Here is a 44,767-nt window from a genome sequence, read left to right on the forward strand (position 1 = left end):
GGACGGTTACATCTGGTAGCAACTATGCATGATTGGAAATAGTGGAGCAATAAGCTCTGTCCTATACTATGTGCACAGCATGTGCTGCCGGATACCTGCGCATTTGCCTGCGGAAAACAGAAAAACCGGAGTTCACCGAAGTTTGCTGAACAGACCCGAAAGAAAAGGAGTTGATCATGCGTACGCTCATAATTTTGGCCGCGGTCGCCATGCTGGCCGGTTGCGCCACGGATGCCGAACGCGCCGCCCAGGCACAGCGCGACGTCGACCAGATGATGCGCATCTATGGCCCGGCTTGCGAAAGACTGGGGTATAAAGGCAATAGCAATGAATGGCGCAGCTGCGTGCTGCGGCTCGATACAAAAGACAATACCGAACGTTACCCGGCGACCACCACCTGCTTCGGGCATCCTGGCTTGTTCCAGTGTTCCACCTTCTGACGGCAGCGTTTTTTCATAAGTCAAAGCCGTATTCCACAGGGCGTTGATCCTCGCATCGATGCCCTGTTTTAACGTGGAAGCCGTGCCGCGTTTCCTGATTCCGACAGCGCCGTCACGCTGGACCCGCTTCTGTTCTTCCACTGCGCATCGCCGGTTCGCAACGAATCAGGTTAGGCCTTCCCTTAGCTCATAACCGAGCGTCCCCACAGTATATTTCTTGCACGCGCAACCTTGATTGCGCGTGTCAACGGTGAGGGCATTCCATGAAAAAATATCTTCTTGCGGCAGTCGCATTTGTCGCTGCTATCGGTCCGGCCGGTTCGTCTGCATTTGCAGGGGAGCCCTTGGTCACGCGCGCCTGGCAACGATCCGAGCCAGCTCTAGGGCAGATGTTACGGCGCAGCGATCGTGCGACGGACATTGATGAGTTTGCGCGGAAAATGCAGGTCCTGGTGGCGAAGAGCTGGCGAATCAGCAACCGCATCTGGCCGGATACAAACATGGCGGATCGCTATCTGATCTTGGTTGCCGGCGACCAGGCCCGCGAAATCAGCCTGGCCGGCGTGGTGCCGGTGCCGCGTTCTTCGGTGGAGACAGCGCCGCCCCATACTTTTCCCGGCCCTGGCGCTTATCGTTTCATCTGGTGGAAGGAAGGCCGCCAAGCTACCGTCATTGATCTTGATCAGACCTTGCCGTGGACACAGCCGGTTGACGCCTTGCCGCCGCGCCCTGAGGTCGAGGAGGTCCACAGGTTCGCCGTGCACGAAACATTTCACCTGATACAGTTCGCGGAGCAGCGCTGGAACGTGCCGCGCCCAGAGGTATTTGTGCCGGAATACCCGCTCTCGGACAATGCTTCACTGTACCGGGCCATGCTCTATCACACGTTGCGTACTGCTGCTGCAGATCCAGGCAGGAGAGATGAGCGGCTCGCTGAAGCAGCTTACTGGAATACAGCCTTCACGGCAGAGTTTCCAAAAGCTGCCGCGGCATCAAAATTTGGCGATCTGGCCGAAGGAGCCGCCCAGCATTTCGAGACCCAGATGCTGGCTGCCACATTGATCGACCATCCAGAAGACGACGCTGCACGCAGGGCGAAAGCTTCTGAATTGACTCATGCGCTTACGCCAGGCATGCTGAGATTTTATTTCATCAACAGCTTCGGGCATACTTATCTTGTCGGCCAGGTTGCCGGTGGCGTGCTGGATCGAGGCGACTCTCCCTGGCGCACGGATGCTGTCGCCGGCCGCTCGCCTGTCGCAAGCTTGCTCGATAACGTTACGCCGCCGGTTTCCCCGCCGTCGCCGGATACTGCCATAGTCCGGGACAACACGGTCTCGGTAGCGCAGCGCAATGTGGTGCTCGGCGTTCAGCTGGAGCCGGCAATCCAGGGCTTCCTCGATCCCGGCCATGTCCTGCTGCTGCTTCCTCCCTGGTGGGAGATGCGGGTCGATCCGAGCAAGGAAAAGGAGATTGAAGAAGCGATGGCTCAGACGGTGCCCTATGCCACCGGCTTATATGCATCGGGCCGGTTGCCGCATGAGCTGTATAGTTCCTGGGTCGGCGCCTACCTGCTAGGCAATGGAAATTTTGTCATCAAGAATCTGGCGGCCCTGAAGGGAAGCATCGATTCCAGGGAATACATGATTGTTCCGCTGGACCCGAGTGCGCCTGGGTTTCAGTTAAGCGACGGTCGCCTGGATCTGACCATGTCCGCCATGTACGGCAGCTTGCCGGTTGAAAAGCTGGTTGACGGCAATGGCCGGATTTTGCTCAGGGCGATCGATAACAGGTGATGCGGGACGATCCATCTTCATGTCCGTGCTTGTCCTGCGCTATTGATGGAAAACATCCGCAATCTAAGCCGCGCCTGGCGCATCGTGGCAGCAGACACAAAGCTTGTTGCCATCGGCATCGCGGAAATAGGCGCCGTAATAATCGGGATGATATTCCAGGCGCAGGCCGGGCGCGCCTTCGCAGGACCCGCCATTGCGCAAGGCCGCGGCGTAGGCCTTGTCGACAGCCGTGCGCGTCGGAGCGAGCAGCGCGATCATCTGACCGTTGCCGGCAGCGGCCTCGCCGCTATAGGGGGAACCGATGATGAACAGGGGGCGCGCCTTGCCGTTGGCCATCCATGCCGCCCACGGTTTGTCCGCGTCGCAGAATTTGAGCTGCAGGTCCAGGACTTCCATGATGGCAGAATAGAAGCCGAATGCGCGCTGAAAATCGGTGACGCCGACAAAAACATGAGAGATCATGGGGTTTTTCCTTTCGATGGAAGAAAGACGTGAGTGATCAATACAATCTGCAACGTTTTGTGGCCGCCCAGCAGCCGGTCTTCGATATCGTACGCGAAGAATTGAGCCAGGGCAGCAAGCGGAGCCATTGGATGTGGTTCGTCTTCCCTCAGATTGAAGGACTGGGGCACAGCGCTACGGCGGTCAAGTATGCGATCTCGTCGCTTGAAGAAGCCCGGGCGTACCTGGAGCATCCGCTGCTGGGGCCGCGCCTGCGGGAATGCTGCCGGCTGGTAGCGGTTGTGGACGGGCGCTCGGCAGAAGATATTTTTGGTTTCCCTGACTACATGAAATTTCAATCGTCACTGACCTTGTTTGCACAAGCTGCAACCGACAATCAGGCTTTCAACGAATGCCTGAAAAAATACTTTGGGGGAGAGCCTGATCAGGCTACGCTTGTTCGGCTATGAGCCTCTGCTTCGACTCGCAGCAGGGGCCAGCGTGACAACCAGTTTTTGCTCCGCAAGCGATCGTCAAACTGTGCGCGTTTCGCATCGACGAAGCAGGGCGTCGGCCGGACGATGGCTGAGTACAAATCGTCCAGCCCGAATGGCGCTGCGATTTCCGGGCCGTTGCCGTCGGCGTACCTGACTGCCACCGCAGTCGCTGTTTCCGGCCAAAAGCGCATGGCGTCGCTAGCGGATTGATAAGGCGCATCGCCGTTGCGGACGTGCATGCGTCTCTGGTTTTTTACCGACCACTCGATAGACGCGTCCAAAGATTTCAGGCTATTTTCTATCTGCAAGTCGGCGTCTGCACTTTGCTGAGAAGGATCAAACCAGATCACATCGACATCGCCCGATGGAGGTGAAGGCGTTTGTCCGTGCAGGAAATCCCAGACCGCATTTCTGACAAAGCCAGCCGCGATCCAGCAATCTGGCAGGCGCAGGGAATGCACCAGCGCCAGGATGCGCAACCGCTCAGGATCCGCCTGCAGCAGGGCCTTGAGATCACCGGCGTGTTTCATTTCTCCGAAGTGAGAGACAACCGCATGGGGACAAAACATATGCCATGCATTTCAACCTGCGGACCGGTTTTGATGAAGCCGAAACGCTCATAGACAGGCAAAGCCAAAGGCGAGGAATTGACTGTAAACGCTTCGATGGTTTCGAGCGCAGTCGTTGCCATTTTCGCCGTCTGCCAAAGCTGCCTGGCCAAACCGCGGCGCTGAAAATCCCGGGCGACAAACAGATGGCACAGGTGGCTGCGATCGCGCAGTGTGATAAACCCCGCGAGTACGCCGTCTTCAAAAGCCAGGTGGTACTGATAGCGCGGATCGGGGATATATCCCTTTACGGCGGTTACTGAGACGGATTCGAAGAAACGTTCAGCGCCTTTGCCGTCAGGCGTGGCCAGGAATTCATGCGTAAAGCAGTGGATCAACGCGGTGATGGCGTCGGCGTCTTCGATACGGGCAGCGCGGAATTCCATGCGCGGTCCTTAGATCAAGCCATCGAACAGGATCACCTCGACCGCATCGCCGGCGGCCACGTCGCCCTGTTCATGCGCCAGCACGATCATGCAGTTGGCTTCCGCCATCGAACGCAAGATGCCCGAGCCCTGGGCGGCGGTGGGGCGCACGCTCCACTGACCGTCGGCCATGCTGAGGATGCCGCGCTGGTACTCGGTGCGTCCCGGGCGCTTGCGGATGGCGACGGCCGCGGTGGCGCGCATCAGCGGCAATGGGGCGACTTGGGCGCCCATCATCTGCAGCAAGGCCTCGCGCGCGAAAAAGTAAAACGACACCATGACCGCCACCGGATTGCCGGGCAGGCCGAAGAACAGGGCTTGCTTGCCGCCTGACGTAATGCTGCCGAACGCCAGCGGACGGCCCGGGCGCATGCCGATTTTCCAGAAGGCGACGTCGCCCAGCTGCGCCATCATCTGCTTGGTGTGGTCGGCGTCGCCGACCGAGACGCCGCCGGAAGTAATGATGGCGTCGGCATTCTCGCAAGCGCTGCGGAAAGCGCTTTCCAGCGCCTGCGGATCGTCGCCGACCACGCCCATGTCGATGATGTCGCAGCCCAGCCGCTGCAGCATGCCGTACAAGGTGTAGCGGTTGGAATCGTAGACGCAGCCGGGATCCAGCACTTCACCCACTGAGCGCAGTTCGTCGCCGGTCGAGAAAAACGCCACGCGCAGGCGCCGCCTTACCGGGATTTCGGCGATGCCGAGCGAGGCTAGCAAGCCGAGGTCGGCTGGACGCAGGATGCGGCCTTGGGCAATCGCGGCGCTGCCGGCTTTCAGGTCTTCGCCGGCCAGGCGGCGATTCGCGCCGGGTTTGACGGCATCGGCCGGGATGGTGACGAAACCGGTCGCGCTGCCGGGGCTGACAAATTCTTGCGGGATGACGGTGTCGAGCCCGTCCGGCATCAGGGCGCCGGTCATGATCCGCACCGCCTGGCCGCTGGCAACCGCTCCCATGTAGGCGCGGCCGGCGTGGGCGGTGCCGGCCACGGTCAGCACGGTATCGGCGTCATGGCGCAGGTCGGCCGAGTTGAAGGCATAGCCGTCCATGGCCGAGTTGTCGTGCGCCGGGACGTCGATCGGCGAGATGATGTCGCTGGCCAGCACGCGGTCGAGGGCGCTGCGCAGCGCCACTTTTTCAATCGCGCTGACCGGCGTGATGCAATCGCGGATGATGGCCTGCGCTTGCCTGACCGGCATGGCGTGCGGATCGTAGTCCGACATGCAGCTGGTCAGTTCGGACAGGGATGGCTTGGCGGGATAGGCATTCAGAGTGGTCATTGCGTTTGCATTATCGCTGTAGTAACTGTTCTCGGGTATTGATGTTACGGAAGGCGTCGGCATCGGTAAACAGCGTTTCGCAATAGTTGAGGCGGCGGTACCAGGTTTCCATCTTACGCCCGCCGTCCTGCAGGTAGTCATTGAGGTCGGTCAATAAACCGGTTTTCAGCAGCATGAATACCGGCTGCGGCCAGATGTCCTGGTCGCTGCCTTCGCGGGTAGAGGCAACCGCCAGGTCGGCGCCGGCGCCAGCCAGTGCTTGCGCCAGGCGCCGCACCAGGTCATGCGGCAGGTAGGGCGAGTCGCAGGGGGCGGTCGCCAGGTAGGGCGTGCCGCAGTGGCGCAGGCCGGCCTGCAGGCCCGCTAGCGGGCCTGCGAAGCCAGGCTGCTCATCCGGCCAGACCGGCGCCCCGAACGCCGCGTAGCTGTCCTGGTTGCGGTTGGCGTTGATGATCAGGCTGTTCACTTGCGGCGCCAGGCGGGCGATGACGTGCGCCGCCATCGGCTTGCCGTCGAGCAGGGCCAGGCCCTTGTCGATCCCGCCCATGCGCGTGCCGCGGCCGCCGGCCAGTATCAGGCCGGTGATATTCAGCGCAGAGGGGGGCGGGCAAGTTTCCATGGTGTGGCTCGGTCAGCCGCCTATGTACGACATTTCCACTTTCTTGCGGGGCGAAGCCAGGCGCTCGGTTTGCTGCGTGCGCAACTCGGAATAACGGTCGTCGCGGGCGCGCCATAGCTGGCCGATCACGCTGGAGATTTCGCGGTCGCTGCATTCGTTGCGCAACAAGGCACGCAGGTCGTGGCCGGCGCTGGCGAACAGGCAGGTGTACAGCTTGCCTTCGGTCGACAGGCGGGCGCGTGAACAGTCGTGGCAAAACGCCTGGGTGACGCTGGAAATCAGGCCGACTTCACCGATGCCGTCTTCATAGCGCCAGCGCTGTGCGGTTTCGCCGACGTAGTTGGCTGCCAGCGGCTGCATCGGCAGTTCGCTCTGGATTATCTGCGCGACTTCGGCGGAGGGCACTACTTCATCCATCTTCCAGCCGTTGGAGGCGCCCACATCCATATATTCTATGAAGCGCAGGATGTACGGCGTGTTCTTGAAATAGCGCGCCATCGGCAGGATTTCCTGCTCGTTGACGCCGCGCTTGACCACCATGTTGACCTTGATCGGACCGAGCCCGACCTGATGCGCTACATCCAGCCCATGCAAGACATCGGCCACCGGGAAATCGGCGTCGTTCATGCGCTGGAAAATGTTTTCATCGAGTGCGTCGAGCGAGACGGTGACGCGGTTCAGGCCGGCGTCTTTCAGGGCCTGGGCCTTTTTCGCCAGCAGCGAACCGTTGGTGGTCAGGGTCAGGTCGAGCGGCTTGCCGTCCGGCGTCTTCAGGGCGCTCAGCATGCCGATCAGCTTTTCGATGTGCTTGCGCAGCAGGGGTTCGCCGCCGGTCAGGCGGATCTTGTGCACGCCGTGGGCGACGAACAGGCTCGCCAGGCGCGTGATTTCTTCAAACGACAGCAGGGCGGTGTGCGGCAGGAACGCATAGTCCTTGTCGAATACCGCACGCGGCATGCAATAGACGCAGCGGAAATTGCAGCGGTCGGTGACCGAGATGCGCAAGTCGTGCAGCGGCCGCCCCAGCTCGTCCGCTATCAGGCCGGTCGGCGTTTCGAGGATAGAGGGCAATGCAGGTGGCAAGGGCAGCGGCAAGAAACTGCGGCTATCGATCAGCGGGATGACTTTTCTAGTCATAGTGTGTGTCTGGAAAAATGTGCAATGTCTTGCATCTATATATAGGGTGATAACTTCTACAAGATACCATGAGCGTCGTTTTTTAGCTTCAGCGCCTGCTGAACCTTGGGAGTGCGGCAATTCTCGCAATTTCAAACATATCGCCTGCGCCAGACGTGACAAAGGGAGTCTGGGACTCCCTTTGTTGTACTACTGTCTAGCTGCTACGCCATCAGGTGGCGCACCGGCTTACTGCGGGCGCTGGGTTTCGATCTGCACCAGCGGTTCGCTGGATTGCGCCGGCAAAGGCTTGCGTTCGCGCGGCACATGTGGCGCCGCAACGATGTTAGCCGTTGCTTCCTGCGCAGCGCGCAGTTTGCTCGGATCGGTCGCCGCCAGGGTCAGGCCGGCTGCAGCCAGTACGCTTTGCAGGTCTTCCACCTTAGGCGATCCGCTGGAAACGGCTGTCTTGATGACGACTGGCGCTTCTGCTACCGGCGCTGCCGTTTCAGCGACCACAGGGGCAATCACTGGAGCAACCACCGGGGCAACTACGGGCGCTGCCGGAGCCAGCGGCGCAGGGGTTTCTTCGATCTGCGGTTCTGCTACTGGCTGGCTGGCAACTACCGGGGCTGCTTCAGGTACGGCCGGCGCAGGAGCGGCAGGCTGTTCTGGCACGATTGCTGCCGGAGCGGCTACCGGCTCAGGTTCTGCCACAACCGGCGCTGCAACAACCGGCTCCGGCGCAGGAACTGCTACCGGCGCCGCTTCAGCGACGACAGGAGCGGCTTCCTCTTGCGGAGCAATTTGCTGAGGCACCAGCGGCGCTGCGATTGCATTCGACAAGGCGGTCGGCGCCGCTGTCGTTTCAACTGCCGGAGCAGCGCTTTCCTGCGCCATCGGCACTGCCGAGGCCATCATCGGTACGCTGTTGCTGGCCGGGCTGCTTGCTTCGGCTGGCGCTGGAGCGTTCACTGCCTCGGGAGCATCTGCATCGTTGTCGGTATCGGCCGCGTCTGCTGCTGCAGTGGCTTCGCCTGTTTCGATGTCGTCGCTGCTGCCTTCGGTGCTGCCTTCGGCGCCGTCGCGATCGCGGCGGTTACGGTTGCGGCCACCGCGGCGGCGGCGGCGGCGTGGTTCTTCGTCTTCACCGGCTTTGGCTTCAACGCGTTCGCTATCGGCTTGCACCGCTTCCGTCGCATCAGCGGCTTCGGTGATGCTGCTGACGGCAACGCCGGCAGCGGCGACTACGCCACCCTTGAGCAAGGTCTCGTCGACCTTGATTTCGCTCAGGTTTTCCTTGCGCTCTTCGCGTGGCGGACGCGGAGGGCGTTCGGCGCGCTCGCGCCGGCCTTCATTGCGTGGTTCCGCCTTGCTGTCGCTGGCTTCGCGTGGTTCCCGCTGCTCTTTAGGCTCGCGCGGAGGACGTGGCGGACGGGCTTGCTGGGTTTTGGCTTCGACAGCTTCCACCAGCGGTTTCTTGGCGTTGTCGTCGCGTGTTTCCTGCGCACTGCCATCGCGGTTGCGGCCACCGCGGTTACGGCCGCGCTGGCCACGGTTGTTGCGGTCGCCACGGTCGCCGCGTTGCTGCGGGCCCTTGGCTTCTGCGCTAGCGGCAGGAGTTGCTGCCGGCGCTGCCGGCTTGCTGAAGAAGAAGCCGAAGATCTTGCCGAGGAAACCTGTTTCTGCCGGGCTGGCAGCGGCAACCGCTGTCGGACGGGCTTCCACCGGCTTGCGCTCGACGATAGGGGCCGGCTGGTCTGGCGTGATGCCCTTGACCACGGCTTCCTGACGCGGCTTGCCTTCTTCTTTCTGGGTCTTGCTGTAACCGATGTCGGTATCCGCCTGCTCCGCCATGGCGTAGCTGGCCTGGGTTTCTTCCAGGCGCGGATCGTCGTGCTTCAGGCGTTCCAGCTTGTAGTGCGGGGTTTCCAGGTGCTTGTTCGGGATCAGGATGATGCCGACCCGGTGACGGGTTTCGATCTTCAGGATCTCGCCGCGCTTTTCGTTGAGCAGGAAAGCGGCGACGTCGACCGGCGCCTGGACGTGGATCGCTGCCGAGTTTTCTTTCATCGCCTCTTCCTGGATGATGCGCAGGACTTGCAGGGCGGACGATTCGGTATCGCGGATATGGCCAGTGCCGTTGCAGCGCGGGCATGTCACATGGCTGCCTTCCGACAGCGACGGACGCAGGCGCTGGCGCGACAGTTCCATCAGGCCGAAGCGCGAGATCTTGCCCATCTGGACGCGGGCGCGGTCATAGCGCAGGGCGTCTTTCAGGCGGGTTTCGACTTCGCGCTGGTTCTTCGAATTCTCCATGTCGATGAAGTCGATCACGATCAGGCCGCCGAGATCGCGCAAACGCAATTGGCGCGCAACTTCTTCCGCTGCTTCGCAATTGGTGTTGAAGGCGGTGGTCTCGATGTCGCCGCCGCGGGTGGCGCGGGCGGAGTTGACGTCCACCGACACCAGGGCTTCGGTATGGTCGATCACGATGGCGCCGCCGGATGGCAGCGGCACGGTGCGGGAATACGCGGTTTCGATCTGGTGTTCGATCTGGAAGCGGGAGAACAGCGGCACGTCGTCGCGGTAGCGCTTCACGCGGTGCACCATGTCGGGCATGACGTGGGCCATGAACTGCTGGGCCTGGTCGTGGATTTCGTCGGTGTCGATCAGGATTTCGCCGATATCCGGCTGGAAATAGTCGCGGATCGCGCGGATCACCAGCGACGATTCCTGGTAAATCAGGAAGGCGCCCTTGCCTTGCGTGCCGGCGCCTTCGATGGCGCGCCAGAGTTGCATCAGGTAGTTCAAGTCCCATTGCAATTCGTCAACGTTGCGGCCGATGCCGGCAGTGCGGGCAATCACCGACATGCCGCTTGGCAGGTCCAGCTGATCCATGGTTTCGCGCAGTTCCTGGCGATCCTCGCCTTCGACCCGGCGCGAAACACCGCCGCCGCGCGGGTTGTTCGGCATCAGGACCAGGTAACGGCCAGCCAGTGAAACGAAGGAGGTCAGGGCCGCGCCTTTGTTGCCGCGCTCTTCCTTTTCGACCTGCACCATGATTTCCTGGCCTTCGCGCAGGGCATCCTTGATCGATGCGCTGCGGACGTCTACACCTTCTTTAAAGTAAGTGCGGGCAACTTCCTTGAACGGCAAAAAGCCATGACGCTCTTCACCGTAGTTGACGAAACAGGCTTCCAGCGACGGCTCGATACGGGTAATCACACCTTTGTAGATATTGGACTTGCGTTGTTCGCGTCCGGTGGTTTCGATATCGATGTCGATGAGCTTTTGCCCGTCAACAATAGCCACGCGCAGTTCTTCTTGCTGCGTGGCATTAAACAACATGCGTTTCATTTTTCGCTCCGTGACCCTTGGGTCATTGCAATGGCGCTTAAAGATTGCTGTTCTTCAGCATTTCTGTCAGCGACAAAAAGTACAAGGATGTACGCGAGAACGGAGTGTCAGGGGGGAGAGAATTGCCTTGGTGTGTATGCGCTATATGAGCGCAGTGCACAGGCGCGGATATAGTGCTGCCGTTTTACTGAAAACTACCAGCGCGCGCCGGCAGAGCATCCTGCGGTTCGCGGAACGCGAGCACGACGCTTGGCGGTGAGCAGCTTGATAGAGCCAAATAAAGCATTGGTTTCAGTAAGTACGCGGCAAATTTAAAAACACTACATCAACCGGCGAGCTCGTCGCGATCGTTTGGATCGCATCGGGCTCGCCGGACTTTATCCTAATCATCCAGACATTCTTGTTCAGCATCCGTGCGCGTTATCCGATGACAACAACGGTGCGACCTTGACTCGCGCAGGGGTGATGCGTACACATTTCCCATCAAATTTGCAAATTGGCGAGGCTGATGGGGACGCCCCTGTGTAGAATGGTCTTTTTATTCTTACACCAGCAACTGTTTTCTAACAATTGCGGAACAATTATATATTCAAAATGAAGGACTTAGCGAGATTTTCTGGAGGACGAGTCAAGACTCGCCCCGAGCCGCGGACACAAGCCGCGGGCAAGCATAAGGCCGAACCCAAAGTAGCCGTGGAGCAAGAGATGCAGTTAACACCACCTGCGCCGCCTCTTGCCGTCCAAATGCTGACTATTGCGGAAGACGACGCAGGTCAGCGTATCGACAATTTTTTATTGCGTATTTGTAAAGGAGTGCCCAAGAGCCATATCTATCGCGTGTTGCGCTCCGGTGAGGTCAGGGTCAACAAAGGCCGCATCGACCAGACTTATCGCCTGGTCGAGGGCGACATAATCCGGGTGCCGCCGATTCGAATTGCTGAAAAGCAAACACAAGTGGTAGCGCCAGGGGCGGAATTCAAGATATTACTGGAAGACAATCATTTGCTGGTGATCGACAAGCCGGCGGGGGTTGCCGTGCACGGCGGCTCCGGCGTCAGCTATGGTGTCATCGAGCAACTCCGCGCCGCCCGCCCGCAAGCCAAGTTCCTGGAACTGGTGCACCGGCTGGACCGCGATACTTCCGGCATCCTGCTGCTGGCGAAGAAACGTTCCGCACTGACCAACCTGCACGAGCAGATGCGCGACGGCGACACCGACAAGCGTTACCTAGTGCTGGTGCATGGCGACTGGCAAAACGAGCGCCAGCATGTCAAGCTGCCGTTGCACAAGTATACGGCGGCCGACGGCGAGCGCCGGGTGCGGGTGCAGGCCGACGGCCAGGCGTCGCACACGATTTTCAACCTGATCCGGCGTTATGGCGACTATGCTTTGCTGGAAGCCGAGCTGAAGACCGGCCGCACCCACCAGATTCGGGTCCATCTGTCGGCCAGCGGCTTCGCCATCGCCGGCGACGACAAATACGGCGACTTTGCCTTGAACCGGACTTTGCAGAAGGCTGACGGACAGCGTGTCGCGCTGAAACGGATGTTCTTGCATGCTTACCAGATTACTTTTGCGCATCCGGAGACGGGCAAGCCGGTGACCCTCAAGGCGCCGCTGCCGCCGGAATGCGAGAGATTCCTGAAAAGCCTGTCGAAAGATATCCCTGCGGCAATGTCGGAAGCTAAGGGCGATCAGAATATCAGTTAGTATTTGCTTATCGGTTTGCCGGTTTTTCGATCGGCAGGCCAAACCCAATTACAGGAGCTGGCAAGGTATTGCCAGGCAATATGGCGCGAAAGAATTTTGATTTAATTGTATTTGATTGGGATGGCACCTTGATGGACAGTACCGCCATCATCGTGAAATGTATCCAGGCCGCGGCCAGGGATCTGGGACTGGCGGTTCCGGACAACAAGGCCGCCTCGCACGTGATCGGGCTGGGCCTGGCGGAAGCCATGCAGGTTGCGATGCCGGGCCTGGAGCCCAGCCAGTATCCGCGGGTAGTGGAACGTTACCGTTATCACTACCTGGCGCAAGACCAGGACCTGACCTTGTTCGACGGCGTGCGCGAAATGCTGGCGGACTTGTCGCAGCAGGGTTATTTCCTGGCGATCGCCACCGGCAAGAGCCGGGTCGGCCTGAATCGCGCCTTGCACGAGACTAAGCTGCTGTCGGCATTCGATGCTACCCGCTGCGCCGACGAGACTTTCTCCAAGCCGCATCCGGCCATGCTGCAGGAACTGACGCGGGAGCTGGGCCAGGACCTGAAGCGCACGGTGATGATCGGCGATACCACCCATGACCTGCAGATGGCCATCAATGCCGGCGCCGCGGGGATCGCGGTCCAGTATGGCGCGCACCCGGCGCATGAGCTGGATGCGCTGAAGCCGTTGTTCAACGCCACCTCGACCGTGCAGTTGCACACCTGGCTTAACGCCAACGCCTGACCGGACCCATTGAGCGACGCGCCGTGAACGATATCCGCCTTCCCCTGTGTGCTTCTTCTGCGCTGGCAGAGCGCGGCAAGGGCGTGCGTTTTGCGGTTACCGCCTGGGGCGAGGAGGCGGTTGCATTCGCCGTACGCCACCACAATATCGTCCACGCTTACCTGAACCGGTGCGCGCACATTTCGCTGGAGCTGGACTGGAACGAGGGCGAGTTTTTCGAGTCCAGCGGTTTGTACCTGATGTGCGCCACGCACGGTGCAGTGTATGAGCCGGAAACCGGGCATTGCGCCGGCGGCCCGTGCCGCGGCGGACGTTTGCACAAGATTCTGGTTGAAGAAAGCAATGATCAGGTGTTCTGGATCCCTGATGAATATGTGCGGCCTGTGATTGCCTGACAGGCCGGCCTGTTCAATAACGATTTCGGATAAACGAAGTGAGTGAAGAACACCATGAGCAATAACGATTTTGAGAATGCGACCACGCCCGCCAAAAAAGAAGGCTGGGAGCGCGAAGTGCTGGAAAAGCTGGCGTTCGCGTCGTTGCGCGAACAGCGCGCGCGCCGCCGCTGGGGAATCTTTTTCAAGCTGACTGTGATCGGCCTGATTGTCTTCGGGGTGTGGCTCGGCATGAATTACGAAGGCTCGGATACGCAGACGGTCGGTGCGCATACGGCGCTGGTCAAGATCAACGGCGCGATCGAATCGGAAGGCAACGGTTCGGCCGGCGTGGTGGTGCCGGCGCTTGACAATGCTTTCGCCGCGGACGATTCGGTCGGCGTGATATTGCGCATCAACAGCCCTGGCGGCAGCCCGGTGCAAGCCGGCATCATCAATGATGAAATCGCGCGCCTGCGCAAGGAATATCCGAACAAGCCGCTGTATGTGGTGGTCGACGAAATGTGCGCCTCGGGCGGTTATTACATTGCCGCCGCGGCCGACAAGATTTATGTCAACAAGGCCAGCATCGTCGGCTCCATCGGCGTGCTGATGGACGGCTTCGGTTTCACCGGCCTGATGGACAAGGTCGGCGTCGAGCGGCGCCTGCTGACTGCCGGCGAGAACAAAGGCTTCCTCGATCCGTTCAGCCCGATGAGCGCGACCCAGAAAGGTTATGCGCAAACCATGCTGGCGGAAATCCACCAGCAGTTCATCGACGTGGTGCGCAAGGGCCGCGGCACGCGCCTGAAAGAAACGCCGGAAACTTTCTCGGGCCTGTTCTGGAGCGGCTCCAAGGCAGTCGAGATGGGCCTGGCGGATGGCTACGGTACGGTGGACAGCGTGGCGCGCGATGTCTTGAAGCAGGAAGATATTGTCGATTACACCAAGAGCGAAGGTTTGCCTGAGCGCGTGCTGAAAAAATTCGGTGTGGCGATGGGCGCCGGCGTGGTGCAATCGCTGGTGAATGACGTCAAGCCAAGCCTGCGTTGAATTTCATGCAAGGCCTGCCGGCAGGCGGGTCTTAAGATAAATATCAAAGTGGAAACCGGCATATGGTAATACCATAATCGGCCTTGTATCTTCGCGATCCTGTCGTATATTAAAGGTACTCAAGGAACAGCGAACGGAGGGGACGATTATCGGAATACCAAAACCCATCACCATACAGATTGAAATTGTTTCGATAGCAAAGAGTCACTCCATCGCAATACAACCCCTTGTTTTGGAGTAGCGCAGTTACTACCGGACAAACCCCCGCATCTCGGATGCGGCACCGAGAAGTTTTCGACTTCTCAACATAAATGTCTTTCGGGACAGGCAAATACGGCGACGGCGCAATACCGTCGCCGTTTTGCGTTATGTGTAATGAAATTATTGGGCCAGGAACAGGAACACGGTTGGTTTTTTATGGAAATCAGGGTGTTTGCCTGCCGCCAGGGCCGCCTTCCATTTTGCGGCAGTCTGGGTCCTGATGGTTTCGGTTGCGAGCGTCAGGTCGGTGGCTACGCAAATCAGCGTGCCGGGCTGGCAGGCAGTGGCCAGGGCTTCCAGGAAAGCGCTGTTGCGGTACGGCGTTTCGATGAACAGTTGCGTTTGCTGTTCCTGGCGCGAGCGCAGTTCCAGCGCCTTGATGCGTTTGCTGCGCTGTTCGGCATCAGTCGGCAGGTAGCCATTGAAGGCAAAACTCTGGCCATTCAGGCCGCTGCTCATGACGGCCAGCAGCAACGACGACGGACCTACCAACGGCCGCACCTGGATGCCTTGTGCATGGGCCAGCCGCACCAGGTTGGCGCCGGGATCGGCGACTGCCGGCACGCCGGCTTCAGAGATCAGGCCGGCGTCTTGCCCTGCAAGGATTGGCGCCAGCAGGGCCGGCAATGCGGCGCTGGCGGTATTGACGTTGAGTTCGGCGATCTGGATTTCCTGCAACGGCTTGGCGAGCGACTGGGCCGCATCGATCAGCTTCAGGAAAGCGCGCGTGGTCTTTGCATTTTCTGCAATGAAATAATCGAGCCTGGCGGTAAGCGCTTGTACTTCCTGCGGGATCACGGCTGCCAGTGCGGCAGCTGGCGATACGGTCTCGTTCTGGCCCAAGGTGTTGGGGATTAAATACAGGGTGCCTGGCATGTTGGTCTATGTGATGAACTATGTTGCGAAAAATGGGAAGGCGGCGCGGCGCAGCATACCGGTCAGCGCGATTAATGGCAAACCGGTGAGGGCAGTCGGATCGGTGCTTTCGATTTTTTCCAGGATGGCGATGCCCAGCCCTTCATTTTTTGCGCTGCCGGCGCAGTCGTAGGGTTGTTCGATGCGCAAGTAGGCGTCCAGTTCGGCGTCGGGCAAGTCGCGGAAAGTGACGAAGGTCTGGATGTTTTCTATCTGCACGGCCTGCTCGGGCTGGCTGTGGCGGCTATCCCACAGGCACAGGGCGGTGTGGAAAATGACGCGGCGGCCGCGCATTTTCTGCAGCTGCGCCAGGGCGTTCTCGTGATTGCCGGGTTTGCCGATCTGCTCGTCGTCCAGCGTCGCCACCTGGTCGGAGCCGATCACCAGCGCATTTGGCGCCGCCAGCGCCACTGTGCGCGCCTTTTCCAGGGCCAGGCGCAGGGCCGTGGCTTGCGGACTCTCGCCAGGATGGGGAGTTTCGTCGATATCCGGGACGATTACCTCAAACGGGATGTGCAGCCGGGAAAGCAGTTCCTTGCGGTATTTCGAGCTGGAGCCGAGGATCAGACGCGGCAGGGATGTATTGGAAGAGGTGGTTTGTTGTAAAGAAGCCATGGTTTTTGTTGCTTATTTGTTGCTTATTGGTTGTTTCTGCGATTGCAGAACGGTAAAATCCCGGCAAATGGCGGACAAAGTGCGGAAAACGCGCTAACACTTTGACGAATAAGGGAAAAGGCTGTTATTATCGCAGGTTTTCCGGGTTCGGCTGGGTTCAGCGTTATTATGAGTGCTTTTGTCATCGACGCCTTTGAGTATGCGCGCCATAAAGAACGTCGTGAAGGCGATACGCTGGTGGCCGATCTGAGCCGCCTCTCGGCTGAGACCGCGGATCGCTCCGGCGCCCTGCATTGGGTCCTGGTTGGCGGCACCGATCAGTCAGGGCATCCGCAACTGACGCTCACTGTCAGCGGTTCGACCAAGATCATGTGCCAGCGCTGCCTGACGCCGTTCGCTTTCGATATCGATTCGGAATCGGTGCTGGTGTTGGCAAAAGACGAAGAAAGCGCCGATGCGATCGATGCGCTGCTTGATAATGACGAGATTGATGTCATCGTCGGCACTAAAACACTGAATATTGTAGAGCTGGTTGAAGATGAGGCGCTGCTGGCCTTGCCGCTGTCGCCGAAACATCCGGTTTGCCCGGACCAGTCGGCGCTTGAAGGCTTGAAAAGCGTCAAGAAAGAGTCGCCGTTTGCGATGCTCAAGAATTTGAAGCAGCAGTAAATAGCAGCGGCAGTAAATGGATTTGGTAAAGAATTGCGGTAAATTTGTCGCGCTGATTTTCACATGAATGTGATTCCGTGTGACTAAGGTGTGGCAATAGGTAGTAAAATCCGCGCACAAACGCGGCAGGAATATCCAGCCTTTCCCTGTTCTGAGGGTTGGATATGTTAAACTTTAAGATCTTAAGAAAGCAGGAGTTATCATGGCAGTTCAACAAAATAAGAAGACCCCATCGAAGCGCGGCATGCACCGTGCCCACGATTTTCTGGTTGCACCTCCGCTGGCTATCGAGCCAACGACTGGTGAAACACATCTGCGCCACCACATCAGCCCGAACGGCTTTTACCGTGGCCGTAAAGTGTTGAAGACCAAGAACGACGAGTAATACTTACTTGTTCTTGCGATGCAGGTCGAAGGCGGCGCGATGAGTTTCTCAGGGCGCCGTTTTTGTATGCAGAATAATTCCTTGCGTCATTTTGAATCGCGCCCAATCTGCCTCATAATACGGCTTAGAGTAGGCACTGAATCAAAACAATGACAATCAAAATTTCTATCGACTGCATGGGTGGCGATCACGGCCCGTCGGTTACCGTTCCTGCCGCAGTTTCATTTGCCAACCGCGAGCCTGAGGCCGAGTTGGTGCTGGTTGGCCTCGAGGAAGAAATCCGGGCGCAACTGAAAAAGCACAAGGCGGGTTCCCATCCGCGTTTATCGGTGCACCATGCATCCGAAGTGGTGACGATGGACGACTCCATCGAAACCGCATTACGCCGCAAAAAAGATTCCTCGATGCGTGTCGCCCTGCGCCTGGTCAAAGACCAGCAGGTGCAGGCATGCGTGTCGGCCGGCAATACCGGCGCCCTGATGGCAGTTTCCCGCTATCTGCTGAAGACCTTGCACGGCGTTGACCGCCCGGCGATCTGCACCATTCTCCCCAACCAGAAAGACGGCCCGACCTACATGCTCGACCTGGGCGCCAACGTCGATTGCGAAGCCGTGCACCTGCACCAGTTTGCCTTGATGGGATCGGCCCTGGTGTCGGCCATGGAAGGCAAGCCGCGGCCGACGATCGGTTTGCTGAATGTCGGCGAAGAAGCGATCAAGGGTAATGAAGTGGTCAAGCAGACGGCGGAACTGCTGCGCGCCGACCATGAAAAAGGCATCCTGAATTTCTACGGCAATGTCGAAGGCAACGATATCTTCGAGGGCACTACCGACATTGTCGTCTGCGACGGTTTTGTCGGCAATGTCACGCTCAAGGCTTCCGAGGGGCTGGGGCGCTTCGTCAAGACCGTATTAACGACCGAATTCAAGAGCGGTATCCTGAACATGCTGGGCGCGGTTATCGCCCGCGGCGCCATCAAGGCCATCTCGCGCCGCCTCAATCCTTCGCGCTATAACGGCGCCAGCCTGCTGGGCTTGCGCGGACTGGTGTTCAAGAGCCACGGCGGCGCCGACGCCTATGGCTACGAGTGGGCCATACAGCGTGCATTCGATGCAGCCAAATATGATGTATTGTCTCGTATTGCGACCACGATTGCGGAGCTGATGCCGCAAGCCGATACCGCGGATGGCGGCTCCGGCGAAATCGTTAATACTGAATCAACCCAACAAAAGACAGCATGACTACATATAGCAAAATTGTCGGTACCGGCAGCTATTTGCCGCCGAAACGGGTAAGCAACCAGGAACTCGCTGCGCAGCTTGCCGAGAAGGGCATAGAGACATCGCACGAATGGATTTTCTCCCGCAGCGGCATCGCCGCGCGCCATTACGCTGAAGCCGATGTGCAATCCAGCGATCTCGCGGTAGCCGCGGCCAGGCAGGCGCTGGACATGGCGCACATGCAGCCCGACGATATCGACCTGGTGATCGTCGCCACCTCAACCCCCGATCATTTCGGTGGTTTCCCGAGCACTGCCTGCGTAGTGCAGCAAAAGCTCGGCATCGTCAATGGCGGCGCGGCGTTTGACGTGCAGGCCGTGTGCAGCGGGTTTGTATATGCAGTGTCGATCGCGGACAGCTTCATCAAGTCCGGCGCGCACAAGAACGTGCTGGTGATTGGCACCGAGGTTTTTTCGCGGATCCTGAATTTTGAAGACCGCACCACTTGCGTACTGTTCGGCGACGGCGCCGGCGCGGTGGTCATGACCGCTTCCGCCGAGCCGGGCATTCTCGCCACCAAGCTGCACGCCGACGGCCGCCACAAGGATATCCTGTGCGTTCCAGGCAAGGTCAATGCCGGCGTGGTCGAAGGCAGCGCTTATCTGTACATGGACGGCCAGGCAGTGTTCAAGCTGGCGGTCTCGGTATTGGAAAAAGTCGCCAACGAAACCTTGCAGATGGCCGGCATGTCGGCCTCCGAGATCGACTGGCTGATCCCGCACCAGGCCAATATCCGCATCATGCAAAGCACCGCCCGCAAACTGGGTCTGGACAACGAGCGCATGGTAGTGACGGTAGACCAGCATGGCAATACTTCGGCGGCTTCGATTCCGCTGGCGCTGGACCAGGCCGTACGCGATGGCCGCGTCAAGCCCGGCCACAACGTCATGATGGAAGGCGTAGGCGGCGGCTTTACATGGGGCGCCATCTTGGCGCGCATGTAAGGACGTTGAATGCAGAGGCGTTGCTTGCGGCTCGCTCCGCGGTCACGGCATCGCGGCGAGCTGTTTGATAAATTTGATACCCATTTAGGTAAGGCAGCAAGGCATGAATAAGTTCGCGTTTGTTTTTCCGGGCCAGGGTTCGCAAGCCGTTGGCATGCTCAACGGTTTTGCCGATAACCCGGTAGTAAAAGATACTGTCGCGGAAGCTTCCGAGGCGCTGCAGTTCGACCTCGGCAAGCTGATCGCCGAAGGGCCGAAAGAAGAGCTGGACCTGACTACCAACACGCAGCCGGTCATGCTGACCGCGGCGGTCGCCTGCTATCGGGCCTGGCTGGCCGCGGGCGGCAAGGCGCCGGCGCTGGTTGCCGGGCACAGCCTGGGCGAGTATTCGGCGCTGGTCGCTGCCGGTGTGATCGCGTTCAAGGATGCTGTGCCGCTGGTGCGGTTCCGGGCGCAGGCGATGCAGCAGGCGGTGCCGGTCGGGCAGGGCGGCATGGCGGTTATCCTCGGCTTGTCGGATGAAGACGTGCGTGCGGTCTGCGCGGCGGCTGCCCAGGGCGAAATCGTCGAGGCGGTGAACTTCAATGCGCCGGCACAGGTGGTCATCGCCGGCCATAAGGGAGCGATCGAGCGCGCCTGCGTCGCCGCCAAGGAAAAAGGTGCGAAACGCGCCTTGCCATTGCCGGTATCGGCCCCATTTCATTCCTCGTTGCTGAAGCCGGCATCGGATCGTTTGCGTGAATACATGCAAGGCCTGGTTTTCGCTGCGCCGCAGATTGCGCTGATCAATAACGTCGATGTCGCCATCGTCAATGATCCGGCGGCCATCAAGGATGCGCTGGTGCGGCAGGCGGCCAGCCCGGTGCGCTGGGTGGAAACGGTGCAGAAAATTGCCGCCGAAGGCATCACCCATGTGGTGGAATGCGGTCCGGGCAAGGTTCTTGCTGGCCTGACCAAGCGTATTAATGACAGCCTGATCGGCGACATGATTGTCGACCAGGCGTCGCTGGATAAAATGTTGGAGACTTTCAAGTGACTTTACCAAACACCGTTTTACAGGATTTAATTGGCCAGGTGGCCTTGGTCACCGGCGCATCGCGCGGCATCGGCCGGGCCATTGCATTGCAGTTGCTGCAGCGTGGCGCCAAAGTAGTCGGCACGGCAACTTCCGAGGCAGGTGCGGCGGCCATCGCCGAATATCTGGAGGCCAGCCAGCCGGGCAACGGCCGCGGCATCGTGCTGGATGTGAACGATGCAGCCGGCTGTGCGGCGGCGGTCGAACTGGCGCACAAGGAATTCGGCGGATTGTCGATACTTGTCAATAATGCAGGCATCACCAAGGACCAGCTGGCGATGCGCATGAAGGACGAAGACTGGGACGCCGTCATTTCCACCAACCTGACCGCGGTGGCGCGTTTGTCGCGCGCCGTCTTGCGTGGCATGATGAAGGCCAAGCATGGCCGTATCATCAATATCACTTCGGTGGTCGGTTCGGCCGGCAATCCGGGGCAAATGAATTATGCTGCAGCCAAGGCCGGCGTCTCTGGCATGAGCCGTGCACTGGCGCGCGAGATCGGCAGCCGCAATATCACGGTCAACTGCGTTGCGCCCGGTTTTATCGATACCGACATGACCAAGGCCCTGGGCGAAGAGCAGCACGCGGCATTGCTGCAGCAGATCCCGCTGGGACGGCTGGGCGCCGCGGAAGAGGTGGCGGCGGCCGTGGTTTTCCTGGCGTCGCCGCAGGCCGGCTACATTACGGGCAGCACTTTGCACGTAAATGGCGGCATGTACATGAGTTGAGCATGCGCTGAAGCAAGTTTGCAGTTCCAGGCTTATTTCAGAGTTAAATGTAAGTTGTACCTATTTAGAAGCTTTTGACGTAGTTTTGTTAAATATTAAAGACTAATGTCGAAAGTAAATTTTCAATGCGCAAACCTGCTAAAATGCGCGCACTTTCTGTAACCTAATGGAGGCATCACATGTCCGATATCGAACAACGCGTTAAAAAAATCGTCGCTGAGCAACTGGGCGTCGCAGAAGCTGACATCAAGACCGAGTCGTCGTTTGTCAACGACCTGGGTGCTGATTCGCTCGATACAGTTGAACTGGTGATGGCGCTGGAAGATGAGTTCGAAATGGAAATCCCTGACGAACAAGCTGAAAAGATCACTACAGTGCAACAGGCTATCGATTACGCTACGGCTCACGTTAAGGCCTAAGCAAGCTTTGAATGTATCCAGGAGAACCGCTTGAGCCGCACACGTGAACGTCGCGTTGTGATCACTGGCCTGGGTTGCATTTCACCGGTCGGCAATACGATTGCCGATGCGTGGAGTGCGATTATCTCAGGCAAATCAGGGATCGCAGCCATCACTAAGTTTGACGCCACTGCTTTTTCCACGCGTTTTGCGGGAGAAGTGAAGGGCTTCAATATCGAAGATTACATTCCCGCCAAAGAAGCACGGCATATGGATACCTTTATCCACTATGGCATGGCGGCGGGGATGCAGGCGATGCAAGACAGTGGCCTGGAAGTAACTGAAACTAATGCTGAGCGGATAGGCGTCATCATCGGCTCCGGCATTGGCGGCTTGCCGTTGATCGAAGAAACGCATGCCGAACTGACTGCTCGCGGCCCGCGCCGGATCAGCCCGTTCTTCATCCCGGCATCGATCATCAACATGATTTCCGGCAACCTGTCGATCAAATACGGTCTGAAAGGACCGAATCTGGCGATCGTGACTGCCTGCACCACAGGCTTGCATTGTATCGGTGCAGCCGGCCGCATGATTCAGTACGGCGATGCCGACGTGATGATCGCCGGCGGTGCGGAATCAAGCGTGTCGCCGTTGGGCGTTGGCGGTTTTGCGTCGGCGCGTGCCTTGTCGGCGCGCAATGACGATCCCGCTACCGCCTCGCGTCCGTGGGACAAGGACCGTGACGGTTTTGTATTGGGCGAGGGCGCCGGTGTGCTGGTGCTTGAAGAATACGAACACGCCAAGGCGCGCGGCGCCAAGATTTACGCGGAACTGCTCGGCTTCGGCATGAGCGGCGACGCTTACCACATGACTGCGCCTAGCCTGGACGGTCCGCGCCGCTGCGTAGGCAATGCCTTGCGCGATGCCGGCATCAATCCTGACCAGGTGCAGTACCTGAATGCGCACGGTACTTCGACCCCTCTGGGCGACAAGAACGAAACGGAAGCGATCAAGGCGGCTTTCGGCGACCACGCTTATAAACTGGTGGTCAATTCGACCAAGTCGATGACCGGCCATTTGCTGGGCGGCGCCGGTGGCCTGGAGTCGGTGTTTACCGTACTGGCCTTGCACAATCAGATCTCGCCGCCGACCACCAATATTTTCAACCAGGATCCTGAATGCGATCTTGATTACTGCGCCAATACCGCGCGGGACATGAAAATAGACATTGCGGTCAAAAACTCATTCGGCTTTGGCGGCACGAATGGCACCCTGGTTTTTGGCAAAATCTAGACTTTTGCTGCAGGCTTCGAACCGGCTTCCGCGGATGCCGGTTCGAAATTCGTTTTAAGCTCGTCATGATGTCGATCTCCCTGTCAGCCGTGATCCAGCCCTCCAGGGTATTGTCGGCGCTGGTTGGCCTGCAATGTCTGCTGGTCGCATCGACAGGCGTCCTGATTGCCGTCGGCGCAGTCGGCGATCTAGCGTTATCCGAGCGCCTTGCTCTGGCCTTGCTGTGTTTGGCAGCGGCTATTTACGGAATAACGCGCTACTATCGTAGCAGGCATGCGGTTCACATCGATATTTCCGGAAGCGGCCGCATCAGGATTGCCGATATGGCAATCAAGCACGCCCTGCCCACTGCAAAACAGATACCATCGCCAGCGAAATTGCTTGAAGGCACTACTCTCTGGTCACATTTACTGCTGCTGCGCCTTCGATTGGATAGCGGCTCGGTCCGAACAATCGCTATACTGCCTGATTGTGTGTCTCACGATACTTTCAGAAATTTATCCGTGGCATGTCGCTGGATTGCATCACAGGCGAACGCGGGCGAATAAGGCGGGACTCTCTGGATTGGATAATGAATAAGCATGTTATTGAACTTTTGTTATTGCTTACTATCTATTTCCGCGCCCGTATGCAAGTCGCAACAAAACAAGGGAATGGGGATTGACGACAGAACGCGAAATTGATCAACTGCTTGTCGAGCGTGTACAGCGTGGCGATAAGAAGGCGTTCGAGCTCTTGGTTATTAAATACCAACGCAAGCTGATGCGTCTTGTTTCGCGGCTGGTGCGCGACCAGGCAGAAGCCGAGGATGTTGTGCAGGAAGCCTTTATCAAGGCTTACCGGGCGCTGCCTCAGTTTAGGGGCGACTCGGCCTTTTATACCTGGCTGTATCGGATTGGCATTAATACTGCTAAGAACTATCTTGTGACGCAAGGGCGCAGGGCGCCCACCTCAACCGAGGCAAATTCAGAGGAAGCAGAAACTTTTGACGATGGCGAGCAACTAAGGGATATAAACACTCCAGAATCCTTGCTGGCCACCAAGCAGATAGCACAAACCGTGAATACTGCGATGGAGGCGTTGCCGGCAGAACTGCGTACGGCGATTACCTTGCGCGAGATTGAGGGATTGAGTTATGACGAAATTGCAGAAGCAATGGGATGTCCGATAGGAACGGTACGCAGTCGGATATTCAGAGCACGGGAAGCTATCGCAGATAAGTTGAGGCCATTGCTGGATACGGCCATCGACAAACGTTGGTAAAAAAGATAGCGGTTTTTCGGGAACGAAGGGGTTGGCCAGGTTTTAAGGTGACTTATGAATACCAAAGATATAACCCAAGAGCAGATATCTGCCTTGGCTGACGGGGAATTGTCCAACGCCTATGTGGATATGGCGCTGGCGGCTTTGCGTCAAACGGATGGCCGCGACACGTGGGACGTCTATCACCAGATAGGCGACATCATGCGTTCGGACGATATGGCGTTGACCATGAGTGCGGATTTTTCCGCCCGCATGGCGGCGCGGCTGGAGGCTGAGCCGGCTATCATTGCCGCGCCCTTGGCCGTCACTGCGCAGCCGTCGGAACAGATTGCTGTCGGTGGCGGCCAGCCTGTACACGTCGGTGGAATAGGCGTCAGACGTTCGATCAAGCGCTTTGCCCTGCCAGGCATGGCGGCGGCTGCGGTAGCGGCTGCAGCGTTCATCATCACGCCGCAGACGGCGATGGTCAGCGGTCCGTCGGCGGCTCCGCAGCTGGCCCTGGCGTCTGCTTCCGCGGTCAGCGACGATCATGTCGTCACGCATTCCGGAGTGGTGCTGCGGGATTCGCGGATGGATGAATATCTGACGGCCCATCAACGTTTCTCTCCTTCCCTTTATAGCGCTGCGCAATACGCACGGCCGGCCACATTTGCCCCTGATGCTAATAACTAACATGCGGCAGACGCGGGTCTTGCTGGGAGTCGTTCTGTCGCTGGTTATGGTGCTTTCCGCGCATGCGGAAAGCACCGATGCTGCAAACGCGGCTGACAAGCAGGAGGCGCAGGCGCTGTTGAAAAAAATCCAGTCGGCGGCGCAAAAGCTGAATTATTCGGGTACTTTCATCTATCAACAGGCGAACCAGATACGCACCTCGCGTATCACGCATGTGCTGGAAGGCCGGAATGAAGTAGAGAAACTGGAGATTCTCGATGGCCAGCCGCGCGAATATATCCGGCGTAACGAGGATGTTACGTGCTACATGCCGGAGACCCGCACCAAGATAGTCGAGAAGCGCGTCACGCAAGACGGTTTCCCTGCCATCCTGGCGGCGTTGCCGGCCGACCTGACCGATTATTACAATGTCAAAATGGGCGAGACCGGGCGGGTTGCCGGTTTCGATTGCCAGGCCGTGCTGCTGGAGCCTAAAGACAATATGCGCTACGGCTACAAGCTGTGGGCGGAAAAAAATTCCGGCCTGCTGTTGCGGGCGCAGACGCTGAACGGCAAGAACGAGATCGTCGAGCAGATTTCCTTTACCCAGATCGGCATAGGCAACATCGATCACAGTCACGTCAAGCCGAGCTTCGGCAACACCAGCTCCTGGCACACGGAAAGCAACGTGATCAATCCGGCCAACCTGAACGAATGGACGGTTACCGGCATGCCTCCCGGTTTCAAGAAAGTACGCGAACTCAAGCGCATGGTGGCCGATGCGCCGCCGGCCAAGGGTGCTGCCGGCGCGGCGGCAATGCGGCGCGAGGTGTCGCAGCTGATTTTTTCTGATGGACTGGTGGCGATTTCGATCTTTATCGAGCCAGGCAGCCAGAGCCGTACTGAAGGATCCTTGCAGCAGGGAGCATTGAATATCGTCGGCAAGCGGCAAGGCGATTATTGGCTGACGATTGTGGGCGATGTGCCGCCTGCGGCGATGAGGCAGGTGGCGAATTCGATTGAACTCAAAAACAAATAAAACCCTATGACTACGAAAATGGCGGTTCCGCTTCGTTCCGTTTTATCTGCAATGGTTGTCGCTGTCGTTGGTATTGCACCTCTTACAGCCACTTTTTTTGTTCCCGCCGTGATGGGCATCGGCCCCCAGGCGATCGCCGCGCCGGTATCCGGACTGCCGGACTTTACCGACATCGTCGAAAAGACCGGCCCTGCGGTAGTCAATATCCGCACCACTGAAAAAGTCAAAGGCGGCGCCGGCCAGGGTGATTCCGGCGACCCCAGCGACGACGAAATGCAGGATTTTTTCCGGCGCTTTTTCGGCGTCCCGATTCCCAACATGCCGCGCCCCCAGGTTCCTGGCCAGCGCGGCCGCAAGGCTGATCCCAAGCAGCAGGAAGAAGTGCCGCGCGGCGTCGGTTCCGGTTTCGTGATTTCGGCCGACGGTTATGTCATGACCAACGCCCACGTGATCGACGGCGCCAGCGAAGTGTATGTGACGCTGACCGACAAGCGCGAATTCAAGGCCAAGGTGATCGGCGCCGATACCCGCAGCGACGTCGCCTTGCTGAAAATCGACGGCGCCAACCTGCCGCGCCTGACGATGGGCGATTCCGACAAGATCAAGGCCGGCGAATGGGTGCTGGCGATCGGTTCGCCGTTCGGCCTGGAAAACACTGTGACCGCCGGCATCATTTCGGCGAAAGCGCGCGACACCGGCGACTACCTGCCGCTGATCCAGACCGACGTCGCGGTCAACCCCGGCAATTCCGGCGGTCCCCTGATCAATATGCGCGGCGAAGTGGTCGGCATCAACTCGCAGATCTATAGCCGCTCCGGCGGCTTCATGGGAATTTCGTTTGCGGTGCCGATCGACGAAGCCATGCGCGTGTCGGACCAGTTGAAGGCATCGGGCAAGGTGACTCGCGGCCGGATCGGCGTGCAGATCGGCGAAGTGACCAAGGATGTCGCTGAATCGCTGGGCTTGCCCAAGGCCGAGGGCGCGCTGGTGGCCAGGGTCGAAGCTGACGGACCGGCGGCCAAGGCTGGCCTGCAAGCCGGCGACATCATCTTGAAATTCAATGGCGTGGCGATCGACAAGGCTAACGATTTGCCGCGTCTGGTCGGCAATACCAAGCCGGGCGCGCGCGGCACCATCAGCGTCTGGCGCAAGGGCAGCAGCCGCGACTTCCCGATCACGATCACCGAACTGGCAGCCGACAAAGTCGCCACCGACGATGACGCCAAGCCGAAGAAGGAGCAGGTTGCCAATGCGCTGGGCTTGACGGTGAGCGATCTGAGCGACGCCAAGAAGAAAGAGCTGGGCGTGGATGGCGGCGTGCTGATCGAGACCGCCGAGGGCAGTGCGGCGCGGGTCGGCCTGCGCGCCGGCGACGTGGTGCAGCGTCTGAACAATACCGATATCAAGGACGCCAAGCAGTTCAACGCCCTGGTCGCCAAGCTGGAGCCGAAGAAAATGGCGGTGCTGCTGGTGCGCCGTGGCGAGTCGTCGCAATTCGTGCCGCTGCGTCCAAGCAACTGATTGCGCTGAGCGCGATAGTCTGAAGCTGCAGGCCGTAGAGGCTTGCAGCTTTTTGTTTTTACCGGCTCGCGGCCGCTGCGGAATTGCCGTATTTGCCAGGTTCTGGAGTATTCATGTCAAAACCGCATTTCATTCTGTATAACCGTTCCTACTGCCATCTCTGTGAAGACATGCTGCAGGCGCTGCTGGCTTTGCAGGCCTCCGATGAAAACGCCTCGGGCTGGTTCACGGTCGAATTGATCGATGTCGATGCGGATCCCGAGTTGGTGGCCAGGTACGATGAGCTGGTCCCTGTGCTTGCCGGGGTTAGGGATGGCCAGCCGGCCGTGCAGCTTTGCCATTATTTTCTCGATGTCGATGCGGCAAGGGCTTTTTTGGGCGGGGTCGCCTAGACGAGGGCGGTTGAGCTGCCGCGGCCCAGGCATCGGAATGCATGACGATATGGCAATTTTTATTTGTTAAAAAGAAACAATTTTCCGCATACTCCTGCCGCCAAACATGAAAAGAGGCTCTTGCAGCCCTTGTTTTAAGGTGCTTTTAAGATACTTGTAGGAGTATGTTGATAAAACGCTTTCCTTGTTATACTGGATGGCAATATCTTCAGGCCTTTGATTTGTCGGTTTTCCCCTCTGAAATCCGGTAAAATGGCGGCACTGAATAACCTGTCATAAAAGGCGCTCGCCTGGGACACAGGTGCAAGGTTTCGTGAAATGCGGAACACTGTACCGAGCCCGGCTCAGAGCGCTTTTTTTGTAATCGCGTCTGTCAATGAACAACATCCGTAATTTCTCCATCATCGCCCACATCGACCACGGTAAATCCACCCTGGCGGACCGCATCATCCAATCTTGCGGCGGCTTGTCTGATCGTGAAATGGGAGCCCAGGTGCTCGACTCCATGGATATCGAGCGCGAGCGCGGCATCACGATCAAGGCCCAGACCGCGGCGCTGTCCTACAAGGCGCTGGATGGCCAGATCTACAACCTGAACCTGATCGATACCCCGGGCCACGTCGACTTCAGCTACGAAGTCAGCCGTTCGCTGTCGGCCTGCGAAGGCGCGCTGCTGGTGGTCGACGCCTCGCAAGGGGTAGAAGCCCAGACCGTGGCCAATTGTTATACCGCGCTCGATCTCGGCGTGGAAGTGGTGCCGGTGCTGAACAAGATCGACCTGCCTTCCGCCGATCCTGACAACGCGATTGCCGAAATCGAAGATGTGATCGGGATTGACGCCCACGATGCAGTGCATTGCTCGGCCAAGACCGGCCTTGGCGTGCGCGAAGTGCTGGAATCGCTGATAGTCAAGGTGCCGCCGCCGAAAGGCGATCCGGATGCTCCTTTGCAGGCCCTGATTGTCGACTCCTGGTTCGACAACTATGTCGGCGTCGTGATGCTGGTGCGTATCAAGAACGGCACCTTGCGTCCCAAGGACAAGATCCTGCTGATGGCCACCGGTTCCCAGCACCTGACCGAAAGCGTCGGCGTGTTCACCCCTAAATCGCAGGCCCGCGAATCGTTGTCCGCCGGCCAGGTGGGTTTCATCATCGCCGGTATCAAAGAGCTGAAGGCAGCCAAGGTCGGCGATACTGTCACCCTGGCCACCAGGCCCGCAGCCGCGGCCTTGCCCGGTTTTAAGGAAGTGCAGCCGCAAGTGTTCGCCGGCCTGTTCCCGGTCGAGGCGAACCAGTACGATGCGCTGCGCGACTCGCTGGAAAAACTCAAGCTGAACGACGCTGCCCTGCAGTACGAACCTGAAGTATCGCAGGCGCTGGGTTTCGGCTTCCGTTGCGGCTTCCTCGGTTTGCTGCACATGGAAATCGTCCAGGAACGGCTGGAGCGCGAGTTCGACATGGACTTGATCACCACCGCGCCTACCGTGATCTACGAAGTAGTGAAGCGCGACGGCACCATCATGCTGGTGGACAATCCGTCGAAGATGCCGGACCCGTCGAATATCGAAGAGGTGCGCGAGCCTATCGTCACCGTCAACCTGTACATGCCGCAGGAGTATGTCGGCTCGGTCATCACGCTCTGCACCCAGAAGCGCGGGCAGCAGGTCGACATGAGCTACCACGGCAAGCAGGTCAAGCTGACCTATGAAATCCCGATGGCGGAGGTGGTGCTCGATTTCTTCGACCGCCTGAAATCGACCTCGCGCGGTTATGCCTCGATGGATTACGAATTCAAGGAATACCGTTCGGCCGACGTGGTCAAGGTCGACATGCTGATCAACAGCGAAAAAGTCGATGCGCTGGCGATCATCGTGCACCGCGCCAACAGCCAGTACCGTGGCCGTGCAGTCGCCGCCAAGATGCGCGAACTGATTCCGCGCCAGATGTTCGACGTCGCCATCCAGGCGGCGATCGGCGCCAACATCATTTCGCGCGAGAACGTCAAGGCCTTGCGCAAGAACGTGCTGGCGAAATGCTACGGCGGCGATATCAGCCGCAAGCGCAAATTGCTGGAAAAGCAGAAGGCCGGTAAAAAACGGATGAAGCAGGTGGGTTCCGTCGAGATCCCGCAAGAAGCATTCCTGGCAATCTTACAAGTGGATGAAAAATGACATTGCAATCAATTTTAGGAAATTTCGCATTAATCCTGTTTGTCTTGACCGTTGTCACCGGCATCATCTGGTTTTTTGACCGCTTCTACCTGAGCCGGCAGCGGCGCGCCAAGGCCGACGCCGCCCTGGCCGAGTTCGACGCCCGCAACGCCAAGCTGAGCGCCGATGGCATCAAGCTGGAGAACAGCGGCCGCGCGGCGCTGGAAGCGAACCTGCTGCGCCAGCCGACCTGGGTCGAATATTCCGGCAGCTTTTTCCCGGTGATCGCCATGGTGTTCTTCCTGCGCTCGTTCCTGTACGAACCGTTCAAGATCCCGTCCAGTTCGATGGTGCCGACCCTGCTGGTGGGCGACCTGATCCTGGTCAACAAGTTTACGTACGGTATCCGCCTGCCGATCCTGAACAAAAAAGTGATCGAAGTGAATAAGCCGCAGCGCGGCGACGTGATGGTGTTCAAATATCCCAAGGATATGTCGCTCGATTACATCAAGCGCGTGGTTGGGGTGCCCGGTGATAAAATAACTTACCAAAACAAGCGCTTAACGATTAACGGTCAAGCTCTTTCTTATGCGCCGTTGCCGGACTACCTGAATGAAGACAGCCTGGATTACTCCCAGCAATTCACGGAAAACCTGTCAAACGTGCAACATACGATCGCAGTACGCAGCGGCCGGCCGCCGATTTCGCTGGAAAGTGTGATGGATTTCCCTAACAAGGACGCCTGTTCCTATAATCCCGAAGGTTTTACCTGTACCGTTCCTGCTGGAAATTATTTCATGATGGGGGATAATCGGGATAACAGCGAAGACAGCCGGTACTGGGGATTTGTACCGGATGAGAATATTGTTGGAAAAGCATTTTTGGTCTGGATGAACCTGGGTAATTTCAAGCGTATCGGCACTTTCTTTAAATAAACCATTTAAAACCATTGCGGAGTCAGGGATGACAAGAATTTCCGGATCTACACGGAAGCAGCAGGGCATTACATTATTCGGCCTGATCGTCATATTGGCGGTTCTCGGCTGTATCGGCGTGCTGATCGCCAAGGTGACGCCGACCACGATCGAATATTTTTCGATCAAGAAAGCGATAGCCAGCGCCCGGACAGCCGGCACCACGGTGCAGGAAATCCAGAATGCGTTCAACAAGCAGGCCGAGGTCGGTTATATCGACGCGATTTCAGGCAAGGACCTGGAAATCACCAAGAATGGCGACGATATCCAGATCAGCTTTGCGTACCAGAAAAAAATCCCGCTGGTCGGGCCTGTCAGCTTGTTGATCGATTACGCGGGCAGCACCGCCAAGTCTTGATCGGTGTTGAACGAAGCAGAATCACAGCGGACGACAACCGTAAACGTCGACGGAAAAATGGACCTCATGTTATTGCAGAATCGGCTAGGCCACACTTTCAAGGATGCTACGTTATTGCAGCAGGCCTTGACGCATCGCAGCCATAGCACCTTGCATAACGAACGGTTGGAATTCCTCGGCGATTCGATCCTGAACTGCGTTGTCGCTTCGTTGTTGTTCGACCGCTACACCAAGATAGACGAGGGCGACCTGTCGCGGGTGCGCGCCAACCTGGTCAAGCAGCAATCGCTGTATGAAATCGCGCAAAGGCTGGAATTGTCGCAATTCCTGCGCCTGGGCGAGGGTGAGTTGAAATCCGGCGGCTTCCGCCGGCCTTCGATCCTGGCCGATACGCTGGAAGCGCTGTTCGGCGCGATTTTCCTGGACGCCGGTTTCGATGCCGCACGCGACGTGATCCGCGCCTTGTATATTCCGATCCTCGATACGGTTGATCCCAAGACCCTCGGCAAGGACGCCAAGACCCTGCTGCAGGAGTACCTGCAAGGGAAAAAGATCGCCTTGCCGCAATATAACGTGGTGGCCACGCACGGCGCCGCGCACAACCAGGAATTCGAAATCGAATGCCTGGTGCCGAAGCTGGATATCCAGGTCTTCGGCAACGGCGGCAGCCGCCGCGCCGGCGAGCAGGCCGCCGCCAAGCTGGCGCTGGAAGCCGTGCAAAAAGCATTCGTGAAAGCGCCGTCAGCGCCGCGCAAAGCCAAGCCGCGCACCGCGCAATTGAAATTGAGCGGGATCGCGACGATCCAGCCGGATGCGCCTGCAGCCGCACCTGAAGTCGCGCCGGACGATGCAGTCAAACCAGCTGCCCCGGCCAAGGACAAAGTCCTGGTCGAGGTCGCAGCAGCCAAGGCGCCTGCCAAGGCGCACGTGCCTGCCGCCAACGGCAGCGCTGAAATGGCCGCCCCATCCAAGGCAGGCAGCCAGGCTGCGGAAACCGTCGCCGCCGCTGCCCCAACCCCGGCGGCAGCTCCATCCAATGCAACACCCCATACTACGAGTAAATCGAAAACCGCATGACAGACTCTACACCCCAGGCATCGACTGATGCTGCAACCGATTTCCGTTGCGGCTACATAGCTATTGTCGGTCGCCCCAACGTAGGCAAGTCGACCTTGATGAACGAGCTGATCGGCGCCAAGGTCAGCATTACGTCGCGCAAGGCGCAGACCACGCGCCACCGGATTACCGGGATCCAGACCGTGGCCGACACGCAGTTCGTGTATGTCGATACGCCGGGTTTCCAGACGCGCCATTCGAATGCGCTGAACAAGACGCTGAACCGCACCGTAACCACGACGCTGACCGCTGCCGACGTCATCCTGTACATCATCGAAGCCGGCACGTTTGGCCCGGCTGACCAGCAAGTGATGGCTTTGCTGCCGGCCAACGTGCCTTGCATCCTGGTCATCAACAAGTCGGACCGGGTCAAGGACAAGGCTGTGCTGCTGCCGTTCGCACAGAAAATCGCCGCCATGCGCGATTTCGCCGCGGTGGTGCCGGTCTCGGCCAAGCTGCGCTTCCAGCTGGATAACCTGCAAGGCGAAATCCGCAAGCACCTGCCGGCCAATCCGCCGATGTTCGGCGAAGACGACATCACCGACCGCAGCGAGAAATTCCTGGCCGCCGAGATCGTGCGTGAAAAAGTATTCCGTTTTGTCGGCGATGAACTGCCATATACCAGCACTGTCCTGATCGAGAAGTTCGAGCTGGAAGGCAACCTGCGCCGCGTGTTTGCGGCGATCCTGGTCGAGCGCGACACTCACAAATCGATGGTGATCGGGCAGAAGGGCGCCCGCCTCAAGGATATTTCCACCCAGGCCCGGCTCGACATGGAGCGCCTGTTCGGCGGTCCGGTCTACCTGGAAATCTGGGTCAAGGTGAAATCCGGCTGGGCCGACAATGAAGCAGGATTGCGCGCCTACGGCTACGAGTAAGCCCGCAGCCAGCATCCACACTCCACTGAGCATGAGCGCCATCATCGCTGACGACACCGCCGCAGAAGTCGCTGGAAAAACAGCTGGAGCAACAGCCATGCCGTCCAGCGCGACAGAAGAGCAGCTGATCGCCGTCATCGGCGGCGCCGCAGCTTCCGGCCCGCCGAAACGCCGGGCGCGGCCGCTCGATACCCGTGTCACAGGCCAGCCCGGTTTCGTGCTGCACAGCTACCCGCACCGCGAAACCAGCCTGATCATCGATGTCTTCAGCCGCGATTACGGCCGCATCGCGCTGGTCGCCAAAGGCGCCAAACGCCCTTTGTCGAAATTGCGCGGCGTCTTGCAAACCTTCCAGCCGCTCTCGCTCAGCTGGAGCGGAAAATCCGAAATCCGCACCCTGATTGCCGCCGAATGGGTAGGCGGCTTGTTGCCTTTGGAAAAATCGGCATTGCTATGCGGTTTCTACCTGAATGAACTGCTGGTCAAGCTGGTGGCGCGCGACGATCCGCACGCGCTACTGTTCGATCACTACGTCACCACGCTGAACCAGCTGGCGCACCAGGAACCGGCGCCCATCGTCCTGCGCCAGTTTGAAAGGGCGCTGCTCAAGCAGACCGGGGTCGCCGGTGATTTCACCCGCTGCACCAGCAGCCGCCAGCCGGTCGATCCCGTTGAAAATTATGTAGTCGATCCCGAACGCGGTCCGCGCATTGCGCGCGCGGCCGATTCCTGGCCGCGCGTCAGCGGCAAGACCTTGCTCGACATGGAGCGGGAAGACTACAGCGATGTCGTCACCCAGGCCCAGAGCAAGGTTCTGATGCGCTTCCTGCTGGCCCACCACCTGGGCGGCGCGCCATTGAACACGCGGCAGATCCTGATCGACCTGATGCAGTTGTAAACGCACAGATGACTGCCGCCGATAAATCCAATCCCATTACCTGAGCATACGATGAGCTATCTCAATCCTACCTCCGCTGTGATCGACCTTGGCGTCAACATCGACCACGTCGCCACCTTGCGCAATGCGCGCGGCACCACTTACCCCGATCCGCTGCAAGCGGCATTGCAGGCGGAAGAGGCGGGCGCCGATGTGATCACCTTGCATCTGCGCGAAGACCGGCGCCACATCAAGGATGCCGACGTCGAACTCATCCGGCCGCAACTGCGCACGCGGATGAACCTGGAAGCGGCGGTGACCCAGGAAATGATCGATTTTTCCTGCAAGATCAAGCCCGAGGATTCTTGCCTAGTGCCGGAGCGCCGGCATGAGCTGACCACCGAAGGCGGCCTCGATGTCGTCAAGTATTTTACCCAGGTGCAGGCAGCGGTGCGGCAGCTGCAGGCGGAAGGCATACGCGTCAGCCTGTTCATCGATCCGGAAGCCGACCAGATCCAGGCCGCGGCCGAAATCGGCGCGCCGGTGATCGAACTGCATACCGGGCGCTACGCCGAAGCGCATGACGAAGCAGGGCAGCGCAGCGAGCTCGAGCGGGTGCAGATCGCGGTGCAGGAGGGCGTCAAGCGCGGCCTCAAGGTCAATGCCGGCCATGGCCTGCATTACACCAATACCCAGGCCATTGCCGCGATTCCCGATATCGCTGAGCTGAACATCGGCCACGCCATCGTGGCGCACGCCGTGTTCGTCGGCTGGAAAGCCGCCGTCAGCGAAATGAAGGCCTTGATGGTGAAAGCACGTCTAGGCAAAGGTTAACCATGATCTACGGCATCGGCACCGACATCATCCAGATCCCGCGCATAGCGGCCGCACTGCAACGCAACGGCGACCGTTTTGCCGAAAAAATCCTGGGTCCCCAGGAAATGGAAAAATACCTGCAGCGTAAAGCCAAGGTAGAGGCGCGCGGCATCCGTTTCCTGGCGACCCGTTTTGCGGCCAAGGAAGCGTTTTCCAAGGCGCTCGGGCTGGGCATGAAGATGCCGATGACCTGGCGCGCCATGCAAACCTTGAACGCCCCCAGCGGCAAGCCGGTCGTCGTGGTCAATCCGGCGCTGGAAGAATACATGCAAAGCAGGGGGCTGACCGCCCAAGTATCGATTACCGATGAAGTGGAATACGCGGTCGCTTTCGTCATTGTGGAGAAATTATGAGCAGTGAGAGTCACACGGAAAAACTGGCGGAGCTCGGCCCGGTCATGCTGGACGTGGTCGGCGCCAGCCTGAGCGCGGACGATATCCGCCGCATCCGGCATCCGCTCACCGGCGGCGTGATCCTGTTCACGCGCAACTACCAGGACCGTGCCCAGCTGACGGCTTTGACCGCTGCGATTCATGCGGCGCGTCCCGGCATACTGATCGCGGTCGATCATGAAGGCGGCCGGGTGCAGCGTTTCAGGACCGACGGTTTTACCCGCCTGCCGGCGATGCGCCTGCTCGGGCAGCAATGGGACCGCGATGTGCTGGGCGCTGTCGAAACAGCGACCGCGCTGGGTTTCGTGCTGGCCAGCGAGCTGCGCGCCTGCGGCGTCGATTTATCGTTTACGCCGGTGCTGGATCTCGATTATGGCGACTCCAGCGTGATCGGCGAACGCGCTTTCCACCGCGATCCGCGCGTCGTCACCTTGCTGGCGAAAAGCCTGAACCACGGCCTGGCGCTGGCCGGCATGGCTAACTGCGGCAAGCATTTTCCCGGCCACGGTTATGTGCATGGCGACTCCCATTCGTCGCTGCCGGTCGACGACCGCAGCCTGGCGCAGATCATGGAAGAAGACATCAAGCCTTACGACTGGCTCGGCATGAGCCTGGCGGCGGTGATGCCGGCGCATGTGATTTATTCCAAGGTCGACAAGCACTCAGCCGGCTTTTCAAAAAAATGGCTGACCATCCTGCGCCAAAAGATCGGTTTCAACGGCGTGGTTTTCAGCGACGATTTGAGCATGGAAGCGGCCGGTTCGGCCGGCGGCGTGCTGGACGGCGCCAAGGCTGCGTTGGCGGCAGGCTGCGACGTGGTCCTGATCTGCAATTCGCCGGACAAAGCCGATCAGCTGCTAGCGGGACTGGCGAGCGGCGCCTCGGCGGCATCCCGCGCACGCCTGACGGCCCTGGTGCCGCAAACGGCGGCGATGGACTGGGAAACATTGCAGGCCGATGCGCGTTATCTGGCCGCCAGGTCGCTGGTGCAAGCGCTCTCGTAATGTATGATCTGGCATCATGACTGAAGCTGAAATTCCCGATCCGCGCGCGGTGGTGCTGGAGACCGTCGCCAAGCTGCCGAACCTGCCCGGCGTGTACCGCTATTTCGATGCAGCCGACAATATCCTGTATGTCGGCAAGGCGCGCGATCTGAAGAAGAGGGTCTCGAGCTATTTCCAGAAGAATCTCGCCAGCCCGCGCACCGCCATGATGGTCGAGCGCATCGCCCGGCTGGAGACGACGGTGACGCGCAGCGAAGCGGAAGCCTTGATCCTGGAAAGCAACCTGATCAAGTCGCTGCAGCCGCGCTACAACATCCTGTTCCGCGACGACAAATCCTATCCTTACCTGAAAATCAGCGGCCAGGAATATCCGCGCATGGCGTACTACCGCGGCGCGGTGGATAAAAAGAACCAGTATTTCGGCCCGTTCCCGAATGCCTGGGCAGTCAAGGAATCGATGCAGATCCTGCAGAAGGTGTTCTTGCTGCGCACCTGCGAAGACAGCGTTTTCGCCAACCGTACCCGGCCTTGCCTGCTGCACCAGATCCAGCGTTGCAGCGCGCCTTGCGTGAAGCTGGTCAGCCATGAGGATTACCTGACCGATGTCGACAACGCCGCCAAGTTCCTGCGCGGCCGCCAGACCGAAGTATTGTCGACGCTGGATAAAAAGATGCACGCCTACGCTGCCGAGCTGAAGTTCGAGCAGGCGGCGGCGGTGCGCAACCAGATCACCGCGCTGTCGCGCGTACTGCATCAGCAAAGCATGGAAACCGTGGGCGACAGCGATATCGATATCGTCGCCGTCATCGTCCAGGGCGGGCGCGCCTGCGTCAACCTGGCAATGGTGCGCGGCGGCCGCCACCTGGGCGACCGCGCGTATTTTCCAAGCCATGTCGACGGCGTGCTGTCGAGCCCGGAAGAAGCAGCGAGCGAAACCATGGAAGTCGCCGTGCTCAAAGCCTTCATGGCGCAGCATTACATCGATACCTTCATTCCCGGCACCCTGATCCTGAATATCGAATTCGACGAACCGGCCCTGATGGTGGCGCTGATGGAGCAATGCGGCCATCGCATCAACCTGCTGTTCCAGCCGCAGGGGCAGCGCCGGCAGTGGCTGGAGATGGCGCACAAGGGCGCCGAGATTTCGCTCGCCAGGTTGCTCTCGGAGCAGGGCTCGCAGCAGTCGAGGACGCGCGCGCTGGTGGAAGTGCTCGGGCTTGAAGTCGAGGATATCGACAGCTTGCGCGCCGAATGCTTCGACATCAGCCACACCTCGGGCGAGGCGACCCAGGCGTCCTGCGTGGTGTTCCATCATCACGCTATGCAAAACGGCGAATACCGGCGCTACAACATCAAGGACATCACGCCCGGCGACGACTACGCTGCGATGCGCCAGGTGCTGATGCGGCGCTACGAAAAAGTGGCCAACGGCGACGGTGTTATGCCCGACATCGTGCTGATCGACGGCGGCAAGGGACAGGTGGAAATGGCGCGCCAGGTGCTGGCGGAACTGGGGCTGGATATCGGCCTGATCGTCGGCGTCGCCAAGGGCGAAGGGCGCAAGGTCGGACTGGAAACGCTGATCTTCGCCGACGGCCGCGCCGCGCGCGAACTGGGCAAGGAATCGGCGGCCCTGATGCTGATCGCGCAGATCCGCGACGAGGCGCACCGCTTCGCCATCACCGGCATGCGCGCCAAGCGGGCCAAGGCGCGCCAGAGTTCGCGGCTGGAGGAGATCGAAGGGATCGGCGCCAAACGCCGCCAGAAACTGCTGGCGCGTTTCGGCGGCCTGCGAGGGGTGGCGGACGCCAGCATCGAGGATATCGCCTCGGTTGAAGGCATATCGCGGCTGCTGGCGGAGGAAATCTACAAGCAGCTCCATTGAGTGTTGCATTGATTGTTGCTTTTGCAGGTTTTGTTTCCCAACTGCGGCATACTCCTAGATAATTAAAATACGAACAGTTGGCTCCTTACCTATAAAATTTTTTATGCCTTATTTATGCCATTCAATATTCCGATTTTACTGACCTGGTTGCGGGTTGCCTTGATACCGTTGGTGGTCGGCGTTTTCTATCTGCCTGACCTCGGTTTTTCGACGCTACAGCTGGGCCTGGCGTCCACCATCATTTTTATCGTCGCTGCGGTGACTGACTGGTTCGACGGTTTCCTGGCGCGGCGCTGGAACCAGACTTCGGCCTTCGGCGCTTTCCTGGATCCGGTCGCCGACAAGCTGATGGTCGCCGGCGCCTTGCTGGTGCTGGTGCACCTGGGGCGGGTCGATCCGATCATCGCGTTTGTGATCATCGGCCGCGAGATTGCGATCAGCGCCTTGCGCGAATGGATGGCGCAAATCGGCGCATCGAAATCGGTGGCGGTCAGTTCGATCGGTAAAATTAAAACCACGGCACAGATGGTCGCGATCCCGATGTTGTTGTATTATGGCGACCTGCTTGGCATCGATACCCGTTTCTGGGGACAGGTGTTGCTGGTGATAGCGGCGGTGTTGACGGTGTGGTCCATGTTTTATTATTTGCGTAAAGCGTGGCCGCTGATCAAGGAAACTACCGCTGCAAAAGAAAACAACAAGCAGTGAAGTAAAATGTCGGTGTTGTGAAGCGGTGTTTTGAAAATGCGTGATGAAAATTTTTCGAAATCGTTGACAATCTCTGTAGAACAACTATAATGTCGTCTCTGTAGTTGATACAGAAAAAGAAACAAATGCGGGAGTAGCTCAGTTGGTAGAGCGCAACCTTGCCAAGGTTGAGGTCGAGAGTTCGAGACTCTTCTCCCGCTCCAGATTCAAAAAAGGAAGCTGGAAAAAGCTTCCTTTTTTTATGTAAAATCAGTAGCTGATCGTATTGCCTGGTTGAACTCAATCCAGCCAATATGCTCTGATTTTGCAGTAGGCACACCCCTGGCGGGGTAGCAAAGTGGTTATGCAGCGGCCTGCAAAGCCGTTTACGCCGGTTCGATCCCGACCCCCGCCTCCAGACTCCATACGCGGGAGTAGCTCAGTTGGTAGAGCGCAACCTTGCCAAGGTTGAGGTCGAGAGTTCGAGACTCTTCTCCCGCTCCATATTCCAGGCAAGGAAGATGAACATGTCTTCCTTGCCGTTTCAGTAAAAAATCCTGCCTTGATTTTCTCCTGATTTGCCCCGCAGAATTCCTGCGCGCATGGTTTTTCCGGAGTCTTGCCGCCGCTCAGCTGCCGATACAAGAGTAGATTCACCTTTCGCCGGGGCCACTTTCCAGATAGGACTGGGTTCCGGGAGTCTTCTCCTTTATCGGTAAACTGCCGGCGCCGCCAGCATGTGCAGGATGCTTCCGAACATGCATGCCGCAGTATCTATCTAACGACTCGCTTGCAGCTGCAACCGGGTCGTTTTGCCGTCCGCTGTCGCGGCGTTTTAGCTACTCGGCCCTGAACGGCGGCGGCCGCCGCTTGATCGGCTGCGCCTTGACGATTGAGGTGTTGGTCTCGGCCTTGTCGGCGATGCGGTCGATGACCTGGTCCAGCTCGGCGATGGAACGCACGAACAGGCGCGCGATATAACAATCCTCTCCGGTCACCTTGTCGCATTCGCAGAATTCGGGCGTGTCTTCGATCAGTTTCTGGACGATCTGCAGCTTGCCGGGCAAAGGGCGTATGCGCACGATGGCTTGCAACTGGTAGCCCAGCGCTTGCGGGTCGATATCTACCGTGAAGCCGCGGATGACGCCGCGTTCCTCGAGCCGGTGCAGCCGTTCCGATACGCTGGGCGAGGAAAGGCCGACCTGCTGGCCCAGTTCTTTCAGCGAAATGCGCGCATCCTTGAGCAGGGTTTCGAGGATGCGCTGGTCGACATTGTTCAGCATTTTAGATTTCTCCGGATATTGATAATATCGCCTAATATAATTAGGTATCGATAGCATATTTCCTTTGATTAAGCATGGAAAATGCAGTTGTAAAGTGAGATTATCAGGCTCTGATGGCTTTCGGAGACTTTATATGAACAAGAAGGTAAGCGGCACGGTTGAAATGACCGCAGCCATGATCATTTCGGGAACCATAGGCTGGTTCGTCGTGGTTTCCGGCCAGCCGGTGCTGGACGTGGTGTTCTGGCGCTGCGTATTCGGCGCGGCGACTTTGCTGATCGTCTGCGCCGCAATGGGTCTGCTGCGCGGCGCCATCACCTTGCGCCTGCTAGCCCTGGCCGCGCTGGGCGGGGTCGCCATCGTCATCAACTGGCTGCTGCTGTTCATCTCTTATTCGCACGCTTCGATCTCGATCTCGACCGCGGTCTACAACACCCAGCCGTTCATGCTGGTCGGCCTCGGCGCAGTGTTCTTTTCCGAGCGGCTGACCCTCAACAAGCTGACCTGGCTCGCGATCGCCTTCGGCGGCATGCTGCTGATCGTGCTGGCGCAACCGGGCGCCGCCGACGGCGGCAGCAATTATCTGGCGGGGATACTGATGGCGCTGGGCGCGGCTTTTTTCTACGCGGTGGCCGCCATCATCACCAAGAAACTGGCCGGCACGCCGCCGCACCTGATCGCCCTGGTTCAGGTCTGCGTCGGCATGCTGATGCTGGCGCCTTTTGCGCACCTATCGGCGCTGCCTTCCGATATCGGCACGTGGAGCATCCTGGTGACGGTCGGCGTGGTGCATACCGGGCTGATGTATATCCTGCTGTATGGAGCGATCCAGAAATTGCCGACCTACCTGACCGGATCGTTATCGTTCATCTACCCCATCGTGGCGATCGCGGTAGATTTCCTGGCCTTCGGCCACCGGCTGCAGTTGAGCCAGCTGGCCGGCGCCGCCGCTATCCTGATCGCGGCGGCCGGCATGAACCTCGGCTGGTCGCTGTGGAAACCGAAGGTGCAAATGCAGTGATCGTCGGCGCCGCGGCATTGCAACGAGGCCCTTAAGCCAGGGCGCGCGCCGCCTCTTCAATCAAGGCGACTATTTCATCGGGATGCGAGGCCATGGAAGCATGGCTCGCCGCCAGCTCGATGGTCTTCCTGGGTTTCATGCGTTCCGCGAACCAGCGTTCTGTTTCGGGCGGTATCATGCGGTCGTTGCTGGAGACCTGGTACCAGGACGGCTTGCTCTTCCAGGCCGGCGGTCCGGAGGCGTCGCCGAAGCAACGGGCGGCGATCGGCTTTTGCGTCAGCGCCATCACCAGGGCTTCCGTTGCATCCACGTCCTGGCAGAAATTGTCGCGGAACTTGTCCGCCGCAATCCACAGGAAACCGTTGTCGTCCGGCGCTATGCTGGCGGCGCCCGGCGGCGGTTCGCGCATGCCGAAAATGCCGCCCGGGGTTTCGCCTTCATCGGGGGCAAAGGCGGCGACGTACACCATGCCAACTACATTCGGCGCATGGCCGGCGCCGCTGATCACCATGCCGCCGTAGGAATGGCCGACCAGCAGCGTCGGCCCGTTCTGGGCTGCGGCGAACCGGGCGGTGCGGTCGACGTCGTCGGCCAGCGAGGTGAGCGGGTTTTGCACCGCGCTCACGCGATATCCCCTTGCATGAAGCGGCGGGATCACGTGGCGCCAGTGCGAACCGTCGCCCCATGCGCCATGGACCAGAACTATGTTGAGCTGCGTTGTCATATTGCGTTCTCCTGTGCTATCGGGCGACGATGGAAAATGCGGGACGGCGTCGCTTGGACCATCCCAGATATTCGAGGGATCATGCTGCTGGTGAGTGCCTTCCTGACTCAGTGTGCAGCCGACAGCTGCGATATGCGATGGCAACCTGGCATCAAATCATCCTGGCGTCCGGAAAAGTCTCCAGCAGCAGGTCGGAAAATGCGCGCAGCCTGCTGCTGACATGGCGCTGGCTCGAATACAGCAGCCAGATTTCCACCTCAACGCCAGCCAGGCTCCCGATCTCATGCAGCAGGCCGCGTTCCAGTTCCTGCCGTATCAGCGACGGTGGCAGCACGCCTGCGCCGGCGCCCGCCAGCACGGCGTCGCGGATCATGAGCTGTGAAGACAGCTGCAGCACGGTTTCGGTTTCAATCGTGATTTTCCGGCCGTCGCGCAGGATCGCCAGCTGCAGGTTTTTTTCCTGGTGCGAACGTCCAACCAGGGGCAGGCGCGCGGCGCTGCCGAGCTTGCCCGGATCATCGCGCGCCACCAGCATTTGTCGTTCCCGCAAAAAACAGCGGCCGATATATTCCGCGTCCGGCCTGGGATTGCCGCGGATCACGGCGTCGTATCCTTCGGCGATCAAGTCGACATAACGATCTTCGCCGACAATTTCCAGTTGCACCAGCGGGTAGCGCGCGCGATATTCCGCCGCCATCCGGCCCAGCACCGAATGGGCCAGCAGGATAGGAGCGCTGATGCGCAACGGACCGCGCGGTTCTTCGGTGGCGCGCAGGCGTTCTTGCAGTTGCGCCAGTTCGGCCATGAGAGGAGCGGCGCCTTGCCGCAGCGACTCGCCTTCGGGCGTCAGGCGAAAGGCGTTGCTGCTGCGCTCGATCAAGCGCAGCCCGAGCGTGTCCTCCAGCTGCCTGAGCCGGCGCGACAAGCTGGCCTTGGGGATGCCTGCCTGGCGGCTGGCCGCGCTGAAGCCGCCGCAGGAGGCGATCAGTACGAATTCCTGCAATGCGTTGAGGTCCATGATGTTCCATTTATGAGACGTATCGTGAAATTTTAACGTCTATCGAAAATTTAATGAGACAGCTAACCTGTAATCTCACCTAAACGAATGGAGAAAAATCATGGAAAAGATCAACCAGGCAGTACGCATCCACAGCTACGGCGGTCCGGAACAGGTTCGCGTGGAGCAGGTCGCCATGCCCGAGATTGCCCAGCGGACGCCGGCAGCGCGCACCGGCCTGTGGTTCCAGATGCATCCTGACGCGCAGTTGCTGGCTACGCTGGCAGCGATGGTGGTGCGCGGCGAAATAAAGGTCGAGGTGTCGCGCCTGTTCCAGCTGGATAACGTGCAGCAGGCAATCGACTATGGATATTCCGGGCGCGGCCGGGGCAAAGCCGTCCTCGAATTCTGAGCAGGCTGCGCTTATGAATCGATGCAGGCCTGGATCGCGCTGCCGGCACGCGCTGCAACCTGGTCCAGGCTGGTGTGCGGGAGAAAAGGCGAGAGCAGGGCATGGCGCATGGTGGCCAGGCCGATGATGTAAGACGCCGCCAGCGCCGCCCGCAACTCCGCATCATGTCCACGCAGCCGTGCTGCCAGCGGCTGCACGAATTCGGCATGGAAGCGTTCGGCGACGATGGGCGCGGTCAGCTGGCTGCCGGCCGCACGCAACAGCACGCGCAAGGCATCGAACTCCCGATCCGACTGCGGTTCGGCATCTGCCATGATCTGCGCCACCATGTAGGCGCCAAAATCGCCGAGGTCTCCAGTCAGATGTTCTTCCAGCAGGAAGCCGCCTTCCAGCACTTCCGCAAACAGCTTTTCCTTGCTCCCGAAATAACGGTTCACCAGCGCCGCATCGACGCCGGCGTCGGCCGCAATGTCGCGGATGCCGACATTCTGGTAGTTGTCGCGCGAAAACCATCTGCGTGCCGCCGCCAGGATACGCTCGCGGGTTTCGCCTGCATTTCTCGTGGGTGATTTCACCGGTTTATTCCTTGTGTGGACAACAGGGCACATTTTGTCATCAGCCGTTGACTCTTGCAAGATGCTGGCGAGACTAAACAAGTTGTCAATTGGCGGCGCTGCACGGCATGGGACGGGCTGAGTATTGATGGATGCGGTCCTGTCATCTGAGCGATTGCAGCAACAATTCCCGGACCACGGCCGTGATCCGTGGCTGGCGGTCGCTTTCGATCATCCCGATCACGCGTGCCGGCGCGCGGTAGGGGAGCGGCAACACCACCAGCGACGGATCGCGCATCCAGTCGGCGTGCTTGAGCAGCGGCAGGATCGCGACGCCGACATTCTGGCGCACCAGGTCGACGATCGCGGCCACCGAGTTCACTTCCATGATTTCGTCCGGCTTGACGCGCAGTTTGCGCAACACCTGTTCGATTTTCATGCCGGTCGGCGCATGGCGTTTGAAGCGGATGAATGGCTGGCTTTTCAGCAGCGCGGCAACCTCGGCGCGCGGCGACGTGATGCGGGCGCTGGCGATCAGCATCAAAGGTTCTTCGTATAACGGCGTCCAGCGCATGCCATCGGATGCTTCGCGCGTGACCTCTACCACGATTGCGGCGTCGATCTCGCCCGTGCGCACCTGCTCGGTCAGCTCTTCGTTCGGCCCGTGCAACAGCTGGACTTTGAGCGCCGGATA

General features: G+C 59.2%; 48 protein-coding genes and 3 tRNA genes. 37 read left to right on the plus strand and 14 right to left on the minus strand.

Features of this window, described 5'->3' with window-relative positions; translation table 11 throughout:
- Positions 1-176: 176 nt before the first annotated feature.
- Both JWQ61_RS17850 and JWQ61_RS17855 read left to right on the plus strand, forming a co-directional pair.
- Positions 177-440, plus strand: a complete 264-nt coding sequence (locus JWQ61_RS17850; protein WP_304361693.1) for a hypothetical protein — start codon at positions 177-179, stop codon at positions 438-440.
- A 263-nt stretch (positions 441-703) separates the two neighbouring features.
- The gene (locus JWQ61_RS17855; protein ID WP_304361694.1) at positions 704-2,236 is read left to right on the plus strand and encodes a hypothetical protein; all 1,533 of its coding nucleotides are present in this window, start codon (positions 704-706) and stop codon (positions 2,234-2,236) included.
- A gap of 63 nt (positions 2,237-2,299) precedes the next feature.
- On the opposite strand, the gene JWQ61_RS17860 is transcribed toward JWQ61_RS17855, so the two are convergent.
- On the minus strand, positions 2,300-2,698 hold the full coding sequence (locus tag JWQ61_RS17860) for a VOC family protein (protein ID WP_304361695.1): 399 nt from the start codon (positions 2,696-2,698) through the stop codon (positions 2,300-2,302).
- 29 nt (positions 2,699-2,727) lie between these two features.
- Between JWQ61_RS17860 and JWQ61_RS17865 the strand changes: the two genes are divergently transcribed.
- Positions 2,728-3,147, plus strand: a complete 420-nt coding sequence (locus tag JWQ61_RS17865) for a DUF1810 domain-containing protein (RefSeq protein WP_304361696.1) — start codon at positions 2,728-2,730, stop codon at positions 3,145-3,147.
- Here JWQ61_RS17865 and JWQ61_RS17870 read toward each other — a convergent pair.
- The 6 genes from JWQ61_RS17870 to JWQ61_RS17895 form a co-directional block, all read right to left on the minus strand.
- Complete coding sequence (locus tag JWQ61_RS17870) at positions 3,123-3,704, minus strand: nucleotidyltransferase family protein (protein WP_304361697.1); 582 nt, start codon at positions 3,702-3,704, stop codon at positions 3,123-3,125. The genes JWQ61_RS17865 and JWQ61_RS17870 overlap by 25 nt on opposite strands.
- Entirely contained in the window at positions 3,701-4,168 is a 468-nt protein-coding gene (locus tag JWQ61_RS17875; protein ID WP_304361698.1) for a GNAT family N-acetyltransferase, read from the minus strand. The genes JWQ61_RS17870 and JWQ61_RS17875 overlap by 4 nt, the downstream gene beginning before the upstream one ends.
- A 9-nt stretch (positions 4,169-4,177) precedes the next feature.
- The gene (glp, locus tag JWQ61_RS17880; RefSeq protein WP_304361699.1) at positions 4,178-5,485 is read right to left on the minus strand and encodes a gephyrin-like molybdotransferase Glp; all 1,308 of its coding nucleotides are present in this window, start codon (positions 5,483-5,485) and stop codon (positions 4,178-4,180) included.
- Between the two features lie 10 nt (positions 5,486-5,495).
- Positions 5,496-6,104 carry a molybdenum cofactor guanylyltransferase MobA gene (mobA, locus tag JWQ61_RS17885; RefSeq protein WP_304361700.1) on the minus strand — a complete coding sequence of 203 codons (609 nt, stop codon included), beginning with the start codon at positions 6,102-6,104 and terminating at the stop codon, positions 5,496-5,498.
- 12 nt (positions 6,105-6,116) lie between these two features.
- A complete protein-coding gene (gene moaA / locus JWQ61_RS17890; protein WP_304361701.1) occupies positions 6,117-7,241 on the minus strand; it encodes a GTP 3',8-cyclase MoaA in 1,125 nt (374 codons plus the stop codon).
- Between the two features lie 228 nt (positions 7,242-7,469).
- Entirely contained in the window at positions 7,470-10,580 is a 3,111-nt protein-coding gene (locus tag JWQ61_RS17895; protein ID WP_304361702.1) for an Rne/Rng family ribonuclease, read from the minus strand.
- 705 nt (positions 10,581-11,285) lie between these two features.
- Between JWQ61_RS17895 and rluC the strand changes: the two genes are divergently transcribed.
- The 4 genes from rluC (at position 11,286) to JWQ61_RS17915 (ending at position 14,457) form a co-directional block, all read left to right on the plus strand.
- Positions 11,286-12,290 carry a 23S rRNA pseudouridine(955/2504/2580) synthase RluC gene (rluC, locus tag JWQ61_RS17900; RefSeq protein WP_304361703.1) on the plus strand — a complete coding sequence of 335 codons (1,005 nt, stop codon included), beginning with the start codon at positions 11,286-11,288 and terminating at the stop codon, positions 12,288-12,290.
- Positions 12,291-12,370: 80 nt separating this feature from the next.
- Positions 12,371-13,030: an HAD-IIIA family hydrolase gene (locus JWQ61_RS17905; protein WP_304361704.1), complete on the plus strand. Its 660-nt coding sequence runs from the start codon at positions 12,371-12,373 to the stop codon at positions 13,028-13,030.
- Positions 13,031-13,053: 23 nt separating this feature from the next.
- A complete protein-coding gene (locus JWQ61_RS17910) occupies positions 13,054-13,425 on the plus strand; it encodes a Rieske 2Fe-2S domain-containing protein (RefSeq protein ID WP_061540882.1) in 372 nt (123 codons plus the stop codon).
- A gap of 54 nt (positions 13,426-13,479) precedes the next feature.
- Positions 13,480-14,457, plus strand: coding sequence for a S49 family peptidase (locus JWQ61_RS17915; protein WP_304361705.1), 978 nt, complete (start codon positions 13,480-13,482; stop codon positions 14,455-14,457).
- Positions 14,458-14,838: 381 nt separating this feature from the next.
- Here the strand turns inward: JWQ61_RS17915 and JWQ61_RS17920 are convergent, their stop codons facing one another.
- Together JWQ61_RS17920 and JWQ61_RS17925 are read right to left on the minus strand one after the other, a co-directional pair.
- Complete coding sequence (locus JWQ61_RS17920; RefSeq protein ID WP_304361706.1) at positions 14,839-15,594, minus strand: SAM-dependent methyltransferase; 756 nt, start codon at positions 15,592-15,594, stop codon at positions 14,839-14,841.
- Between the two features lie 18 nt (positions 15,595-15,612).
- Positions 15,613-16,248 (minus strand): Maf-like protein, encoded by a 636-nt coding sequence (locus tag JWQ61_RS17925; RefSeq protein WP_304361707.1) that lies wholly within the window; start codon positions 16,246-16,248, stop codon positions 15,613-15,615.
- A 168-nt stretch (positions 16,249-16,416) separates the two neighbouring features.
- On the opposite strand from JWQ61_RS17925, the gene JWQ61_RS17930 reads away from it, so the two are divergent.
- The 28 genes from JWQ61_RS17930 to JWQ61_RS18065 all read left to right on the plus strand — a co-directional run bounded on the left by JWQ61_RS17930 (position 16,417) and on the right by JWQ61_RS18065 (position 39,586).
- Complete coding sequence (locus JWQ61_RS17930; protein WP_304361708.1) at positions 16,417-16,917, plus strand: DUF177 domain-containing protein; 501 nt, start codon at positions 16,417-16,419, stop codon at positions 16,915-16,917.
- Positions 16,918-17,119: 202 nt separating this feature from the next.
- Positions 17,120-17,302 carry a 50S ribosomal protein L32 gene (gene rpmF / locus JWQ61_RS17935; protein WP_014006864.1) on the plus strand — a complete coding sequence of 61 codons (183 nt, stop codon included), beginning with the start codon at positions 17,120-17,122 and terminating at the stop codon, positions 17,300-17,302.
- A 149-nt stretch (positions 17,303-17,451) separates the two neighbouring features.
- Positions 17,452-18,543, plus strand: a complete 1,092-nt coding sequence (gene plsX, locus JWQ61_RS17940) for a phosphate acyltransferase PlsX (protein ID WP_304361709.1) — start codon at positions 17,452-17,454, stop codon at positions 18,541-18,543.
- Positions 18,540-19,526, plus strand: a complete 987-nt coding sequence (locus tag JWQ61_RS17945) for a beta-ketoacyl-ACP synthase III (RefSeq protein ID WP_304361710.1) — start codon at positions 18,540-18,542, stop codon at positions 19,524-19,526. Before plsX ends, JWQ61_RS17945 begins: the two co-directional genes overlap by 4 nt.
- Positions 19,527-19,629: 103 nt before the next feature.
- Complete coding sequence (fabD, locus tag JWQ61_RS17950; protein ID WP_304361711.1) at positions 19,630-20,562, plus strand: ACP S-malonyltransferase; 933 nt, start codon at positions 19,630-19,632, stop codon at positions 20,560-20,562.
- Positions 20,559-21,329 carry a 3-oxoacyl-ACP reductase FabG gene (gene fabG / locus JWQ61_RS17955; protein ID WP_304361712.1) on the plus strand — a complete coding sequence of 257 codons (771 nt, stop codon included), beginning with the start codon at positions 20,559-20,561 and terminating at the stop codon, positions 21,327-21,329. Before fabD ends, fabG begins: the two co-directional genes overlap by 4 nt.
- Before the next feature lie 179 nt (positions 21,330-21,508).
- The gene (gene acpP, locus JWQ61_RS17960; RefSeq protein WP_014006859.1) at positions 21,509-21,748 is read left to right on the plus strand and encodes an acyl carrier protein; all 240 of its coding nucleotides are present in this window, start codon (positions 21,509-21,511) and stop codon (positions 21,746-21,748) included.
- A gap of 30 nt (positions 21,749-21,778) precedes the next feature.
- Positions 21,779-23,020, plus strand: a complete 1,242-nt coding sequence (fabF, locus tag JWQ61_RS17965) for a beta-ketoacyl-ACP synthase II (protein WP_061540874.1) — start codon at positions 21,779-21,781, stop codon at positions 23,018-23,020.
- A gap of 65 nt (positions 23,021-23,085) precedes the next feature.
- Positions 23,086-23,568 carry a flagellar hook-length control protein gene (locus JWQ61_RS17970; RefSeq protein WP_304361713.1) on the plus strand — a complete coding sequence of 161 codons (483 nt, stop codon included), beginning with the start codon at positions 23,086-23,088 and terminating at the stop codon, positions 23,566-23,568.
- A 112-nt stretch (positions 23,569-23,680) separates the two neighbouring features.
- Positions 23,681-24,283 carry an RNA polymerase sigma factor RpoE gene (rpoE, locus tag JWQ61_RS17975; RefSeq protein ID WP_014006857.1) on the plus strand — a complete coding sequence of 201 codons (603 nt, stop codon included), beginning with the start codon at positions 23,681-23,683 and terminating at the stop codon, positions 24,281-24,283.
- Positions 24,284-24,337: 54 nt separating this feature from the next.
- Positions 24,338-24,955: a sigma-E factor negative regulatory protein gene (locus JWQ61_RS17980; RefSeq protein ID WP_304361714.1), complete on the plus strand. Its 618-nt coding sequence runs from the start codon at positions 24,338-24,340 to the stop codon at positions 24,953-24,955.
- Between the two features lies 1 nt (position 24,956).
- On the plus strand, positions 24,957-25,973 hold the full coding sequence (locus JWQ61_RS17985; RefSeq protein WP_304361729.1) for a MucB/RseB C-terminal domain-containing protein: 1,017 nt from the start codon (positions 24,957-24,959) through the stop codon (positions 25,971-25,973).
- Between the two features lie 111 nt (positions 25,974-26,084).
- Positions 26,085-27,494, plus strand: coding sequence for a DegQ family serine endoprotease (locus tag JWQ61_RS17990; RefSeq protein ID WP_304361715.1), 1,410 nt, complete (start codon positions 26,085-26,087; stop codon positions 27,492-27,494).
- A gap of 113 nt (positions 27,495-27,607) precedes the next feature.
- On the plus strand, positions 27,608-27,886 hold the full coding sequence (locus tag JWQ61_RS17995; RefSeq protein ID WP_304361716.1) for a glutaredoxin family protein: 279 nt from the start codon (positions 27,608-27,610) through the stop codon (positions 27,884-27,886).
- 376 nt (positions 27,887-28,262) lie between these two features.
- Entirely contained in the window at positions 28,263-30,056 is a 1,794-nt protein-coding gene (lepA, locus tag JWQ61_RS18000; RefSeq protein ID WP_304361717.1) for a translation elongation factor 4, read from the plus strand.
- Positions 30,053-30,970 (plus strand): signal peptidase I, encoded by a 918-nt coding sequence (lepB, locus tag JWQ61_RS18005; RefSeq protein WP_304361718.1) that lies wholly within the window; start codon positions 30,053-30,055, stop codon positions 30,968-30,970. Before lepA ends, lepB begins: the two co-directional genes overlap by 4 nt.
- 28 nt (positions 30,971-30,998) lie before the next feature.
- Positions 30,999-31,367: a DUF4845 domain-containing protein gene (locus tag JWQ61_RS18010; RefSeq protein ID WP_061540868.1), complete on the plus strand. Its 369-nt coding sequence runs from the start codon at positions 30,999-31,001 to the stop codon at positions 31,365-31,367.
- A 57-nt stretch (positions 31,368-31,424) separates the two neighbouring features.
- Positions 31,425-32,444, plus strand: a complete 1,020-nt coding sequence (rnc, locus tag JWQ61_RS18015) for a ribonuclease III (protein WP_304361719.1) — start codon at positions 31,425-31,427, stop codon at positions 32,442-32,444.
- Positions 32,441-33,361 carry a GTPase Era gene (gene era / locus JWQ61_RS18020; RefSeq protein WP_061540866.1) on the plus strand — a complete coding sequence of 307 codons (921 nt, stop codon included), beginning with the start codon at positions 32,441-32,443 and terminating at the stop codon, positions 33,359-33,361. Before rnc ends, era begins: the two co-directional genes overlap by 4 nt.
- 31 nt (positions 33,362-33,392) lie before the next feature.
- Entirely contained in the window at positions 33,393-34,259 is an 867-nt protein-coding gene (recO, locus tag JWQ61_RS18025; protein WP_304361720.1) for a DNA repair protein RecO, read from the plus strand.
- A 51-nt stretch (positions 34,260-34,310) separates the two neighbouring features.
- Positions 34,311-35,072: a pyridoxine 5'-phosphate synthase gene (pdxJ, locus tag JWQ61_RS18030; RefSeq protein ID WP_304361721.1), complete on the plus strand. Its 762-nt coding sequence runs from the start codon at positions 34,311-34,313 to the stop codon at positions 35,070-35,072.
- A gap of 2 nt (positions 35,073-35,074) precedes the next feature.
- Positions 35,075-35,467: a holo-ACP synthase gene (acpS, locus tag JWQ61_RS18035; RefSeq protein ID WP_014006845.1), complete on the plus strand. Its 393-nt coding sequence runs from the start codon at positions 35,075-35,077 to the stop codon at positions 35,465-35,467.
- Positions 35,464-36,510, plus strand: a complete 1,047-nt coding sequence (nagZ, locus tag JWQ61_RS18040; RefSeq protein ID WP_304361722.1) for a beta-N-acetylhexosaminidase — start codon at positions 35,464-35,466, stop codon at positions 36,508-36,510. Before acpS ends, nagZ begins: the two co-directional genes overlap by 4 nt.
- Positions 36,511-36,526: 16 nt before the next feature.
- Complete coding sequence (uvrC, locus tag JWQ61_RS18045) at positions 36,527-38,395, plus strand: excinuclease ABC subunit UvrC (RefSeq protein ID WP_304361723.1); 1,869 nt, start codon at positions 36,527-36,529, stop codon at positions 38,393-38,395.
- Between the two features lie 114 nt (positions 38,396-38,509).
- The gene (pgsA, locus tag JWQ61_RS18050; protein WP_061540860.1) at positions 38,510-39,103 is read left to right on the plus strand and encodes a CDP-diacylglycerol--glycerol-3-phosphate 3-phosphatidyltransferase; all 594 of its coding nucleotides are present in this window, start codon (positions 38,510-38,512) and stop codon (positions 39,101-39,103) included.
- Between the two features lie 127 nt (positions 39,104-39,230).
- Positions 39,231-39,306, plus strand: a tRNA-Gly gene (locus JWQ61_RS18055).
- 120 nt (positions 39,307-39,426) lie between these two features.
- Positions 39,427-39,500, plus strand: a tRNA-Cys gene (locus JWQ61_RS18060).
- Positions 39,501-39,510: 10 nt separating this feature from the next.
- Positions 39,511-39,586: transfer RNA gene (locus JWQ61_RS18065), tRNA-Gly, on the plus strand.
- A 335-nt stretch (positions 39,587-39,921) separates the two neighbouring features.
- Here JWQ61_RS18065 and JWQ61_RS18070 read toward each other — a convergent pair.
- A complete protein-coding gene (locus tag JWQ61_RS18070) occupies positions 39,922-40,365 on the minus strand; it encodes an Lrp/AsnC family transcriptional regulator (protein WP_120235232.1) in 444 nt (147 codons plus the stop codon).
- Positions 40,366-40,498: 133 nt separating this feature from the next.
- Between JWQ61_RS18070 and JWQ61_RS18075 the strand changes: the two genes are divergently transcribed.
- Positions 40,499-41,386, plus strand: coding sequence for a DMT family transporter (locus JWQ61_RS18075; protein ID WP_120235233.1), 888 nt, complete (start codon positions 40,499-40,501; stop codon positions 41,384-41,386).
- A 31-nt stretch (positions 41,387-41,417) separates the two neighbouring features.
- Here JWQ61_RS18075 and JWQ61_RS18080 read toward each other — a convergent pair whose 3' ends face one another.
- Positions 41,418-42,110 carry an alpha/beta fold hydrolase gene (locus JWQ61_RS18080; protein WP_304361724.1) on the minus strand — a complete coding sequence of 231 codons (693 nt, stop codon included), beginning with the start codon at positions 42,108-42,110 and terminating at the stop codon, positions 41,418-41,420.
- 151 nt (positions 42,111-42,261) lie between these two features.
- Positions 42,262-43,128: a LysR family transcriptional regulator gene (locus JWQ61_RS18085; protein ID WP_304361725.1), complete on the minus strand. Its 867-nt coding sequence runs from the start codon at positions 43,126-43,128 to the stop codon at positions 42,262-42,264.
- Positions 43,129-43,228: 100 nt separating this feature from the next.
- Between JWQ61_RS18085 and JWQ61_RS18090 the strand changes: the two genes are divergently transcribed.
- Positions 43,229-43,519, plus strand: coding sequence for a zinc-binding dehydrogenase (locus tag JWQ61_RS18090; RefSeq protein WP_304361726.1), 291 nt, complete (start codon positions 43,229-43,231; stop codon positions 43,517-43,519).
- An 11-nt stretch (positions 43,520-43,530) separates the two neighbouring features.
- On the opposite strand, the gene JWQ61_RS18095 is transcribed toward JWQ61_RS18090, so the two are convergent.
- Together JWQ61_RS18095 and JWQ61_RS18100 are read right to left on the minus strand one after the other, a co-directional pair.
- Positions 43,531-44,094, minus strand: coding sequence for a TetR/AcrR family transcriptional regulator (locus tag JWQ61_RS18095; RefSeq protein ID WP_304361727.1), 564 nt, complete (start codon positions 44,092-44,094; stop codon positions 43,531-43,533).
- Positions 44,095-44,236: 142 nt separating this feature from the next.
- Positions 44,237-44,767, minus strand: a 531-nt coding sequence (locus tag JWQ61_RS18100; protein WP_304361728.1) for a LysR substrate-binding domain-containing protein, incomplete at its 5' end; no start/stop codon positions are given.

The sequence above is a fragment of the Collimonas fungivorans genome (genome assembly GCF_028292705.1).
GTDB classification, from domain to species: domain Bacteria; phylum Pseudomonadota; class Gammaproteobacteria; order Burkholderiales; family Burkholderiaceae_D; genus Collimonas; species Collimonas fungivorans_B.

Excerpts from the sequence above, each read along its gene's own strand:
- nagZ (WP_304361722.1), top strand. The coding sequence starts at position 35,464 with ATGAGCAGTGAGAGTCACACGGAAAAACTGGCGGAGCTCGGCCCGGTC.
- JWQ61_RS17850 (WP_304361693.1), top strand. The coding sequence starts at position 177 with ATGCGTACGCTCATAATTTTGGCCGCGGTCGCCATGCTGGCCGGTTGC.
- plsX (WP_304361709.1), top strand. The coding sequence starts at position 17,452 with ATGACAATCAAAATTTCTATCGACTGCATGGGTGGCGATCACGGCCCG.
- JWQ61_RS17855 (WP_304361694.1), top strand. The coding sequence starts at position 704 with ATGAAAAAATATCTTCTTGCGGCAGTCGCATTTGTCGCTGCTATCGGT.
- JWQ61_RS17860 (WP_304361695.1), bottom strand. The coding sequence starts at position 2,698 with ATGATCTCTCATGTTTTTGTCGGCGTCACCGATTTTCAGCGCGCATTC.
- lepA (WP_304361717.1), top strand. The coding sequence starts at position 28,263 with ATGAACAACATCCGTAATTTCTCCATCATCGCCCACATCGACCACGGT.
- JWQ61_RS17895 (WP_304361702.1), bottom strand. The coding sequence starts at position 10,580 with ATGAAACGCATGTTGTTTAATGCCACGCAGCAAGAAGAACTGCGCGTG.
- JWQ61_RS18070 (WP_120235232.1), bottom strand. The coding sequence starts at position 40,365 with ATGCTGAACAATGTCGACCAGCGCATCCTCGAAACCCTGCTCAAGGAT.
- JWQ61_RS17980 (WP_304361714.1), top strand. The coding sequence starts at position 24,338 with ATGAATACCAAAGATATAACCCAAGAGCAGATATCTGCCTTGGCTGAC.
- JWQ61_RS18090 (WP_304361726.1), top strand. The coding sequence starts at position 43,229 with ATGGAAAAGATCAACCAGGCAGTACGCATCCACAGCTACGGCGGTCCG.
- JWQ61_RS18010 (WP_061540868.1), top strand. The coding sequence starts at position 30,999 with ATGACAAGAATTTCCGGATCTACACGGAAGCAGCAGGGCATTACATTA.
- JWQ61_RS17905 (WP_304361704.1), top strand. The coding sequence starts at position 12,371 with ATGGCGCGAAAGAATTTTGATTTAATTGTATTTGATTGGGATGGCACC.
- JWQ61_RS17995 (WP_304361716.1), top strand. The coding sequence starts at position 27,608 with ATGTCAAAACCGCATTTCATTCTGTATAACCGTTCCTACTGCCATCTC.
- JWQ61_RS18080 (WP_304361724.1), bottom strand. The coding sequence starts at position 42,110 with ATGACAACGCAGCTCAACATAGTTCTGGTCCATGGCGCATGGGGCGAC.
- mobA (WP_304361700.1), bottom strand. The coding sequence starts at position 6,104 with ATGGAAACTTGCCCGCCCCCCTCTGCGCTGAATATCACCGGCCTGATA.
- JWQ61_RS17990 (WP_304361715.1), top strand. The coding sequence starts at position 26,085 with ATGGGCATCGGCCCCCAGGCGATCGCCGCGCCGGTATCCGGACTGCCG.
- JWQ61_RS17875 (WP_304361698.1), bottom strand. The coding sequence starts at position 4,168 with ATGGAATTCCGCGCTGCCCGTATCGAAGACGCCGACGCCATCACCGCG.
- JWQ61_RS17915 (WP_304361705.1), top strand. The coding sequence starts at position 13,480 with ATGAGCAATAACGATTTTGAGAATGCGACCACGCCCGCCAAAAAAGAA.
- JWQ61_RS17925 (WP_304361707.1), bottom strand. The coding sequence starts at position 16,248 with ATGGCTTCTTTACAACAAACCACCTCTTCCAATACATCCCTGCCGCGT.
- lepB (WP_304361718.1), top strand. The coding sequence starts at position 30,053 with ATGACATTGCAATCAATTTTAGGAAATTTCGCATTAATCCTGTTTGTC.
- rluC (WP_304361703.1), top strand. The coding sequence starts at position 11,286 with ATGCAGTTAACACCACCTGCGCCGCCTCTTGCCGTCCAAATGCTGACT.
- rpmF (WP_014006864.1), top strand. The coding sequence starts at position 17,120 with ATGGCAGTTCAACAAAATAAGAAGACCCCATCGAAGCGCGGCATGCAC.
- moaA (WP_304361701.1), bottom strand. The coding sequence starts at position 7,241 with ATGACTAGAAAAGTCATCCCGCTGATCGATAGCCGCAGTTTCTTGCCG.
- pgsA (WP_061540860.1), top strand. The coding sequence starts at position 38,510 with ATGCCATTCAATATTCCGATTTTACTGACCTGGTTGCGGGTTGCCTTG.
- JWQ61_RS17945 (WP_304361710.1), top strand. The coding sequence starts at position 18,540 with ATGACTACATATAGCAAAATTGTCGGTACCGGCAGCTATTTGCCGCCG.
- acpS (WP_014006845.1), top strand. The coding sequence starts at position 35,075 with ATGATCTACGGCATCGGCACCGACATCATCCAGATCCCGCGCATAGCG.
- recO (WP_304361720.1), top strand. The coding sequence starts at position 33,393 with ATGAGCGCCATCATCGCTGACGACACCGCCGCAGAAGTCGCTGGAAAA.
- rnc (WP_304361719.1), top strand. The coding sequence starts at position 31,425 with ATGGACCTCATGTTATTGCAGAATCGGCTAGGCCACACTTTCAAGGAT.
- JWQ61_RS17870 (WP_304361697.1), bottom strand. The coding sequence starts at position 3,704 with ATGAAACACGCCGGTGATCTCAAGGCCCTGCTGCAGGCGGATCCTGAG.
- JWQ61_RS18085 (WP_304361725.1), bottom strand. The coding sequence starts at position 43,128 with ATGGACCTCAACGCATTGCAGGAATTCGTACTGATCGCCTCCTGCGGC.
- JWQ61_RS18075 (WP_120235233.1), top strand. The coding sequence starts at position 40,499 with ATGAACAAGAAGGTAAGCGGCACGGTTGAAATGACCGCAGCCATGATC.
- fabD (WP_304361711.1), top strand. The coding sequence starts at position 19,630 with ATGAATAAGTTCGCGTTTGTTTTTCCGGGCCAGGGTTCGCAAGCCGTT.
- uvrC (WP_304361723.1), top strand. The coding sequence starts at position 36,527 with ATGACTGAAGCTGAAATTCCCGATCCGCGCGCGGTGGTGCTGGAGACC.
- JWQ61_RS17920 (WP_304361706.1), bottom strand. The coding sequence starts at position 15,594 with ATGCCAGGCACCCTGTATTTAATCCCCAACACCTTGGGCCAGAACGAG.
- era (WP_061540866.1), top strand. The coding sequence starts at position 32,441 with ATGACAGACTCTACACCCCAGGCATCGACTGATGCTGCAACCGATTTC.
- JWQ61_RS17985 (WP_304361729.1), top strand. The coding sequence starts at position 24,957 with ATGCGGCAGACGCGGGTCTTGCTGGGAGTCGTTCTGTCGCTGGTTATG.
- JWQ61_RS17970 (WP_304361713.1), top strand. The coding sequence starts at position 23,086 with ATGATGTCGATCTCCCTGTCAGCCGTGATCCAGCCCTCCAGGGTATTG.
- JWQ61_RS17930 (WP_304361708.1), top strand. The coding sequence starts at position 16,417 with ATGAGTGCTTTTGTCATCGACGCCTTTGAGTATGCGCGCCATAAAGAA.
- pdxJ (WP_304361721.1), top strand. The coding sequence starts at position 34,311 with ATGAGCTATCTCAATCCTACCTCCGCTGTGATCGACCTTGGCGTCAAC.
- acpP (WP_014006859.1), top strand. The coding sequence starts at position 21,509 with ATGTCCGATATCGAACAACGCGTTAAAAAAATCGTCGCTGAGCAACTG.
- glp (WP_304361699.1), bottom strand. The coding sequence starts at position 5,485 with ATGACCACTCTGAATGCCTATCCCGCCAAGCCATCCCTGTCCGAACTG.